Source organism: Streptomyces sp. NPDC022910 (assembly GCF_055561075.1).
This window is the reverse complement of the sequence record NZ_JBVHHL010000049.1, coordinates 1-56,666: the sequence shown is the minus strand read 5'-3', so window position 1 is coordinate 56,666 and position 56,666 is coordinate 1. Positions and strand designations below refer to the sequence as shown.

49 protein-coding genes, 1 tRNA gene and 5 pseudogenes (1 of these 55 running past the window's edge) are annotated in these 56,666 nt (G+C 69.3%); 22 read left to right on the top strand and 33 right to left on the bottom strand.

The window, feature by feature from the left end; genetic code table 11:
- A protein-coding gene (locus ACZ3TS_RS32710) for a zinc-binding dehydrogenase (RefSeq protein ID WP_467625084.1) crosses the window boundary here: on the top strand, positions 1-223 show its 3' portion. 17 nt of this gene lie to the left of the window's left edge; the window shows 223 of its 240 coding nt (coding positions 18-240); its start codon lies off the left edge, out of view; it ends in the stop codon at positions 221-223.
- A 70-nt stretch (positions 224-293) separates the two neighbouring features.
- Here ACZ3TS_RS32710 and ACZ3TS_RS32705 read toward each other — a convergent pair whose 3' ends face one another.
- Positions 294-605, bottom strand: coding sequence for an STAS domain-containing protein (locus ACZ3TS_RS32705; RefSeq protein ID WP_467625082.1), 312 nt, complete (start codon positions 603-605; stop codon positions 294-296).
- A 128-nt stretch (positions 606-733) separates the two neighbouring features.
- On the opposite strand from ACZ3TS_RS32705, the gene ACZ3TS_RS32700 reads away from it, so the two are divergent.
- Positions 734-1,078, top strand: a complete 345-nt coding sequence (locus tag ACZ3TS_RS32700) for a helix-turn-helix transcriptional regulator (protein ID WP_467625080.1) — start codon at positions 734-736, stop codon at positions 1,076-1,078.
- A 167-nt stretch (positions 1,079-1,245) separates the two neighbouring features.
- Here ACZ3TS_RS32700 and ACZ3TS_RS32695 read toward each other — a convergent pair whose 3' ends face one another.
- From ACZ3TS_RS32695 to ACZ3TS_RS32680, 4 genes are all read right to left on the bottom strand, one after another.
- Complete coding sequence (locus ACZ3TS_RS32695; RefSeq protein WP_467625077.1) at positions 1,246-2,655, bottom strand: Cys-Gln thioester bond-forming surface protein; 1,410 nt, start codon at positions 2,653-2,655, stop codon at positions 1,246-1,248.
- 273 nt (positions 2,656-2,928) lie between these two features.
- Positions 2,929-3,417, bottom strand: coding sequence for a single-stranded DNA-binding protein (locus tag ACZ3TS_RS32690; RefSeq protein ID WP_467625075.1), 489 nt, complete (start codon positions 3,415-3,417; stop codon positions 2,929-2,931).
- Positions 3,418-3,681: 264 nt separating this feature from the next.
- Positions 3,682-5,772 carry a YfjP family GTPase gene (locus tag ACZ3TS_RS32685; RefSeq protein WP_467625072.1) on the bottom strand — a complete coding sequence of 697 codons (2,091 nt, stop codon included), beginning with the start codon at positions 5,770-5,772 and terminating at the stop codon, positions 3,682-3,684.
- Complete coding sequence (locus tag ACZ3TS_RS32680; protein ID WP_467625070.1) at positions 5,769-7,376, bottom strand: dynamin family protein; 1,608 nt, start codon at positions 7,374-7,376, stop codon at positions 5,769-5,771. Before ACZ3TS_RS32680 ends, ACZ3TS_RS32685 begins: the two co-directional genes overlap by 4 nt.
- Positions 7,377-7,682: 306 nt before the next feature.
- On the opposite strand from ACZ3TS_RS32680, the gene ACZ3TS_RS32675 reads away from it, so the two are divergent.
- Positions 7,683-7,758 (top strand) — tRNA-Arg (locus tag ACZ3TS_RS32675).
- A 346-nt stretch (positions 7,759-8,104) separates the two neighbouring features.
- Here the strand turns inward: ACZ3TS_RS32675 and ACZ3TS_RS32670 are convergent.
- Entirely contained in the window at positions 8,105-8,614 is a 510-nt protein-coding gene (locus ACZ3TS_RS32670) for a hypothetical protein (RefSeq protein WP_467625067.1), read from the bottom strand.
- A gap of 295 nt (positions 8,615-8,909) precedes the next feature.
- Here ACZ3TS_RS32670 and ACZ3TS_RS32665 point away from each other — a divergent pair, with 295 nt between their 5' ends.
- Positions 8,910-9,452: a GNAT family N-acetyltransferase gene (locus tag ACZ3TS_RS32665; protein ID WP_467625065.1), complete on the top strand. Its 543-nt coding sequence runs from the start codon at positions 8,910-8,912 to the stop codon at positions 9,450-9,452.
- A 200-nt stretch (positions 9,453-9,652) separates the two neighbouring features.
- Here ACZ3TS_RS32665 and ACZ3TS_RS32660 read toward each other — a convergent pair whose 3' ends face one another.
- The 6 genes from ACZ3TS_RS32660 to ACZ3TS_RS32635 all read right to left on the bottom strand — a co-directional run bounded on the left by ACZ3TS_RS32660 (position 9,653) and on the right by ACZ3TS_RS32635 (position 13,906).
- Positions 9,653-10,009 carry an MFS transporter gene (locus ACZ3TS_RS32660; RefSeq protein ID WP_467625063.1) on the bottom strand — a complete coding sequence of 119 codons (357 nt, stop codon included), beginning with the start codon at positions 10,007-10,009 and terminating at the stop codon, positions 9,653-9,655.
- 69 nt (positions 10,010-10,078) lie between these two features.
- Positions 10,079-10,792 (bottom strand): cation efflux transmembrane domain-containing protein, encoded by a 714-nt coding sequence (locus tag ACZ3TS_RS32655; RefSeq protein WP_467625061.1) that lies wholly within the window; start codon positions 10,790-10,792, stop codon positions 10,079-10,081.
- Positions 10,792-11,127, bottom strand: a complete 336-nt coding sequence (locus ACZ3TS_RS32650) for an ArsR/SmtB family transcription factor (protein WP_467625059.1) — start codon at positions 11,125-11,127, stop codon at positions 10,792-10,794. The genes ACZ3TS_RS32655 and ACZ3TS_RS32650 overlap by 1 nt, the downstream gene beginning before the upstream one ends.
- A gap of 85 nt (positions 11,128-11,212) precedes the next feature.
- Positions 11,213-12,310: a magnesium and cobalt transport protein CorA gene (locus ACZ3TS_RS32645; protein WP_467625057.1), complete on the bottom strand. Its 1,098-nt coding sequence runs from the start codon at positions 12,308-12,310 to the stop codon at positions 11,213-11,215.
- 59 nt (positions 12,311-12,369) lie between these two features.
- The gene (locus ACZ3TS_RS32640; RefSeq protein WP_467625054.1) at positions 12,370-13,644 is read right to left on the bottom strand and encodes a CorA family divalent cation transporter; all 1,275 of its coding nucleotides are present in this window, start codon (positions 13,642-13,644) and stop codon (positions 12,370-12,372) included.
- 121 nt (positions 13,645-13,765) lie between these two features.
- The gene (locus ACZ3TS_RS32635; protein ID WP_467625052.1) at positions 13,766-13,906 is read right to left on the bottom strand and encodes a hypothetical protein; all 141 of its coding nucleotides are present in this window, start codon (positions 13,904-13,906) and stop codon (positions 13,766-13,768) included.
- Between the two features lie 2 nt (positions 13,907-13,908).
- Here ACZ3TS_RS32635 and ACZ3TS_RS32630 point away from each other — a divergent pair.
- Positions 13,909-14,175, top strand: a pseudogene (locus ACZ3TS_RS32630) (universal stress protein); the annotation flags it as partial.
- A 192-nt stretch (positions 14,176-14,367) separates the two neighbouring features.
- On the opposite strand, the gene ACZ3TS_RS32625 reads toward ACZ3TS_RS32630, so the two are convergent.
- The 9 genes and pseudogenes from ACZ3TS_RS32625 to ACZ3TS_RS32585 all read right to left on the bottom strand — a co-directional run bounded on the left by ACZ3TS_RS32625 (position 14,368) and on the right by ACZ3TS_RS32585 (position 25,743).
- The gene (locus ACZ3TS_RS32625) at positions 14,368-16,911 is read right to left on the bottom strand and encodes a DUF4118 domain-containing protein (RefSeq protein WP_467625049.1); all 2,544 of its coding nucleotides are present in this window, start codon (positions 16,909-16,911) and stop codon (positions 14,368-14,370) included.
- A 1-nt stretch (position 16,912) separates the two neighbouring features.
- A complete protein-coding gene (locus ACZ3TS_RS32620) occupies positions 16,913-17,596 on the bottom strand; it encodes a response regulator (RefSeq protein WP_467625047.1) in 684 nt (227 codons plus the stop codon).
- Positions 17,597-17,732: 136 nt separating this feature from the next.
- Positions 17,733-18,404 carry a potassium-transporting ATPase subunit C gene (locus ACZ3TS_RS32615; protein ID WP_467625045.1) on the bottom strand — a complete coding sequence of 224 codons (672 nt, stop codon included), beginning with the start codon at positions 18,402-18,404 and terminating at the stop codon, positions 17,733-17,735.
- A gap of 5 nt (positions 18,405-18,409) precedes the next feature.
- Complete coding sequence (kdpB, locus tag ACZ3TS_RS32610; protein WP_467625042.1) at positions 18,410-20,545, bottom strand: potassium-transporting ATPase subunit KdpB; 2,136 nt, start codon at positions 20,543-20,545, stop codon at positions 18,410-18,412.
- The gene (gene kdpA / locus ACZ3TS_RS32605) at positions 20,542-22,206 is read right to left on the bottom strand and encodes a potassium-transporting ATPase subunit KdpA (protein ID WP_467625040.1); all 1,665 of its coding nucleotides are present in this window, start codon (positions 22,204-22,206) and stop codon (positions 20,542-20,544) included. Before kdpA ends, kdpB begins: the two co-directional genes overlap by 4 nt.
- 8 nt (positions 22,207-22,214) lie before the next feature.
- Entirely contained in the window at positions 22,215-22,304 is a 90-nt protein-coding gene (gene kdpF / locus ACZ3TS_RS32600) for a K(+)-transporting ATPase subunit F (protein ID WP_067057375.1), read from the bottom strand.
- Positions 22,305-22,853: 549 nt separating this feature from the next.
- A pseudogene (locus tag ACZ3TS_RS32595) lies at positions 22,854-22,958 on the bottom strand (DUF4118 domain-containing protein); the annotation flags it as partial.
- A 12-nt stretch (positions 22,959-22,970) separates the two neighbouring features.
- Positions 22,971-23,216, bottom strand: a complete 246-nt coding sequence (locus ACZ3TS_RS32590) for a hypothetical protein (protein ID WP_467625038.1) — start codon at positions 23,214-23,216, stop codon at positions 22,971-22,973.
- Between the two features lie 19 nt (positions 23,217-23,235).
- Complete coding sequence (locus ACZ3TS_RS32585; RefSeq protein WP_467625035.1) at positions 23,236-25,743, bottom strand: sensor histidine kinase; 2,508 nt, start codon at positions 25,741-25,743, stop codon at positions 23,236-23,238.
- 236 nt (positions 25,744-25,979) lie between these two features.
- Here ACZ3TS_RS32585 and ACZ3TS_RS32580 point away from each other — a divergent pair, with 236 nt between their 5' ends.
- The 6 genes and pseudogenes from ACZ3TS_RS32580 to ACZ3TS_RS32555 all read left to right on the top strand — a co-directional run.
- Positions 25,980-27,554 (top strand): Na+/H+ antiporter, encoded by a 1,575-nt coding sequence (locus ACZ3TS_RS32580; protein ID WP_467625033.1) that lies wholly within the window; start codon positions 25,980-25,982, stop codon positions 27,552-27,554.
- Between the two features lie 79 nt (positions 27,555-27,633).
- Positions 27,634-27,825, top strand: a pseudogene (locus ACZ3TS_RS32575) (SDR family NAD(P)-dependent oxidoreductase); the annotation flags it as partial.
- Positions 27,818-28,255: pseudogene (locus tag ACZ3TS_RS32570) on the top strand (amino acid transporter); the annotation flags it as partial. The pseudogenes ACZ3TS_RS32575 and ACZ3TS_RS32570, both read left to right, overlap by 8 nt.
- Before the next feature lie 102 nt (positions 28,256-28,357).
- A complete protein-coding gene (locus ACZ3TS_RS32565; protein ID WP_467625031.1) occupies positions 28,358-28,876 on the top strand; it encodes a hypothetical protein in 519 nt (172 codons plus the stop codon).
- Between the two features lie 360 nt (positions 28,877-29,236).
- Positions 29,237-29,779, top strand: coding sequence for a DUF1707 SHOCT-like domain-containing protein (locus tag ACZ3TS_RS32560; RefSeq protein WP_467625029.1), 543 nt, complete (start codon positions 29,237-29,239; stop codon positions 29,777-29,779).
- Positions 29,780-29,916: 137 nt separating this feature from the next.
- A pseudogene (locus ACZ3TS_RS32555) lies at positions 29,917-30,261 on the top strand (FHA domain-containing protein); the annotation flags it as partial.
- Between the two features lie 45 nt (positions 30,262-30,306).
- Here ACZ3TS_RS32555 and ACZ3TS_RS32550 read toward each other — a convergent pair.
- Together ACZ3TS_RS32550 and ACZ3TS_RS32545 are read right to left on the bottom strand one after the other, a co-directional pair.
- Positions 30,307-32,277, bottom strand: a complete 1,971-nt coding sequence (locus tag ACZ3TS_RS32550; protein WP_467625027.1) for a potassium transporter Kup — start codon at positions 32,275-32,277, stop codon at positions 30,307-30,309.
- A 514-nt stretch (positions 32,278-32,791) separates the two neighbouring features.
- Entirely contained in the window at positions 32,792-33,814 is a 1,023-nt protein-coding gene (locus ACZ3TS_RS32545) for a DNA-directed RNA polymerase subunit alpha (RefSeq protein WP_467625024.1), read from the bottom strand.
- Between the two features lie 217 nt (positions 33,815-34,031).
- Here ACZ3TS_RS32545 and ACZ3TS_RS32540 point away from each other — a divergent pair, with 217 nt between their 5' ends.
- Entirely contained in the window at positions 34,032-34,253 is a 222-nt protein-coding gene (locus ACZ3TS_RS32540; RefSeq protein ID WP_467625022.1) for a hypothetical protein, read from the top strand.
- Between the two features lie 500 nt (positions 34,254-34,753).
- On the opposite strand, the gene ACZ3TS_RS32535 is transcribed toward ACZ3TS_RS32540, so the two are convergent.
- Positions 34,754-35,626, bottom strand: a complete 873-nt coding sequence (locus ACZ3TS_RS32535; RefSeq protein WP_467625019.1) for an NAD(P)-dependent oxidoreductase — start codon at positions 35,624-35,626, stop codon at positions 34,754-34,756.
- Between the two features lie 57 nt (positions 35,627-35,683).
- Positions 35,684-36,553 (bottom strand): oxidoreductase, encoded by an 870-nt coding sequence (locus tag ACZ3TS_RS32530; protein WP_467625017.1) that lies wholly within the window; start codon positions 36,551-36,553, stop codon positions 35,684-35,686.
- A 90-nt stretch (positions 36,554-36,643) separates the two neighbouring features.
- Between ACZ3TS_RS32530 and ACZ3TS_RS32525 the strand changes: the two genes are divergently transcribed.
- On the top strand, positions 36,644-37,252 hold the full coding sequence (locus ACZ3TS_RS32525) for a TetR/AcrR family transcriptional regulator (RefSeq protein ID WP_467625015.1): 609 nt from the start codon (positions 36,644-36,646) through the stop codon (positions 37,250-37,252).
- 336 nt (positions 37,253-37,588) lie between these two features.
- On the opposite strand, the gene ACZ3TS_RS32520 is transcribed toward ACZ3TS_RS32525, so the two are convergent.
- The 6 genes from ACZ3TS_RS32520 to ACZ3TS_RS32495 form a co-directional block, all read right to left on the bottom strand.
- Complete coding sequence (locus tag ACZ3TS_RS32520; RefSeq protein ID WP_467625012.1) at positions 37,589-37,885, bottom strand: hypothetical protein; 297 nt, start codon at positions 37,883-37,885, stop codon at positions 37,589-37,591.
- Positions 37,886-38,085: 200 nt separating this feature from the next.
- The gene (locus ACZ3TS_RS32515) at positions 38,086-40,839 is read right to left on the bottom strand and encodes an alkaline phosphatase family protein (protein WP_467625011.1); all 2,754 of its coding nucleotides are present in this window, start codon (positions 40,837-40,839) and stop codon (positions 38,086-38,088) included.
- Positions 40,840-40,843: 4 nt separating this feature from the next.
- Complete coding sequence (locus ACZ3TS_RS32510; RefSeq protein WP_467625009.1) at positions 40,844-42,208, bottom strand: ABC transporter permease; 1,365 nt, start codon at positions 42,206-42,208, stop codon at positions 40,844-40,846.
- Positions 42,205-43,146, bottom strand: coding sequence for an ABC transporter ATP-binding protein (locus tag ACZ3TS_RS32505; RefSeq protein WP_467625007.1), 942 nt, complete (start codon positions 43,144-43,146; stop codon positions 42,205-42,207). Before ACZ3TS_RS32505 ends, ACZ3TS_RS32510 begins: the two co-directional genes overlap by 4 nt.
- A gap of 427 nt (positions 43,147-43,573) precedes the next feature.
- Positions 43,574-43,861 (bottom strand): hypothetical protein, encoded by a 288-nt coding sequence (locus ACZ3TS_RS32500; protein ID WP_467625006.1) that lies wholly within the window; start codon positions 43,859-43,861, stop codon positions 43,574-43,576.
- Positions 43,862-44,188: 327 nt separating this feature from the next.
- Positions 44,189-44,785, bottom strand: a complete 597-nt coding sequence (locus ACZ3TS_RS32495) for a DinB family protein (RefSeq protein ID WP_467625004.1) — start codon at positions 44,783-44,785, stop codon at positions 44,189-44,191.
- Positions 44,786-44,969: 184 nt separating this feature from the next.
- Between ACZ3TS_RS32495 and ACZ3TS_RS32490 the strand changes: the two genes are divergently transcribed.
- The 8 genes from ACZ3TS_RS32490 (at position 44,970) to ACZ3TS_RS32455 (ending at position 52,715) form a co-directional block, all read left to right on the top strand.
- The gene (locus tag ACZ3TS_RS32490) at positions 44,970-45,635 is read left to right on the top strand and encodes a class I SAM-dependent methyltransferase (protein WP_467625002.1); all 666 of its coding nucleotides are present in this window, start codon (positions 44,970-44,972) and stop codon (positions 45,633-45,635) included.
- A 241-nt stretch (positions 45,636-45,876) separates the two neighbouring features.
- Positions 45,877-46,674 (top strand): SAM-dependent methyltransferase, encoded by a 798-nt coding sequence (locus ACZ3TS_RS32485; protein WP_467624999.1) that lies wholly within the window; start codon positions 45,877-45,879, stop codon positions 46,672-46,674.
- A 226-nt stretch (positions 46,675-46,900) separates the two neighbouring features.
- Positions 46,901-48,397 carry an FG-GAP and VCBS repeat-containing protein gene (locus ACZ3TS_RS32480; RefSeq protein ID WP_467624998.1) on the top strand — a complete coding sequence of 499 codons (1,497 nt, stop codon included), beginning with the start codon at positions 46,901-46,903 and terminating at the stop codon, positions 48,395-48,397.
- A gap of 723 nt (positions 48,398-49,120) precedes the next feature.
- A complete protein-coding gene (locus tag ACZ3TS_RS32475; protein ID WP_467624997.1) occupies positions 49,121-50,653 on the top strand; it encodes a sensor histidine kinase in 1,533 nt (510 codons plus the stop codon).
- 40 nt (positions 50,654-50,693) lie between these two features.
- Positions 50,694-51,131, top strand: coding sequence for a roadblock/LC7 domain-containing protein (locus tag ACZ3TS_RS32470; protein WP_467624994.1), 438 nt, complete (start codon positions 50,694-50,696; stop codon positions 51,129-51,131).
- Between the two features lie 2 nt (positions 51,132-51,133).
- Positions 51,134-51,514: a DUF742 domain-containing protein gene (locus tag ACZ3TS_RS32465; protein WP_467624992.1), complete on the top strand. Its 381-nt coding sequence runs from the start codon at positions 51,134-51,136 to the stop codon at positions 51,512-51,514.
- A complete protein-coding gene (locus ACZ3TS_RS32460; RefSeq protein WP_467624990.1) occupies positions 51,492-52,094 on the top strand; it encodes a GTP-binding protein in 603 nt (200 codons plus the stop codon). Before ACZ3TS_RS32465 ends, ACZ3TS_RS32460 begins: the two co-directional genes overlap by 23 nt.
- 27 nt (positions 52,095-52,121) lie before the next feature.
- Positions 52,122-52,715, top strand: a complete 594-nt coding sequence (locus tag ACZ3TS_RS32455; RefSeq protein WP_467624987.1) for a GAF domain-containing protein — start codon at positions 52,122-52,124, stop codon at positions 52,713-52,715.
- A gap of 89 nt (positions 52,716-52,804) precedes the next feature.
- On the opposite strand, the gene ACZ3TS_RS32450 is transcribed toward ACZ3TS_RS32455, so the two are convergent.
- Together ACZ3TS_RS32450 and ACZ3TS_RS32445 are read right to left on the bottom strand one after the other, a co-directional pair.
- Positions 52,805-54,037, bottom strand: a complete 1,233-nt coding sequence (locus ACZ3TS_RS32450) for an acyl-CoA dehydrogenase family protein (protein WP_467625089.1) — start codon at positions 54,035-54,037, stop codon at positions 52,805-52,807.
- Positions 54,038-54,732: 695 nt separating this feature from the next.
- Positions 54,733-55,152, bottom strand: a complete 420-nt coding sequence (locus ACZ3TS_RS32445; RefSeq protein ID WP_467624985.1) for a hypothetical protein — start codon at positions 55,150-55,152, stop codon at positions 54,733-54,735.
- Positions 55,153-55,538: 386 nt separating this feature from the next.
- Here ACZ3TS_RS32445 and ACZ3TS_RS32440 point away from each other — a divergent pair, with 386 nt between their 5' ends.
- Positions 55,539-56,498, top strand: coding sequence for a D-2-hydroxyacid dehydrogenase family protein (locus ACZ3TS_RS32440; RefSeq protein WP_467624983.1), 960 nt, complete (start codon positions 55,539-55,541; stop codon positions 56,496-56,498).
- The last annotated feature ends 168 nt before the right edge of the window (positions 56,499-56,666 follow it).

Genomic DNA, 56,666 nt, shown 5'->3' with positions numbered 1-56,666 from the left:
CGTCACCGACCTGATCTGGAAGGCGGCCCAGGTACGCGGCTTCCAGTTCGCCCTCTTCACCCAGGAGCAGATCAACACGACCAACGCCACACTGCTGGACCTGGTCGCCCGCAAGGAGATCACTCCGCTTGTCGACCGTGTCTTCCCCCTCGAGCAGGCGGCCGAGGCGCAGCGCCACCTCATCGAGGGCGGACCCTTCGGCCGGGTGCTGCTCAGCCTGTGACCCATCACGCCACGATCCCGGCCGGGCGGCGAGGCCTGCAGGGCTCCGACCAAACCGGCCGAAGCCGGGATCAGCACTCGCTGTCCGTGGCGAAGAGCGGAAGTGTCCCGGTCAGCTCAAGCACGCGGTCCACTACGGGACTGGTCGCCCGTATGGTCACTGTCCTGCCCTTCCGTAACGCCACTTGGCGGACGGCGAGCAGGACGTTCAGGCTGGAACAGTCCCAGAACGTGACCTCCTTGAGGTCGAGATCCATTCCCCGGACAGAACGGCTGAGGGCGCTGATCAGGGAGCGCCTGAGCACGTCCTCGACGTCGCAGTCGATCGCGCCACGCAGAATCACGACCATCCTGTCGCCGTCGGGACGGCTGCTGATGGTCATAAGGCTGGGCACGCTCGCGGCCACAGCGGCTTGGCGCGGGTCTTCCCCCATCGGAACACGTCGCTGCATACACGAAATCTATGTCATGCGTTCAAGCGAGGCCAAGGGCGAACCATAGGATGGAGGCCATGGTTGGAGTGCCTGAATCTCACAGCGGATGGACGTTCCTCACCAACCACGCACGTGTGCTGGCGGCCATCGCCGATGACCCGAACGTCCGCATCCGCGACATCGCCGCTCACTGCCGGCTCACTGAACGCGCTGTCCAGCGGATCATCGCCGATCTTGAGCAGGACGGTTACCTGTCCCACACGCGTGAGGGACGCACGAACACGTACCGCATCGAGCCAGGGAAAGTACTGCGGCACCCGGCTGAAGCCGGTCTCACCGTGGCCTCCCTGCTCTCCCTGCTCGTCCAGGACGAAGCGGACCGCGGCACGCATTCGGCCATGCGGGCCGACGCACAGCAGTAACGCCGCGTCCCCTTGAGCGCAGTCGCCGGGCTCTGCACGTCGAAGTCAGTTCGGACGCGAAGGGCGGGCCCAGGCGCATGGGTGCAAGTGGCTCTCACCATCGTCCACAGGCTGTGGAACGAGCCCGGACACCTGCCGGCAGCGCCCGGGGTCGGGGTGCGCGGCTCTCAGTCGCGGGTCGGCAGTTGCCTTCTGCCGAGCAGGAGAAGCGTCGCGCCACCGATCACGACCAGGGCGATGGCCGTACCCGCGATGATCGGGGTCGCACTCGACGCGCCCGTCTCGGCGAGGTTGGTGTCCGTGGGCGCCGTGCCGCCCACCGTCGCCGGGCTGGGCTCACTGAGCGTCTGTGTCGTCAGGGCGCCCGTCCTGCTCTCGGTCTTGCAGTCGAGGACGCCCTTGAACCACTTCTCGTAGCCGCCCGGACCCTTGATCGTGAAGTCGTAGGCCTGGTCCTCCTGCAACGGGATCGTCACCGTCTGTGTCTTCCCCGCCGGGATACTGTGCGAAATTCCCATCAGGGTGAAGGTGAACGCCTTGTCGCCTTTGTTCTCCGTGGTGATGTCGACGGCGTCCTTGGCACAGTTCTTCTCGGCCGACAGCCCGGGTATCGCGCCCGTCACGGCCCAGTTCGCCGTCGCCGTCGCCGAGACCGTCGACTCGCTGGAGCCGGCGAGTATCTGCGTCTGGCTGCGCGTCTCGGAGGCGAAGGCCCGGCCGACCGGCACCGTGGTCGACGCCTGCACGGTCAGCTCGGCCGAACCGTCCTGTGCCTTCTTGGGCACCTGGACGTAGATCCGGCTTCCGTCCGCGGCGGACGTGACCTCCTTCCCGTCCTTGTCGACGATCTTGACACCGGACGTCGCGGCGTCCGCGGGCGGTGTCACCGTGACGCCGTCGGCGTTCGTGTGCACCGTGATCGGGCCGAGCCGCTCGCCTGGGTGGCCCGAGACGGCGGGCGGGTCCAGGGTCAGGGACGCCGCGGGCTCAGGAAGGTTCCGGGCGTGCTTCTCCAGGTAGTCCGCGAGCTTCTCCGCCTGGGGGTCGACCGCGTCCACGTCGGCGCCGTCCGAGTAGCGCCAGATCGCCACCTGGGTGCCGGCCGCAGCGTCCTGCTCCGTGAGGCCCTTGGCACCGGCCTCGGCCGCCAGTGCCGCCAGGTCGTTCACCTGCGGGTAGGAGTTGCGCAGGATCCAACGGATCTTGCCGGCGTTCTTGTTACCGTCCAGGGAGGTGCCGCTCCAGGACGTCTCGTGGTATTTGGCCTCCTTCTGCGCCGGGTTGTGGATGTCTGTGCAGTACGTCTGCAGGGTGCCGCCGTTGTCGACGGACATCTCGAACAGACCCGCGGACACCTGCTCGTCCGTGCCGCCGTCGTGGACGACGGCGGCCCCGTACGTCTTGAGGCCGCCCATGGTCGCGGTCGCCCCACCCTCGCTCTGCGGTCTCCCGTCGGCGACCGCCACGCCCGCAGTGGCCATCAGGCCCGCCGCGACGAGCCCGGACACCAGCGTCGCGGCGGCGAGGCGGGCGGCCCCTCGCCTGCGCGCGGACGAGGCAGAGAACGAAGAAAACACAGAATTCCCCTTCGAGCAGGACCCGTTGGCGTGGGGGGTGCGGTCCCACCAGCAGAATCAGAAGCCCCGAGAGCTATGCCCGGCATCCTAAGGATGCGGCGCACCCCTCTTCCCGGTCATCTCGTCGAATAACCGATCCGACTCGGAATCGTTATCGCTCACATAGCCTGTGAACTGCGCTTATCAATGAACTACATGGGACTGTTCGGGTGTTGACCGATGCATGGGTCGATAAACGGCAGTTGAGTGCGGGCCGGGTGAACCGGACTGACGTCACGTCACTCCTGCTGGCTCGGGGAGCGATTGGGCCGCCGCCTCGGACTCTGCCGTCTCCTCGGGCCGACTTGCCGGCTCGGACTCCCAGTTGGGCTCCGGCTGTGGTGAGGCCCCGGTCTGCACCTCCGGCCTGGACGAGCGCCGGAAGGCCGACGTGCCACGCGACAGATCATGGCCGATCGCCGCCGCATCGAGGTCCGCCGACAGCCAGCCCTGCCCGTCCCGCTGCTCGGTCCGCACCTTCAGCCGCCCCTGGACCACGAGCGGATCGCCCACGGCGACGGACGCGGCGACGTTCGTGGCCAGCGAGCGCCGGGCCCACACCGTGAAGAAGTTGGTGTGCCCGTCCGTCCACATGTTCTTCTCACGGTCCAGATACCGTGCTGTCACCGCCAGCCGGAAGCGCGCCGTCGGACCGCTCGGCGACTCCCGGTACACCGGCTGCGTGGCGACGTTGCCGACCACGCACACCATCGTCTCGTTCATATGGAACCCCTCCCTCGCCCCGGCTGCCCAGCCGGGACAAAACGCGTACGGGCTCGTCCCGTACGGCTGCGTCTGCCGCGGCGGTCATGCCCTGTCGCATGTCGCCGCCCGTGCGACGACCGTGTTCGCTGCGATCGCCGCGAGATCAGACTGCCTCCGCCGGCCCGAGCCCGCTGAGCGCTGTGGGCCGACGCCCGGTTGTGGACAACTCCGTCACCCGAACGAGTGCCTCCACCCCTCTCCGGCATCTCCCCCGCACGGGACTCACCCCACTCGCGCGCCCGCCGCGGCCCCCGTGACCTTGGTGTACTCCTCCCGCACCTCCCCGTAGCGCAGCAGCTCCGCCGCCACCGGATCCAGCACCCGGGCCCGTCCGCACCCGGCCGCCGCCTCCCGCAGCCGTCGTTCCGCCTCGAGCCCGTACCGCCGGGCCGGTCCACGCGCGGCCATCCTGCAGCTCCACTCGATGACGGGACCGCCGGCGAGGCCGGCCAGCATCAGGAGCGCCGGGATCCCGAGATTCGGCGAAAGGAATCCGGCGACCTGACCCAAAAACCACAAGAGGCCGACAACTTGGAGCAGCGTCATCGACGCCTGGGCAAGCACGGCGGCAGGCCACCAGCCCGGGCGGGGGGGCCGCCCCGGCGGCATGGCGGCACCCGCCGCCAGCTCGTCCAGCGCCGTCGGCAGGTCCTGTGCTCCGCGTACCGCCGCCTCACGCACCGCTTGCGCCCAGGGTGTGGACAGACCGGCCGCGGCCCGGTCCGCCACCGTCCGCACAGCCTGCTCCACGCGCTGCCGTGCGGTGGCCTCCTCGTCTGCGGGCACACGCACCGACAGCCGTCCCGTCGAGGGTTCGCGCCGATCTCGGGTCCACCGCCACAGCCGCAGCCACGGCGTGCCGCACGCGCGATTGGCGTTGCGCAGCCACACGCGCTCGGCGGCCTCGCCCGCGGCGGTGGCGCCCACCGCGTCCGCGAGCCGCGCGGTGAACTCCTCGCGCGCCTCCTCGCTGAGCCCGCCCCGCCCACCGGTCGCATAGACGGGCCGCAACCGGGCCGCGGCAGCGTCCACATCGGCGGCGATGCGGCGCGCGGCTGCTCCGCGTTCGGCCACGAACTGACCGAGCGCCTCGCGCAGTTCGCCCATTCCCTCACCGGTGAGGGCGGACAGGGCGAGCACGGTCGCGCCCGGCTCGCCGTACTCGCCCAGGGCGATCCCGTCCCCGTCGAGCAGTCGGCGCAGATCGTCGAGGACCTGGTCGGCGGCCTCCCCGGGCAGCCGGTCGATCTGGTTCAGGACGACGAACATGACCTCGGCGTGCCCGGCCAGAGGCCGCAGATAGCGCTCATGGAGCACTGCGTCGGCGTACTTCTCGGGATCGACGACCCAGACGACCGCGTCCACGAGCGCCAGGATGCGGTCGACCTGTTCTCGGTGCTGTACCACCGCGGAGTCGTGGTCGGGCAGGTCGACCAGGACGAGCCCGTGCAACTGCGACTCGCCGTCGGGGTTCTGCTGGGGCCGCCTGCGCAGTCGCCCCGGGATGCCGAGCCGGTCGACGAGCGCGGCCGCGCCGTCGCTCCAGCTGCACACCATGGGCGCGGCGGTGGTCGGCCGGCGCACCCCGGTCTCCGAAATGGCCACACCCGCGAGCGCGTTGAAGAGCGTCGACTTGCCGCTGCCGGTGGCGCCCGCGATGGCGACAACGGTGTGCTCGCCGGAGAGCCTGCGGCGCGCGGCCGCCTCGTCCAGGACCCGGCCCGCCTCGGCCAGCGTGCTGCTGTCCAGCCGGGTGCGCGACAGGCCCACCAGTTCACGCAACGCGTCCAGGCGCGATCTCAGGGGTCCGTCGTACGCGAGGGACCCGGACTGTCGTACGCCCGGGGAGCGGGGCTCCACGACCGTGCTTCCCTCCTGGCCCGCGGCCGTCTCGGGCACGCGCCTGGCGATCAGTCCGTCGTCCCAGGTGATCGGGGATCCGGTACGGTCCGCCAGGTCGTCGCTCTGCACACGCGCGTGCCGGGCGTCATCCTCTGCGCGCAAGGGCGTGGCCCGGTCCTGGGATCGGGCCGCTCGAGAACTCTCCGGCGCAGCCGTGTCTTCGCCCTCGTCCCTCTTCGGGCACGCCTCACTCTTCAGACCGGCCCGTACGGGATCACTCTTCATAGCGGCCCTGGCGGAATGGCGCTGCACGCGCGCGTACTCGCCGTCGTCGCCCGCCGAGCGAAGGCCGGGGCCGCCCCGCTCGCCCCCGGCCGGCTCCTGGGCCGCGGCGACGGCGCCGGCCGAGGGCACGTCCTCCGGGTGCTCGACGTGATCCGTGCGGTCGGTGGCGGGAGTCACCGCGGTCACCTCTCCTTCTGCAGTACGGACAGCGCGGCGATCAGTTCGGCCTGGGGCTCGGCTTGGACCTCGAGAGCGTCCAGGGGGGCGAGACGGCGTTCGCGCTCCGTGCGCAGGGCCCGGTCGAGGTACTCGGACAGCAGCCGTGCGGCGCGGTCGCGCAGCCGCAGGGCCCCGTGCGCGCCGATCCGTTCGGCGAGTTCCTCACCGGCCGGTCCCGCCCGGCGTCCGCCGAGGAGACCGGTGGCGAGGAGGGCGGCCACCGTCTCGGCGTCCGGGGCGGTGCTCTTGTCGAGGTCGCGCACCTCTTCCTCGGCGTACTCCTCAAGGACGCGCCGCCAGCGTCGTACGGTCATCCCGATGCGGTGCTCGGCGCTCTCCAGCGTCGGGTCACGGTTGGTCAGTCCGGGGGCGGCCGCGGCGGGTTCACGCCGCCACGCCTCGTCGACCCGCTCGTCGGCAGCCGTGACGGCACACAACAGCAGGGCGCCCAGGCTCTCGACGAGGGCGTCCAGCAGTTCGCCGGCACTGCAGTCAAGGGGGTAGCTGCGCCACCGCTTCAGGGCGTCGCCGGCGAGCACCGCCCCGGACTGCAGCCGACTCCGCACGCGCGCGTACTCGCTGTCGTACGCCGTGTCCACGGCCGCGGTCAGCCTCAGTGCGGCGGCGTACTGGGCGGCGGCCGCGCCGGCCAGCTCGGGCATCCGGGACCGCAGCGAGTCGAGAACGCCCTGGGCCGTACGTGCCACCGCGGCCTCCCGGGCGGCGGGGTCGTGCACCTGGTGCGTGAGCCAGGCGCGCAGCGGCGCGACGGCGGTGGCGGGCAGGAGCCCCCCGCCCCAGGCGGACTCGGGCAGCTCGGGCACGGTGAAACGAGGCACGTCGCCGAGCCCCGCCTTGGTGAGCAGGGCGCCGTACTGTCGCGACACCTCGGCCACGACCTGGTGCGGTACCCGGTCGAGCACCGTGATGAAGGTCGTCCGGTGCTCCTTGGCGGTCCGCAGCAGATGCCACGGCACGGCGTCGGCGTACCGGGCTGCTGTGGTGACGAGCACCCAGATGTCGGCGGCGCTGATCAGTTCGGCCGCGAGGATCCGGTTGTCGGCGACCAGCGAGTCGATGTCGGGCGCGTCGAGGAGGGTGAGCCCGCGCGGGAGCGTGTCGGCGGTCTCGATGCGCAGCACCCGCTCCTCACGCCCGACGACGCCGTGCAGATCGTCGCAGGGCTCCTGGTGCGGTACCCACACGCGAGTGAGGTCGGGCAGGACGCGCATGCCGCTGAACCAGTGATGGTCCTCGGGGTGGCAGACCAGGACGGGGGTACGGGTAGTGGGCCGCAGCACGCCCGCCTCACTGACCCTTCGCCCCACCAGGGAATTGACGAGGGTCGACTTGCCGGCTCCGGTGGATCCGCCGACGACGGCCAGCAATGGTGCTTCAGGCTCTCTCAGCCGGGGCACCAGATAGTCGTCGAGCTGTGCGAGGAGCTCGTCGCGGTTGGCACGCGCGCGTGGAGCCCCCGCCAGGGGCAGCGGGAAGCGTGTGGCGGCGACACGCTCACGCAGGGCGGAGAGTGCATCGAGCAGCTGAGGCCGTACGTCCAAGGTCACCACATGCGAAGAATGCCCAATTTTGATGGCTTTCTGAAGCATATGGATATGTCTGCGCGCCGACAGGACACATGGGGTGGAAGGGACGACTGGGGCGCAGGCATAACGAGTGCACAACACCCGGGGTCCGAGACGCCAAAAGCGATGCAGGATTCGCACCTGCCTGCGATTATCGGACCGCTTCACCGAACCTCCACATCGAGCCACGGAGGCGAGGCACCAGGGACAAGGACCCGGGAGCCCTATCCTTGTCCCCGGCAAGGTCACGGATCGGCCCACACCCGGGCACCAAGACAGGCCACCACACCGGCCCCCGTAGCTCAGTGGATAGAGCAGGCGCCTTCTAAGCGCTTGGCCGCAGGTTCGAGTCCTGCCGGGGGCGCCACTGAGAGCCCTCCCTCCGGGAGGGCCTTTTTGCTGGTCAGGGCGGGTGCAGCCCAACACGATGAAGCCCCGGGCGCTCCCCCGACGATCAAGGGAAGGCTCCGAGGCTATCCGGCTGTCATCGGGTTTTCGCGGGTGGCCGTGTCGAATACGTGTCGAAGTTCTCGGCCGGGAGGGTCAGCCGCCGCCTGGTGGCTCGGGAAGATCACCGGCGGCTTCGAGCCGCTTCTTCAGGTCGGAAAGCTGCCCATCGACACAGCGGGCGTAGGTGGCCAGGAGCACGGGGACGCTGTTCCCGGCCCACTCCGCCACTTGGGCGGGCGGAATCCCGTCGTTGAGCCACTTGGTCAGGCGCGTGTGCCGGTTGTCGTATACGCGCCTCCCCGTGGGCGAATCGAAGACGTGCGGAGATAACGCCGCCTTGCGCGCACTGGGCCATGCCCGGCGGATGACGGAGCCCGCGAGGATGCCAACCGTCTCCCCTGGAACAGCAGATCCCCTGGTTTGAGCCGTTCGTCCTCGATGTGCTGCCGCAAGATCCGCGTCAGGGCGGGATGCCCCGGCACAGTGCGCGTCTCGCCCTCGGCCCGGCCCTTCAGGTCGCGTTCTTCGTGGATCTCCCCCGTGTCGGTCCACTGCTTTCCGATCTCCGGTGTCGCCGTGTGGATCAGCAGCTCGGACCACTGGTCGCCGGCATCGGAGGCGGGCAGCGTCACGTCCTCCACGCGCATGGCTACGGCTTCCTCGGGTCGCGGGCCGCAGTAGTACAGCGTGGCGAAGAAGGCGTGCAGCCGTTTACCTCCGCGGGGCCGCCCGCGGATCCAGTCGAGGAGCGCCGCCGCCTGCTCCGGGTTCATCAAGGCCCGCGCACGGCGCGGGCGCGCGCCGCCTCTGCGGCGCGGCCTGCCTCCTAATGGCGCGATAAGACGTCGGGCGGTGACTCATGCCAGGCGTCCTGGGCGAGTGGGCATGTGGTGATCCGTAGTCGCTCCTGAGGCCTGACCTCTCAAGACAGAGCCGGCCCCACGTGCCTGCGTCTGCCGAGTGCACCACCACGGCTGGGGTATGAAAGCCCCCAAAAAATACTGGTGAGCCTTTGCCTGCCCACGGTTATCCTGCCTCGTCCTGAACAGGCTAGGGAGGCTCCCCACCATGAGCAGCACCATGTCGTCCTTTCCCGAGCGGATCGAGCTCTCGGGGGAGGGTCTCGTCCTCCGCGACTGGACGGAGGCGGACCTGGCCGCGATGTCGGAGCTGTTTGACCACCCCGACATCGCGTACTGGACACCGATGGTCTCCCCCTTCGACAGAGCGGCCGCCCGCGCACGGCTGGACCGGGACCGGCAGCTACGGGCGGACGGCACGACGATCCTGCTCGCCATCACCGTCGACGGCGGCGCACCGCTCGGCGAGGTGATGCTGCGGCGTGCCTCCGAGGGCACGGAGCTCGGCTACGCGATCGGCCCGGCGCATCGCGGCCAGGGGCTGGCGACGCGGGCGGTGCGGGTGATGGCCGCGTACGCCTTCGAGCAGCTGGGCGCGAGGCAGGTAATCCTGGAGCTGGAGGCCGAGAACGCGGCCAGCGTCGCCGTAGCCACCAAGGCGGGCTTCAGACTGCTCGACGTGCCGCTGATCACGGGTGAGGAAAAGGGGCGACCCTACGCCCTGCAGACGTGGGGTCTGAACCGCCCCTGACCCTCTGCCTCCACCAGGCTGTCAAACACTCGGCCAGCGCGTTCGTGGCGAACTCTGGCCGCGGCGCTTCCCATTGACGGGCCATCGGACGGCGTAGCTGGTCTTGCGCTTTCCCTTGTAGACCTCGGTGTCGTAGAAGCGGACCTTGTAGGACGGTTGGTCACGCGTGGTCCTCGCAGTCGGTGAGCCAGTTCTCGTAGTCAGCGCGACGAATGCGCAGGGCTCCGTTGGGGATGCGTATGCAGCGTGGGGCTGTGCCCTTCGTGCGCCTCTTCGGGAGCCAGCGCGGCGACCGCGGGATGCTGGGCGGTCTCCACCGCGCCGATCCCGAACCCGGCCAGCAGGAACGGCACCGCGAGGGCGGCGATCACCGCGCCGGTCGCGGCGAACAGGGCGTACGCCAGGGCGAACGCGGCCATCCCGCCCGCCGGCACGAGCACCGGGCCGCGCGCACCGAGGCGGTCGGAGACCCCCCCGGCCGGGACGGAGGCGATGGTGGCGGCGACGTTGTACGCGATGTACAGCCCGAGGGACCCCTCCCACCAGGTTCGTTCCACCCACCAGGCACGACGCCGCCCCGCCACCGACCTTCAGAGGAACCCACGGGCGGATGGCTCGACAGACGGTCAGGTGCAGCAGTCGCAGCCGGGGCGACAGCCACAGGCACCGTCCGCCTCCGCATCAGCGTCGGGGACCGTCGCCGTGGAAGGCGCGCAGCACCCCTTGCCCTGCCAGGCGTCGCGGCCTTCCCTGACGGCCACCGCCGCGATCACGAGAGCCGCGACCGGGTCGGCCCAGGACCAGCCGACAGTGGCGTTGAGAACCAAGCCCACCAGGACTACGGCCGAGAGGTATGTGCACAGCAGGGTCTGTTTGGAGTCGGCGACCGCACTGGCGGAGCCGAGTTCGCGGCCTGCGCGGTGCTGGGCGGCGGACAGGAACGGCATGACCGCGAGGGAGAGCGCGGCGAGCGCGATGCCGGGGATGGAGCGCTCCGCCTCGCCGGTCCCGGTCAGCGAACGTACGGCGTCGGCCGTGACGTAGGCGGCGAGGGCGAAGAAGGACATGGCGATGATGCGCAGGGTGGTCTTCTCACGCGCTTCGCGTACGGCGTGCTCGCGAGCGGAGAACTGCCAGGCGACCGCGGCGGCCGAGGAGACCTCGATGACCGAGTCCAGGCCGAAGCCGATGAGCGCGGTTGAAGAAGCGATCGTCCCCGCAGTGATCGCTACGACCGCCTCGATGACGTTGTAGGTGATGGTCGCGGCGACCAGCAGGCGTATCCGGCGGGCGAGCGCGTCCCGGCGGGCTGGGGAGGGGCCGAGGGATATCGCGGTCATCAGCAGCACCCCTTCTCGTCGGCCTCGACGCAGGTGCGGTCGGTCTCGACAGCGACCACGGCTGTGCGCAGGTCGTCCAGCGCGTGACCGAGGCGTTCGTCTGCGAGCTCGTAGCGGGTGCGGCGGCCGTCGGGCGCGGTGACGACCAGGCCGCAGTCGCGCAGGCAGGCGAGGTGGTTCGACAGCCGGGTACGGGAGACGCCGAGTGCTTCGGCGAGGTCGGCGGGGTAGGCCGGGGCGCCGCGCAGGGCGAGCAGGATGCGGCAGCGGATCGGGTCGGCGAGCGCGCGGCCGAACCGGGCCAGGACTTCGATGTCAGAGGCAACAGTCAGCACACTCACGACAGTACACGGAATCCTGAATTCAGGATATCGTGGATTGTGATGGGCTTCGGTGGTCCGGTGGTCCGGCAGTCGTGGACTACAGCCAGCCGTTGCGTTTGAAGCCTCGGTGGAGGAGGAGACAGGCGGCGGCGATGACGCCGAGGACGAGGGGGTAGCCGAAGCGCCAGCGCAGCTCAGGCATGTGGTCGAAGTTCATGCCGTAGACGCCGCACACCATGGTGGGTACGGCGATGATCGCCGCCCAGGCGGTGATCTTGCGCATGTCGTCGTTCTGGGCGACGGCGACCTGCGCGAGGTGGGCCTGGAGGATGGAGTCGAGCAGGGTGTCGAAGGCGGCGATCTGTTCGGTGACGCGGGCGAGGTGGTCGGCTACGTCCCGGAAGTACGCCTGTATCTCCTTGTCGATGCAGCTCCTGGGCTCGGTTGCGAGCCGGTCGATGGGGCGGGCGAGAGGCACCACGGCCCGCTTCAGCTCCAGGAGTTCGCGCTTGAGCTGATAGATGCGACCGGCGTCGGCGCTTCGCGGACTGTTCGGGGAGAAGACGTCGGTCTCGACCTGGTCGATGTCGGTCTGGACAGCGTCGGCGACCGTGACGTAGTCGTCGACGACGTGGTCGGCGATGGCGTGCAGGACCGCGGAGGGCCCCTTGGCCAGCTGATGGGGTTCGGCCTCCAGGTCCTCTCGCAGGGGGCCGAGGGAGCCGTGGCGGCCGTGGCGGACGGTGACGACGAAGTCGGGGCCGGTGAAGACCATGATCTCGCCGGTGTTCACCACCTCGCTGGTCGCGGTCAGTTCGGCGTGCTCGACGTAGGTGACGGTCTTGAAGACGGCGAACAGGACGTCGTCGTACTGCTCGACCTTGGGTCGCTGGTGTGCCTGGACGGCGTCCTCGACGGCAAGCGGGTGCAGGCCGAACAGCTCGGCGACCCCGGCGAACTCCTCCTCGCCGGGTTCGTGCAGGCCCAGCCACACGAAGCCGCCCCGGTGCTTGCGGGCTTGCCGGACGGCTTCCTCCACGGAGTCCGTGCCGGGCCGGCGGATGCCGTCGTGGTAGACGACGCAGTTGACCACCGTCGAGCCGAGCGGGGAGCGGGCCGGGTGGCTGAGGTCCACGCGGCGTCGGCTGCGACGCGCCAGGTCCGCGACTTTGCGCAGGTTGTCGACCATCGACATGCGGGATTCTCCTACAGGTCCGGATCCGGACAGTGTGCCAAACAGCCGTAAGCCGGGCGTCAGAGCCAGTGCTTGCGGCGGAAGACCAGGTAGACGACCGTGACGAGGACTGCGGTGGAGATCAGCATCGTCGGGTAGCCGAAGAGCCGGCGCAGTTCCGGCACGTGGTCGAAGTTCATGCCGTATACGCCGGCGACAGCGACGGGGCCGGCGATCAGCGCGGCGGCGGCGCTGATGCGGCGCATGTCGTGGTTCTGCCGGACGCTGGTCTGGGCGAGGGCCATGGACAGGGCGTTGTCGACGAGTTCTGTCAGGACCGCGACGCGTTCGGCGGCCTGGGCGAGGTGGTCGGCGACGTCGCGGAAGTAGGCGGCCATTTCCCGGTCCACGCCGGGGACGCGGCGTTCGGCCAGGTCGCGCAGCGGCTGGGCCAGCGGGGCGACGGTGCGCCGGAGCTCGAGGAGTTCGCGTTTGAGCTGGTAGACGCGGTCGACGTCGTGTCCGACGCCCGGGGAGAAGGCGTCGTTCTCGACCTGGTCGGCGTCGGTCTCCAGGGCGGTGACGACGTCGAGGTACTGGTCGACGACCGTGTCCGCGATCGCGTGCAGGACGGCGACGGGTCCGTGGGCGAGGCGCTCGGGGTCGGCCTCCAGGCGGCGGCGCACAGCGCCGAGGTGCTGGGCGGGGTCGTGGCGGACGACCACGATGAAGTCGCGGCCGGCGAGGGCCATGATCTCGCCGGTGCCGACGATGTCGGTGGTGGGGGTCAGTTCATTGTGTTCGAGGTAGACGGCGGTGCACAGGACGAGGAAGAGGGTGTCGTCGTAGCGCTCCAGCTTGGGGCGCTGGTGGGCTTCGAGGGCGTCCTCGACGGCAAGCGGGTGCAGCGCGAAGGCGCGGGCCACGACCTGGAGTTGGTCGGCGGTGGGTGCATTGGCCTCCAGGCCGAGTTCGACGTTCTGCTGCACGGTCAGCCAGGGCAGCAGGGCGAACGTCTGGAACACCGTCGTGGTACCGGGGTTGGCGCCGGTGAGCGGGGTGTTCTTGCAGGCGACGGTGCCGGAGCTGGCGGGCACCAGCCCGGCCAGGCAGCGCAGCAGCGTCGACTTGCCCGAGCCCGACTTGCCCAGCAGGGCGACCACTTCGCCGGCGCGGACCTGGAGGTCGATGCCGGACAGCACGGGCAGTTCGCCGTCCGCGCCGGCGTAGGACTTGGTCAGGCCGGCGGTCTCCAGCAGTACGTCGCCGTCGGCGGGGCGGGTCCGGTCGGCGAGGCGGAGGTGGGCTTCGGCGGGCCGGTCGGCGCGCAGGTTACGCAGCGTGTTCAGCACCATGGCGTGCTCCAAATACGTTCAGTAAGAGGGAAGTTCAGAGGGAGTAGCAGCCGGTACAGGCGCCGCCACAGCAGCCGGTTGAGCCCGACGACGTACAGGCTCATCACCGCCACTCCCGCGATCAGGGCGGGTAGTCACCGTGCTCGGTCGCCTTGGCGATGTACGCGCCCGGCCCCGTCGCGGTGAGCGTGGTCCCGCCGAAGGTGACGACCTCGGAGACGATCGAGGCGTTCGTGCCGACGGCAGGGCAGGGCTTACCCACCGGTGCTGGCCTGGGAGCCGCCCGGCGGGGATCTCGCCGCACGTCGTTCGCCGGCCGCGTCCCATCTGGCCGAGGAGTGGGAGCAGCTGGCGCGGGAGAGGCTGGTCGCGGCGCTGGGTGACGTGTTCGGCAGCACGGGCACGGGACTTGTGACGCGCGCCCTCATCGCCCGGGGTTCCCCGGGCCGGGCGCTGGTCGAGATCACCGGCCGCGAGGACGACCTCCTCGTCGTCGGCGCCGGGTGCCGCGGCCGTCTGCAGCGCGCGCTGTGGCCGTCGGTCGGCCGCTACTGCCTCGCGCACGCCACATGTCCCGTCCTCGCGGTGCCGCCGTCGCCGTTGGAGGCCGAGCTGGCTGCCGCGCACCGCCGGAACGCCTGGCGGCTGCGGCTGGACACCGGGCACGTGGAGAAGGAGTTCGAGACCGTGCCGCCCGATGCTGAGGCCCTCGGGCCTCGCCCCTCAGGACGCGGCCGTGGCCGGAAGGTCCGGCTGCTCCGGCCGGCGCTGCGGTGCCGTCGGCACGCTGAGCACCATCGTGAGACCGCCGCCGGGTGTGTCCTCGGCGCTCAGGGTGCCGCCCACAGCTTCCGCGAAACCACGCGCCACCGCGAGACCGAGACCGACGCCCGCGCCGCGCGGGGAGTCGCCGTAGCGCTGGAAGGGCTCGAAGATGCGGTCCTTGGCCTCGTCGGGGACACCCGGCCCGCGGTCCACCACACGCACCTCGACCCGGTCCGCGATGGCGCTCGCCGACACGAGGACCTTCTCCTCCGGCGGGCTGTACTTGACGGCGTTCTCCACGACGTTGGCGACGGCCCGCTCCAGGAGCCCCCGGTCCACGTGGACCATGGGCAGCGTCTCCGGGATGTCCAGCTCCACGCTGTCCTCCGGCACCCCGACCAACGCCATCGGAACGACCTCGTCAAGGTCGGTTTCACGGATGATGGGGGTGACCGTGCCGGTCTGCAGGCGGGACATGTCCAGCAGGTTGCCGACCAGTTGGTCGAGGCGGTCGGCGCCCTCCTCTATGGCCTCCAGCAGCTCGGCCCGGTCCTCCTCCGACCAGTCGACGTCGTCGGAGCGCAGGGAGGTGACGGCCGCCTTTATGCCGGCCAGTGGGGTACGGAGGTCATGGCTGACGGCGGCCAGCAGCGCAGTGCGGATGCGGTTGCCCTCGGCCAGCTCCTTGGCCTGGTCGGCCTCTTGCTGCAGGCGGCGACGGTCCAGGACGACGGCGGCCTGGGCGGCGAACGCGGCGAGCACCCGGCGGTCCGCGGCCGGCAGTACGCGACCCGACAGGGCCAGGGACATGTGGTCGCCGACCGGCACGTCGACGTCCGCGCTGTCGGGGTTCTCCGCGGGCCTGGGTCCCACGCTGCCCGCGCAGGTCCAGGGATCCAGCTCGCCGGACCGCTCCAGCAGGGCCACCGACTCCATGCCGAAGGTCTCCCGCACCCGCTCCAGCAACGCCTCCAGGCTGGTCTCGCCGCGCAGCACGTTGCCCGCGAGGAAGGACAGGATCTCCGACTCCGCGCGCAGCCGGGCCGCCTGGTGGGTCCGCCGGGCGGCGAGATCCACCACGGACGCCACCGACACGGCGACCCCGACGAAGATCGCGATGGCGACGATGTTCTTCGGATCGGCGATCGTCAGGGTGTGGACGGGCGGGGTGAAGTACCAGTTGAGCAGCAGGGAGCCCACGACCGCCGAAGCCAGCGCGGGGAAGAGGCCGCCGAGCAGGGCCGCCGCCACCGTGAAAGTGAGGAACAGCAGCATGTCGTTGGCGAGGCCGACATCCGGGGTGGCGCTGGTCAGCAGGAGGGTGAGCAGGGCGGGGCCGAGCACGCCGACGAACCAGCCCCAGATCAGCCGGACCCGGCCGAGTCGCGCGCCCCGGTTGACGGGCAGCCCGCGCCCCTTGCCCGCCTCGTCGTGGGTGATGAGGTGGACGTCGAGGTCGGGGCCGGACTCGCGGGCCACCGTGGCGCCGACGCCAGGACCGAAGACGTACTGCCAGCTCTTGCGCCGTGATACACCCATCACGATCTGGGTCGCGTTCACCCCACGCGCGAAGTCCAGCAGCGCGGCAGAGACATCGTCGCCGACCACGTGGTGGAAGGTGCCGCCCAGATCCTCCACCAGCGTGCGCTGGACGGCCAGTTCCTTGGGCGAGGCGGAGGTGAGGCCGTCGCTGCGGGAGATGTAGACGGCCAGGACCTCGCCGCCGGCGCCCTTCTCGGCCAGGCGCGCGGCCCGGCGGATCAGCGTCCGCCCTTCCGGCCCACCGGTCAGGCCCACCACGATCCGCTCCCGCGAGCCCCAGATCGTCGACACCTGGTGCTCGCTGCGGTACTCGGTCAGATAGGCGTCAACCCGGTCGGCGACCCACAGCAGCGCCAGCTCCCGCAGCGCGGTCAGATTGCCCGGCCGGAAGTAGTTCGAGAGCGCCGCGTCGACCTTGTCCGACTTGTAGATGTTGCCGTGTGCCATACGACGGCGCAGCGCCTGCGGCGACATGTCGACCAGCTCGATCTGGTCCGCCCGCCGTACGACCTCGTCCGGCACGGTCTCCCGCTGCCGGACCCCCGTGATCGACTCCACGACATCACCCAGCGATTCCAGGTGCTGGATGTTGACGGTGGAGACCACGTCGATCCCGGCCGCGAGGAGTTCCTCCACGTCCTGCCAGCGCTTGGCGTTGCGGGAGCCGGGGATGTTCGTGTGTGCGAGCTCGTCTACCAGCGCCACCTGCGGACGGCGCGCCAGGACCGCGTCGACGTCCATCTCGGTGAAGGTGCTGCCCCGGTAGTCGATCTCCCTGCGCTGAGTTTGTTCCAGGCCGTGCAGCATCACCTCGGTGCGCGGCCGGTGGTGGTGCTCGACGAAGGCGACCACGCAGTCGGTGCCCCGCTCGATGCGGCGGTGCGCCTCGGAGAGCATCGCGTAGGTCTTGCCGACACCGGGTGCCGCACCGAGGTAGATCCGGAGCTTTCCGCGTGCCATGTCATCCTTCGAAGCGGTAGCCCATGCCGGGCTCGGTGATCAGATAGCGGGGATGGGCGGGGTCCGTCTCCAGTTTGCGACGGAGTTGGGCCATGTAGACCCGCAGGTAGTTGGCCTTGTTGCTCTGGGAGACACCCCACACCTCCTGGAGCAGGTGCTTCTGGGTGATCAGCCGGCCGGGGTTGGTGATCAGGATCTCCAGCAGGTGCCATTCGGTCGGCGTCAGCCTTACGTCCCGCCCGCTCCGTACGACTTTCTTGGCGAGCAGGTCGACGGTGAACTCGTCGGTCTCCACCAGCGTCGCCTCGGGAACGAGCGGCGCGTCCTCTCTACGGCGGACGGCAGCCCGAAGACGGGCCAGAAGCTCGTCCATGCTGAAGGGCTTGGTGATGTAGTCGTCGGCTCCGGCGTCGAGTGCGGCGACCTTCTCGTCCGACGCCTGCCGGGCGGACAGCACCAGGATCGGTACGCGGGTCCAGCCGCGCAGGGCCTTGATGACGTCGACGCCGTCCATGTCGGGCAGGCCGAGGTCGAGCATCACCACGTCGGGCTGGCGTGCGGCCGCCAGCCGGAGGGCCGTGGCGCCGTCGGGCGCCGCGTCGACTCCGTAATGGCGTGCCTGCATGTTGATCACGAGGGCCCGTACCAGCTGCGGGTCGTCCTCCACCACCAACACCCTGGTCATGGGTGTGCGCCTTTCGTGTCGTACGGGCAGTCATGAAGTCCGGGAACAGCACAACCGGCCTCATGGCGACGGGAGTCGGCGCAGCCGGGACGTCTCCCCGGCCGCCGACTCCCGCGCGGATCCTCGCGTAACGGCATCAGCTCTTCTTCGCCACGAGGCCCTTGAGCGCGATGTTGAGCTCGAGCACGTTCACGCGCGGCTCGCCCATGAAGCCGAGCGTGCGGCCCTCTGTGTGGTCCTTGACCAGCTTGTTCACCTCGCCGACGGACAGTCCGTTCTTCTCGGCGATCCGGTGGACCTGGATCTCCGCGTAGTCCGGGGAGATGTTCGGGTCCAGGCCGGAGCCGGAGGACGTCACCGCGTCGGCGGGCACTGCGGACGCCTTGACCGTGTAGCCGGGCACCGAGTTGTCCTTGATGACGGCGGCCTTGGCGTCCTTCACCTGCTGGATGAGGTCCTTGTTGTCGGCGGAGAGGTTGGTGGCACCGGACAGCAGCAGCTTGTACTGGGTGTTCACGCTGTTGCTGCCGAGGCCGTTGGCCGGGCGGCCCTGGAACCACTTCAGGTCGGGCTCCGGGGTCTCCTGGCCCTTCTTCAGCGGCAGGTTGTACGACTGCCCGATCAGGGACGAGCCGACGACCCTGCCGTCCGCCTTGACCTCGGAGCCGTTCGCCTTGTTGTTGAACAGGGCCTGGGCGACGCCGGTGACCACCAGCGGGTAGATCACGCCCGTCACCAGGGTCAGCACGAGGAGGGCACGCAGGCCCGCCCCGAGCAACCGGACGGTGTTGGATACGGAGTTGTTCATGGAGATCAGCCGATCCCGGGAATGAGGGAGATGAGCAGGTCGATGATCTTGATGCCGATGAAGGGCGCGATCAGCCCGCCGAGGCCATAGATCGTGAGGTTGCGCCGCAGCATCTTGTCCGCGCTCACCGGCTTGTACTGCACGCCCTTGAGGGAGAGCGGCACCAGCGCGATGATGATCAGCGCGTTGAAGATGACCGCGGAGAGGATCGCGGAGTCCGGCGAGGACAGCCCCATGATGTTGAGCTTGTCCAGGCCCGGGTACACGGCCGCGAACAGCGCCGGGATGATCGCGAAGTATTTCGCGACGTCGTTGGCGATGGAGAACGTCGTCAACGCGCCCCGGGTGATGAGGAGTTGCTTTCCGATCTCCACGATCTCGATGAGCTTGGTCGGGTTGGAGTCGAGGTCGACCATGTTGCCGGCCTCCTTGGCGGCCGACGTACCCGTGTTCATCGCCACGCCGACGTCCGCCTGCGCGAGCGCCGGGGCGTCGTTGGTGCCGTCCCCGGTCATCGCCACGAGCTTGCCGCCCGCCTGCTCGCGCTTGATGAGGGCCATCTTGTCCTCGGGAGTGGCCTCCGCGAGGAAGTCGTCGACGCCCGCCTCCTCGGCGATCGCCTTGGCCGTCAGCGGGTTGTCACCCGTGATCATGACGGTCTTGATGCCCATGCGGCGCAGCTCGTCGAACCGCTCCCGCATGCCGTCCTTGACGACGTCCTTCAGGTGGATGACACCCAGCACGCGGGCACCCTCGTCGTCGTGGACGGCGACGAGCAGAGGGGTGCCGCCGGCCTCGGAGATACGGTTCGCGATCGTGTCCGCGTCCTCGGCCACCGTGCCGCCCTGCTCCCGCACCCAGGCGATGACCGAACCCGCCGCGCCCTTACGGATCTTGCGTCCGTCCACATCCACACCCGACATACGGGTCTGGGCGGTGAAAGCGATCCACTCGGCGTGCGCCAACTCGCCCTGGTGGCGCTCGCGCAGGCCGTACTTCTCCTTCGCGAGGACGACGACGGAGCGGCCCTCAGGGGTCTCGTCGGCCAGCGACGACAGCTGGGCGGCGTCCGCGACCTCGGCGTCGGTGGTGCCCCTGACGGGGATGAACTCAGCGGCCTGGCGGTTGCCGAGCGTGATGGTGCCCGTCTTGTCGAGCAGCAGCGTGGAGACGTCCCCGGCGGCCTCGACCGCGCGGCCCGACATCGCCAGGACGTTGCGCTGGACCAAGCGGTCCATGCCCGCGATGCCGATCGCGGACAGCAGCGCACCGATCGTGGTTGGGATGAGGCAGACCAGCAGGGCCACCAGCACGACCATCGTCAGGTGCGTGCCCGCGTAGTCCGCGAACGGGGGCAGGGTCGCCACCGCGAGCAGGAAGACGATCGTCAGCGAGGCGAGCAGGATGTTCAGCGCGATCTCGTTCGGCGTCTTCTGCCGGGCGGCGCCCTCGACCAGGGCGATCATGCGGTCGATGAAGGTCTCGCCGGGCTTCGTCGTGATCTTGATGACGATGCGGTCGGAGAGGACCTTGGTACCGCCGGTGACCGCGGAGCGGTCGCCGCCGGACTCGCGGATGACCGGAGCAGACTCACCGGTGATCGCGGACTCGTCGACCGAGGCGACGCCCTCGACGACGTCACCGTCGCCGGGGATGATGTCGCCGGCCTCGCAGACCACCAGGTCGCCGATCGTGAGCTCGGTGCCGGGCACCTGCTCCTCGGTCCTGCCGTCCTTGCCGAGACGGCGCGCGACCGTGTCCGTCTTGGCCTTGCGGAGGGTGTCGGCCTGCGCCTTGCCGCGGCCCTCGGCGACGGCCTCCGCGAGGTTGGCGAAGATGACCGTGAGCCAGAGCCAGGCGCTGATCGCCCAGCCGAACCAGTCGCTGGGGTCCTTGAAGGAGAAGACGGTCGTCAGCACCGAGCCGACGAGGACCACGAACATCACGGGAGACTTGATCATCACCCGCGGGTCGAGCTTGCGGAGCGCGTCCGGTAGCGACTTGATCAGCTGCTTGGGGTCGAACAGACCCGCGCCGACCTTTCCTTCGTCCTTGTGGCCGGTCGGCACATCGCTGTGCGGCGCCCGGGTCGGGGTGGCTGTGGACATCGAGTCCTCTTGGTTCTCTGTGCGAGTGGTCATGACGCCAGCCCTTCGGCCAGCGGACCCAGCGCCAGGGCCGGGAAGTACGTCAGACCGGTGATGATCAGGATGGCCCCCACCAGCAGGCCCGTGAACAGTGGCTTCTCCGTGCGCAGGGTTCCCGCGGTCTCCGGCACCGGCTTCTGCTCGGCGAGCGAGCCGGCCAGCGCCAGGACGAAGATCATCGGCAGGAAACGGCCGAACAGCATCGCCAGACCGGTCATCGTGTTGTACCAGTCGGTGTTCGCGTTCAGGCCCGCGAAGGCCGACCCGTTGTTGTTCGCGGCGGACGTGAAGGCGTACAGCACCTCGGAGAAGCCGTGCGCGCCGGAGTTGAGCATCGAGTTCGGCGGGGTCGGCAGGGCCATCGAGGCCGCGGTGAAGATCAGAACCAGCGCCGGGGTGATCAGGATGTAGCAGGCCGCCAGCTTGATCTCGCGGGAGCCGATCTTCTTGCCCAGGTACTCGGGTGTACGGCCGACCATCAGCCCTGCGATGAACACCGCGATGACAGCCATGATCAGCATGCCGTAGAGGCCGGAGCCCGTACCACCGGGCGCGATCTCGCCCAGCATCATGCCGAGCATGGTGATACCGCCGCCGAGACCCGTGAACGAGGAGTGGAAGGAGTCCACCGCACCGGTCGAGGTGAGCGTGGTCGACACCGCGAAGATCGACGAGGCGCCGACGCCGAACCGGGTCTCCTTGCCCTCCATCGCACCGCCGGCGATCTGGAAGGCGGGGCCGTGGTGGGCGAACTCGGTCCACATCATCAGGGCGACGAAGCCGACCCAGATGGTGGCCATGGTGGCGAGGATCGCGTAGCCCTGCTTGACCGAACCGACCATGATGCCGAACGTGCGGGTCAGCGCGAACGGGATCACCAGCAGCAGGAAGATCTCGAAGAGGTTCGTGAAGGGCGTCGGGTTCTCGAAGGGGTGGGCCGAGTTGGCGTTGAAGTAGCCGCCGCCGTTGGTGCCGAACTCCTTGATGGCCTCCTGCGAGGCGACCGCGCCGCCGTTCCACTGCTGCGAGCCGCCCATGAACTGGCCGACCTCGTGAATGCCGGAGAAGTTCTGGATGGCACCGCAGGCGACCAGGACGACCGCGGCGATCGCGGCGCCCGGCACCAGGATGCGGATCGTGCCGCGCACCAGGTCGGACCAGAAGTTGCCCAGCTCACCGGTGCGCGAGCGCGCGAAGCCTCGAACGAGGGCCACCGCGACCGCGATGCCCACGGCTGCGGAGACGAAGTTCTGCACGGCCAGACCGGCGGTCTGCACGACATGGCCCATGGCCTGCTCGCCGTAGTACGACTGCCAGTTCGTGTTGGTCACGAAGGACACGGCGGTGTTGAACGCCTGCGCCGGCTCGATGGCCGAGAAACCGAGCGAGCCGGGCAGCACACCCTGGATCCGCTGCAGCAGGTAGAGGAAGAGGACGCCGACCGCGGAGAAGGCCAGCACGCCGCGCAGATACGCGGGCCAGCGCATCTCGGCGTCCGGGTTGGCACCGATGCCCTTGTAGATCCACTTCTCCACGCGCCAGTGCTTGTCGGAGGAGTAGACCTTGGCCATGTAGTTGCCCAGGGGGACGTAGGCGAGTGCCAGTGCTCCTATCAGGGCGAGCAGCTGGAGGAAGCCGGCAAGTACGGGACCCATGTCTTGTCTCAGAACCTCTCCGGGAAGATCAGGGCGAGGACGAGATAGCCCAGCAGGGCGACGGCCACGACCAGGCCGACGATGTTCTCGACGGTCACAGCTTCGTCACCCCCTTGGCGACGAAGACCACCAGCGCGAAGGCCGCGATCGTGGTGACGACGAAGACCAGATCGGCCATCGCGAGCTCCTAGAGGAGGTTCTGGAATCCGCAAGCGGATCGGACGAGTAGAGGAAACCCCGTCTCTGGCCGGAATCGAGCGTCGTTGACGGGTCCCTTACGGCGTGCCGTACACCTTTGACGCAACTCTTACGGCACCTGCGCCGACCTGTGGCAAGGTGCCGCTGTCGGGCGCAGGGGGCGTCAGAACAATCGGAAGCGCAGCCTGCAGATCACGGCGTCGGTCTCCCGCCGTACCGCGTGCGCGACGACCGCGCCCCGCTGGTTCTGCAGCAGCCGCTGCCACAGCCGCTCCGGCTCCGTCTCCGGGGAAGCGGCACGCGCGCAGTCCGAGCAGGTCGGTCAGCTCGCGACGGACGTGGTCGGCCACGGTGTCCGCGGAGTTGGCCGACTGGGCGAGGGCGGCAGTGTGGTGGATCCGGGACAGGTGAGCCGCGTCGGTCACCGTGATGACCTCCAAGCGGCGGGCTCGGGCGGCCAGTTGGGACACGATGACACCGACGAGCAACAGGAGCACGGCCGATTCGATGTCCGCGGACGCCGTGATGTCGAACGTCTCGTACGGCCGGGTGAGGAAGAAGTCGAATCAGGCCGCCGCGGACAGCGCCGCGACCGCACCCGCCGTACGGCTGCCCAGCGCGGCGACCGCGACGACCACCACGACGAGGATGAGGGCGGCGTTGGTGTGGGACAGGTCCGTGCGGAACCGAACGAGCGCGAGGGCCACCAGGAACGGGGCGGCCAGGCCCGCCGTCAGGGCGAGCCGGTCCCGCAGTGGCCAGGCACCCGCCGACGCGACGCCGGTCCCTCCGCGCGGTGCAACAGCCGCCATGTGCCGGTCTCGGTGCTCATCAGGCACCTCCTACGCTCTGCGCACCACGCGGGTGCGGGTACTCCGTGGATTCCGTCTGTTCGGCGAAGGGCAGCGACACGACCATCGTCAGGCCGCCGCCGGGGGTGTCCTCGGGGGTGAGGGTCCCGTTCATCGCCTCGGTCAGGCCGCGGGCGAGGGCCAACCCCAGGCCGAGGCCGCTGGTGTTGTCGGTGTCGCCGAGCCGCTGGAACGGCTCGAACAGCCTGTCCCGTCCGTCGGCGGGAAGACCGGGCCCCCGGTCGACGACGCGCAGCTCGACCCGACCTGCCAGGGCGCTGGCGGTCACCAGCGCCTTCTGTCCCGGTGGCGTGTGACGGGCGGCGTTTCCGGCGAGGTTGGCGATCACTCGCTCCAGCAGCGGCGGATCGGCCTGCACTGCCGGAATCGCCTCCGTGTCCGTCACCTCGATGCCAGGAGTGTCCGCGAGCGCCATGGGGAGCACCTCCTCGAGCGTGGTCGCACGCAGGTTCAGGGTGAGGACGCCGGCCTCCAGGCGGCTGAGGTCGAGGAGGTTCTCCACCAGCCGGTTGAGTTTGGCCATGGACTCGTCGGCGGTGGCGAGGAGTTCGTCGCGGTCCTCCGGCGAGAACTCGACGTCCCGGCTGCGCAGCGAGGTGACCGCGGCCCAGCCGGCGGCGAGTGGGGTGCGCAGGTCGTGGCCGACGGCCCGCAGCAGTGCCGTACGCATACGGTCGGCGGCCCTGACCGGCTCGATCTCGGCGGCGGCCTCGGCGAGCCGGGCCCGTTCCACCGCGGACCCGACGTGCGCGGCAAACGCGGCCAGCACTCGCCGCTCGGACGACGACAGAGTCCGCCCGCCCAGGACGAGATACGCGCCGGGACCGGCCGGCACGGCCGTGGTGCCGTCGGCATCGGGTGGCTCCTCCACCAGCTCCACCGACTCCATGCCGAAGGTCTCCCGCGTGCGCTCCAGCAGTGCCGGAATGGTGGCGCCGCCGCGCACGATGCTGCCCGCCAGCGACGACATGGTCTCGGCCTCGGCGGTGGCACGGGCCGAGCGCCGGGACAGGCGCAGCGAGCGGTCGACCACGGCGGCGACGGCGGCCGCCACGACCGCGAACACACCCAGGGCCAGCAACGCGTTCGGATCGTCCAGTGTGAACTGCCCGATGGGCGGGATGAACCAGTAGTTGAGCAGCAGCGATGCCGTCAACGACGCGATCACCGCCGAGGCGACTCCGCCTATGCAGGCCACCCCCACCACGGCGAGCAGGAACAGCAGCGCCTCACTGGTCAGGTTCACCGTCCCCCGCACCTGCGCCAGGACGACCGTGAGCAGCACCGGCAGTACCAGCCCGGCGACCGGACCCGCGATCAACCGGGCCGTCGAGAGGGTGCGCCGCCGGGACGGCAGCAGGGTCCCGCGGCCGGCCCGCTCGTGCGTGACCCGGTGAACGTCGATGTCGCCGGAGAGCTCCGTCACTGTCTCGCCCGTGCCCGACCCGGTGAGGAACCGTTCCAGGCGGCCGCGGCGGCTGGTGCCGAGGACGAGCTGGGTGGCATTCTCGGCACGGGCGAAGTCCACCAGCGCGGTGGCCACGTCGTCGCCGACGATCGAGTGGTAGCTGCCGCCGAGGTCCTCCACCAGCCGCCGCTGCCGGGCCAGTGAGGCGTGCGAGACTCCGGCCGCGAGGCCGTCGCTGCGGGCCACGTGCACGGCGAGCAGATCGCCCCCGGCCGACCGGGCGGCGATACGGGCGGCCCGCCGGATCAGCGTGTCCCCCTCAGGGCCGCCGGTCAGTGCCACGACAACTCGCTCCCGTGTCTCCCACACCCCGCCGATGCCGTGCTGGGAGCGGTACTCCTGGAGCGCCTCGTCGACCCGGTCGGCCACCCACAGCAGCGCCAGGTGGCGCAGCGCGGTCAGGTTCCCGGTCCTGAAGTAGTTGGCGAGCGCCGCGTCGATCTTCTCGGGGGCGTAGATGTTGCCGTGGGCCATGCGGCGGCGCAGTCCCTCGGGCGGCATGTCCACCAGTTCGACCTGGTGGGCACGCCGTACGACCTCGTCGGGGACGGTCTCGTGCTGCGGCACGCCGGTGATCTTCTCGACGACGTCGTTGAGGGAGGCCAGGTGCTGGATGTTCAGCGCGGTGATGACGTCGATGCCGGCATCGAGCAGTGCCTCGATGTCCTGCCATCGCTTGGGGTTGCGGCCGTCGCCCGGGACGTTGCTGTGGGCGAACTCGTCGACGATCGCGACCTGCGGGCGGCGCGCGAGGACCGCGCCCAGGTCCATCTCCTGGAATTGTCCGCCACGGTATGAGCACGGGGCACGGCCGACGACCTCCAGGCCGTCAAGCATCGCCTCCGTGCGGGATCGGCCGTGGCACTCGGCGAATCCCACCACCACGTCCGCCCCGCGGGCGGCGCGGCGCCGCCCCTCGTCGAGCATGCGGTAGGTCTTGCCGACTCCGGGGGCTGCCCCGAGATAGACCTTCATTCGTCCGGGCCGTACGTCACCCATAGCCGCCGACGCGCTCCGCTCACTGATTCAACTCCCCTTTACAGAAGGGTTCCGCCATCTACGGAAGCCCCTTCGCGGGCCTGTCGGGGGCGTCGTTAGCGCTTCCTTGTCGCCGGCCACGAGGACCTTGACACTGCCTTGACGCGTCCTGGCCCGATAGGGTGAAGGCGGTGTGCCGGGAAGTCTGGTCGGCCGGGAGTCGTGGTGGCTCCCGTCAAGGGCCCCAGGGGGACGGCATGCGCAGCGTAGGGACGGTTCTCGCCCTCGTGGTTCTCGCCACGGTGGTGGCCACCTTCGCGCGGCGGTGGCGCATTCCCGCCCCTTCCCTCCTCGTGGTCGCCGGTCTCGGGGTGGCGCTGCTCCCGGGCACCCCTCAGATCGAGATCAGCCCCGAGATCATCGGCCTCGTCGTACTCCCGCCGCTGCTGTACGCCTCGGCCGAGGAGATGCCTTGGCGTGAGCTGCGCGCGGTGTGGAAGCCGGTCGGGATCCTCGCCATCGGCCTGGTCCTGGCGTCCGCGGCGGCGGTCGGCGCGGTGGCGGCGCTGGTGACGCCGCTGTCTTGGCAGATGGCGTTCGTGCTGGGCGCGATCCTGGCCAGCACGGACCCGGTCGCCGTCACCGCGCTGGGCAGACGCCTCGCGCTGCCGCCGAAGGTCCAGGTCCTCGTGCAGGCGGAGAGCCTCTTCAACGACGCGACCTCCCTGGTGTTGGTCCGGGTGGCGGCGAGCATCGCCGTGGCGTCCGCGGCCGCCGACTGGGGCGCGGCGGGCGGCGAGTTCCTGCTGCTTGCCGGCGGCGGCACAGTGATCGGCGCAGCGGTCGCGGGCGTGATCGCCCTGATCCGGCGGCGCACCGAGGACCCGGTCCTGGAGACGGTGATCGCCCTGGTCACCCCGTACGCGGCCTACCTGCTGGCGGAGGCGGCGCACACCTCGGGCGTGACCTCGTGCGTGGTGGCCGGCGTGGTCCTGGGCGGCCGGGGCGACCGTCTCACCAACGCACGCATACGGCTCCAACTGCACGCGGTGTACGGCACGGTGGTGTTCCTCCTGGAGTCCGTGGTGTTCTCGCTCATAGGGCTGGCCCTGCCCGCCCAGGTGCGGGCCCTGGCCGACGGCGACCGCGCCTGGCCGCTGTACGCCCTTGCCGTCGCCGTCACTCTCGTCGCCGTGCGCATGCTGTGGCTGGCCCCGCTGTCGGCGGTGGTACAGCGCAAGGGCGGCATCACCCGGATGAACTGGCGGATCCCCGTGGTCCTGACCTGGGCGGGCACCCGAGGGGTGATGCCGCTGGCCGCCGCTCTGTCCATCCCCGAGGTCGCGCAGAACGGCACCGCCCTGACGGACCGGCCGCTCGTCCTTGTCCTGACCACCTCGGTCGTGGTCGTCACCCTCGTCGTGCAGGGCTTCACGCTCGCCCCCGTGGTCCGCCGCTCCGGCATCGCCCTGGAGCCCGCGCACACCGCGCGCGAGGAGGCGGAGGCCCGCTCCCACCTCGCCCACGCCGGCCTGGCCCGTCTGGAGGAACTCGCGGAGCTGGAGGTCGTACCGGACGTCGTCCTCGACCGGCTCCGCCGTGGCCTGGCCGCCCGCCTCGACGACGCCCGCGACCGTCTCGCGGAACAGGACAGCAACGGAGCCGCGACCGAGTCCGCCGACCTGGTCTACCGCCAGCTGCGCCGGGACCTGATCACCGTCGAGACGGGCGAACTCCAGCGCCTCTACGACGACCACGCCATCAGCGACACCACTCGCCGTCGGCTTCAGCGGTCCCTGGACTTGGAGGAGGCTCGGCTTGCCGATGCGTGAGCGCTCCGCTGGGGGTGCCGGGAAGGGGTCGTTGGTCGTCTGCGGCGACGTCGTGGCTGGTCGCGCCCACGCGGCGGAGCCGCATATTGGCGTCTGCGACACCGCCCTGCTCCCCCTGTACTCCCACGAGGGCATGTCGCCCGCCGAGGGCGCGGCGAACGTGGTCCGGCTGTGCGACCCGGCCGTGGAGATCGCCAACGGCGCCTACTACGACCGCGACGCGCGCATCGAACCGGCTCCGGCCGCGACTGAGGACCGCACCGTCAAGCGAGATCCGTTTCATCGCCAACGAGCCCGACCGGCGCGACAAGGCCGAGTACCGGGACAAGATCGAACAGATCCGCAACGACAACGACCTGCCGGAGCAGGAGGACTTCGTCTTCGTCGAGGTCACGGTCACCGACCCCTCCGAGTTCGAGGCGGGTCTGACGGTGCGCGGCGAGGTCCTCCACAAGCGCTACCGCGTGCTGACCCTGGAGTCCTCCTCCATCCCCAACGCGTTGGCCGCCCTCCTTCTCCACGTGCGCGACACGACGGGCTGCACCCCGCACATCTACTTCGAGTGGACCGAGGGCGGCCCCTTCGCCAACTTCCTGCGCTTCTTCCTCTTCGGCCAGGGCGAGGTCGCCCCGGTCACCCGCGAGGTCCTGCGCGAGGCGGAACCCGACCGAGCCCGCCGACCGCGCGTCCACACCGGCTGAGCGGCCCTCGACGTCAGGATCCCGTCAAGATTCGCCGGTACGCCGTAAGGGGCCCGTCAGCGCTGGTCATGCAGGTACACACACGCGCCTAGCGTCAGCGTTGTGCGAAGAAGCGGACCGGCGGGCCCGGCCGGCGACCGCCACTGGCGTGGCAGTGCCCGGCTCGCGGTGAGCTGCGCCCTGCTGTTCTGCGCCATGAGCCTTCTGGTCGACTGGGACGCGGGAAGTCTGACGCCCCTCCGCACCCTGCTCTGGATCACCCTGTCGGCCGCCGTATGCGCCGTCCTCCTGCCACAGCGGGTGAGCGCGGGCCCCGGCTGGCTGGCGGTGCGCACCCCTTGGCGCCGGTACATGGTCCACACGGACGCGCTGGCAGCCGTACGGCAGTACGGCGGCGTCTCCTCCCACCTGGTCCTACGGGACGTCTACGGCCACAGCCTGGAACTCGACCCCCGGATTCTCGCCGCCAACCCCCTGCTCTGGCACGAACTGGACACGGGCGTCCGCCGCTCCCTGGAGCGCGGCACGCTCCGCCACGGAGCAGACGTCCTCGACCGACTGGGCCGCCGCATCGACGACGAGACGGCACAGGCGGTCCTACGGGAATCGGGGCTTTCCTGACCTCACGGGAGCGCCATACTCCCCACCGTTCGCCGTCGTTCAGACCTTCCACATCGAGGTGTCTGGGCGGCTCAGCTGCTCGGCCAGGATGGGCTCGGGGCGCATGAGGATCCGACCGGCCGCAGCAGCCGCGCTTCAGGCCGCGGCCGTCGAGTTCAGCTCGCGGTCGGCGCACGCAGCCACACAGTGCGCGGCATGGCCGAACCCGTGGGGGTGCGCGAGATAGTGCTTTGACCGCTTGGGTTCGGCGGGTCGGGCGATCAAGGCGGTGTTGTCGAGCGGTCGACCTCCCCATCGGGTGCGTTGCCCGCTGCGGGCCTCGGCGCGTTCGCGACGCCGGCGCGGCACTAGAGTGAGACGGTGAACTCCCTGCCGGAAGACCCGTCGCCACGGATCAGCGAAGGCGACCGCGACACGGCCGTGCATCGCCTGCAGGAGATGTTCGCCGAAGGGCGCATCTCGCACGAGGAGATGGACGAACTCCTCCACCAGGTGCTCACGGTCACGACGCACGGCGAGCTCGTATCAGCCATGGCCTCGCTCCCGGCGCAGAAGCCTGCCACCACGTCCACGATTGCCGCCGCCAGCGGGTGGATCCGGCGACGCGGCGCATGGCGGGTACCGCGGATCCTCAAGGTCGAGTCCGCATACGGAAAGGTGAACCTGGACCTGTCTCGGGCGATCATCGAGCACCCTGTCGTCGACATCGAGCTGCAACTCCCTTACGGCAGGGCCAGGATCACGGTGCCTCGCGACGCGATCGTCGAGATCGAGGATCTGCACACCGAGTGGAAGGACCCGAGATACAAACCCCCGCGGCGCTCCCGCCCGGGCGGGCCGAAGATCCGGATCTCCGGGGCTATGGGGTACGGACGGCTGAAGATCCGCCACGCCCGGCGCTGAAGCCCAGTTCACGGCCCTGCGCTACTCCATCCTCGACGGCACCGACCATGCCCATTGCGAGAAGACGGGGATCTTGTCGGGGCCGGGTTGGTCGAACCCCTGGACGGCGACACCTCCACGCTCGGCGCGCAGCCCACAGCGAGCCCGAGGACCAGGGACTCTACTTCCCCACCTACTCCCCCGACCTCCACATCCCCCTCACCCGCAGCCTGATCACCGTCGGCCGTCGCCGCCAGTCCACAGGCGAGGCCCCTTTCATCGACCTCGACAGCGACCCCGCAGACGCTGGCGTCTCTCACCAACACGCCATCCTCGTCCAGCAACCCGACTCCGCCTGGTCCCTCATCGACAAGGGCTCCACCAACGGCACCACGGTGAACGGCGCCGAGGACCCCGTCGCCCCCTACGTGCCGGTGCCGTTGAAGGACGGTGACCGCGTACACGTCGGACTCTGGACGACGATCACCATCCGCCGGGATTGAACCGCGTCCGCGTCGGCTTCGACGGGCCGTCGGCAACAGGCGCGCCTACACCTCGATGTGCGAGCCCATGATGACCGTGCGGTCTCGAGGGAGGCCGAAGTGCTCGGCGGCGTCGGCCGTGATGTAGGAGGTGGCGATGAACAGCCGTTTGCGCCAGGGTGCCATCGTGGGCGCCTTGCCGCGCCGGAGCTCGATCTTCGACAGGAAGTAGGACGCCTGGTCGAGCTGCAACAGCCCCTCGGTCTCGGCCGTGTCGAGCATCGCCAGTGTGCCGAGCACATCAGGCGTCTCCATGTAGCCGATCCGAGCGGTGACGTGGACGATGCCGTCGTCGGCGTAGCCGAGGTCGTCGACGACGATCCGCCCGTCGGTCGGGACGCGGGGCACGGGCTCGGTCTGGATGGAAAGGATCACGACCTGGGCGTGCCGCACGTGGTTGTGATCCACGTTGGCCCGCATGGCCAAAGGCGCCGTCTGCTTGCCCCGGTTGAGGAAGACGGCCGTGCCGGGGACCTGGAGCGCCGACATCTCCCCGCTGCGGAGCTGGTCGACGAACTCGCGCAGGGAGCCTTCGTGGCGTGCTCGTTCCGCGGTGACGAGCTCGCGGCCGCGCTGCCAGGTCGTCATGACGGTGAACGCGGTGAGGCCGATCAGCAGCGGCAGCCATGCCCCGTGGACGAGCTTGGTCAGGTTGGCCGCAACGAACAGCAGGTCGACGATGAGCAGCACCCCTGCGCCGATCGCGACCAGCCACACGGGCGTACCCCATTTCGCGCGGGCGACGTAGAAGAACAGCAGGGTGGTGATGGTGATGGTGCCGGTGACCGCCATGCCGAACGCGAAGGCCAGTGCCGTAGAGCTGCGGAAGGCGAAGACCAGGGTGAGGACCGAGACCATCAGCAGCCAGTTGACCCAGGGGACGTAGATCTGGCCGATGGTGGACTCGGAGGTGTGCGCGATCCGCAGCCTCGGCAGGTAACCGAGCTGGGCCGCCTGGGAGGCGACCGAGTACGCACCGGTGATCACCGCCTGGGAGGCGATCACCGTGGCCGCCGTGGCCAGCAGGACCATCGGCCACCGTCCCCAGTCGGGCACGAGCAGGAAGAACGGGCTGCTGATGTTGTCCGGATCGTCGAGGATCAGCGCGCCCTGGCCGAAGTAGCTCAAGATGCAGGCGGGGAAGACGAGGAACATCCAGGCGCGAGTGATGGCCCGGCGGCCGAAGTGCCCCATGTCCGCGTACAGAGCCTCTGCGCCGGTGACCGCGAGCACGACTGCCGCGAGCGCAAAGAAGGCGGTGCCGAAATGGCCGAACAGAAAGCCCAGGGCATAGCTCGGCCACAGCGCCCTGAGGATGTCCGGGTGGTCGGCGATGCCGGCGACGCCGCACGCGCCGATGGCCACGAACCAGGCAATCATCACCGGCCCGAACACCCGGCCGACCGCCGCGGTTCCCCGGCGCTGCACCAGGAACAGCAGCACGATGATCACCGCGGTGATGGGTACGACCGCGCTGTGCAGTGACGGCTCGACGACCTTGAGCCCCTCGACCGCGGACAGCACCGAGATCGCCGGGGTGATCATGCTGTCGCCGAAGAACAGCGACGCGCCGAAGATGCCCAGCGCGGCCAATACGACGGCGGCTCGCCTCCCCCGCTGCGAACTCCACCGCCGCAGCAGGGTGATCAGCGCCATGATGCCGCCCTCGCCCTCGTTGTCGGCGCGCATGGCCAACAACACATACGTGACCGTGACGATGACCACCACCGACCAGAACACCAGCGACACCACCCCGTACACGTTCTGCGTGCTGACCGGGACCGGGTGCGGGTCGCTCGGGTTGAACACGGTCTGGAGGGTGTAGATCGGGCTGGTCCCGATGTCACCGAAGACCACGCCGAGAGCACCGATCACCACCGCGAGCCGCACCGCGTCCCGCGCGCTCCCACGACGAGCCTCCGGCGGCCGCGCTGCGGATTCTTCGCCCGCCGCGGCCCCGTGCCAACCATCGGCCATGGTGATCCTCCTCCTCCCGGTCTGCGGTGCCGCAGACCGGTGCATCGGTGCGGACACTACCGATGCCCAGGCGCAATCCCCCGCAGGTGTACGCGGCTTCGTCTCGAACCGTGTCTGCGTGCTGTCGGAGATCAACGCCTGATGCCGATCGAACCGCCGTTGCGTGCCGGCACGCACCATGGCGACCGACTACCTCGGTCGCCCCGCCCCGATCCACAAGGTTTGAATCCTGCCGGGCACTGTGTCCGACCAGGCAGTATGTATCGAACAGCCCCCTCGGAGTGCTCTCCGAGGGGGCTGTTTCGTGCCCCGGGCACAAACGGGGACAGCGCGTCAGGCGGCGTTCTCGGCAGGACTAGTTAGAGATGAGCATCCGCCTTCGCCGTCTTGACCAGGCTCGGAGGGGCTGGGCGTCTGCACCTCCGCCGGTGGGCCCTCAGGGAGCCGAGTGCGGTCGGCCGGTGCTCATCGCTGGCTCCTCTGCCTTCCTGGCCCCCGCCACCCGGCGGGGCGTTCAGTACTGCTCCGTCTCCACGAAACCGGTGCTCGCGTTGTCGTCATCGTCCGCGCCGAAGGCAGCGGCGGTCGGGTCGAATCCGGGCGGGCTGTCCTTCAGGGCCAGGCCCAGGCCGGCCAGCTTCGCCTTGACCTCGTCGATGGACTTCGCACCGAAGTTGCGGATGTCCAGCAGGTCCGCCTCGGAGCGCGCCAGGAGCTCACCCACCGAGTGGACGCCCTCACGCTTGAGGCAGTTGTAGGAACGGACGGTGAGCTCCAGCTCCTCGATCGGCAACGCCAGGTCGGCGGCGAGAGCGGCGTCCGTCGGGGACGGACCCATGTCGATGCCCTCGGCGTCGATGTTCAGCTCACGCGCCAGACCGAACAGCTCCACCAGGGTCTTGCCGGCGGACGCCATGGCGTCGCGCGGACGCATGGCCTGCTTGGTCTCGACATCGACGATCAACTTGTCGAAGTCGGTGCGCTGCTCGACACGGGTCGCCTCGACCTTGTAGGTGACCTTGAGAACCGGCGAGTAGATCGAGTCGACCGGAACACGGCCGATCTCCTGGCCCACCTGCTTGTTCTGCACGGCGGAGACATAGCCGCGACCGCGCTCGACGGTCAGCTCCATCTCCAGCTTGCCCTTGCCGTTGAGCGTGGCGAGGACGAGGTCGGGATTGTGCACCTCGACACCGGCCGGGGGCGCGATGTCGGCGGCGGTGACCAGACCCGGGCCCTGCTTGCGCAGGTACATCACGACCGGCTCGTCGTGCTCCGAGGAGACGACCAGCTGCTTGATGTTGAGGATCAGGTCGGTGACGTCCTCCTTGACGCCCGGCACGGTGGTGAACTCGTGCAGGACGCCGTCGACGCGGATGCTGGTGACAGCAGCGCCGGGGATCGACGACAGGAGGGTGCGGCGGAGAGAGTTGCCGAGGGTGTAGCCGAAGCCCGGCTCAAGCGGCTCGATCACGAACCGGGAGCGGAACTCGTCGACGACCTCTTCGGTCAGTGACGGACGCTGAGCAATCAGCACGAGGTATTGCCTCCAGTTTGGCGCCCGCTATGTGACGCCGTAGACACCCATGAAGGGTACGGGTGGTTCAGCCTCCTACGAGGCTGAACCGCCCGACGCGCCTGTCTGCTGGCCGGTCGGCAGGCCCGGCTCACTGCTGCAGTGGAGTCCAATGATCAGCTGCTCCTGCCCCTGAGAGTCAGCCACCAGCACATCTCGTAGGTGCATACTGGGGGCAATGACAAAGCCTGCTGCACCGAAGCGTCATTTGCCTACCAGCCCCTTCAAGGCCCCGGTCACGCCGCCTCCCAAGCACTTCGCCGTGGGCGACCAGGTCACACACGACGTGTACGGCCTCGGCCGGGTGATCGGCATCGAGGATGGAACCGCGGCGCTCGTGGATTTCGGCTCGGCGCAAATGCGGATCTTGAGCCCGTACGCCAAGATGACCAAGCTGTAGGACCGCTGTGCCGGGTCACGGCACGCCAGGCCCCTTCAGGGACCTGTAACGAAAGGGAGACCTCTCATCGATCTGACGTCGCTGTTCTCCGCCCTGGAAGGGCAACCCCGCTGTTCCACTGCAGCATCGCCGCCTCCGACGACAAATCCCTTCCATGCCCCGGACTTCGGGGCAGACGAGACTTCCCTGCTCGAGGATGTGCAGGAGCCCGCCTCGGGCATGCATGCCGCGCAATCCAAGGCAGCTTAGCTGCCACGAGTGCGGTGGTTTCGACAGCCGGCCGCGGCCGTCTCCGGTGCTGCGGTGAGGAGTGCGGCCGCCTCAGTTTCCCCACTCCTTCAGCCCGGTTCACCGTCGTTCAGCCGAGACCGTGTGCCGGGCCCTTCCCGTAGGCAAGCCGCCATCGTGTTCGCGGGCTGGCGCCAGCCACGAGCACCACGGTGCGGGGCCTCGTCGGAAGCTGTTCGGTCTGTTCCGACCGCCGTGGGCGGTCTGGAGGTCTACGCGGCCGCAGCGCTGTGGGCTTCTATGGTTGCGGTGAGCTCGGGCAGGCGCTCGGCACCTGAGACCGCCCGGTCCGTGACACGCTTCGCCGCTTCTCCCAGACCATCGACGGTTTCCCGGAACAGGTCCATGTCGATCAGTTCGAGTTCCTTGAGATGCGCGGCATTCGCGGTCGTGACGGATGGGCCGAAGGCCTGGAGAGCAAAGCTGGTCGCCGAGCCGGAGCGCAGGACCTCAAGAAGAGGCTGAAGCGGCAACTGCAGTTGGGTGGCAGTCTCCATGATTTCGGCGATGTTCTGCTGGTTCATCATCATCAGCGCGTTGTTGAACAGCTTGCCGAACTGCCCGGTGCCGGCTCGCCCCATATGGATGATCTGCTTGGAGAAGGTGGCGAAGAGGTCCATGACCTGTCCGACAGCGTCGTCGGGCCCGCCGACGATGGTGGTGAGCTCGCGGGCGAGAGCGACCGTGCGACCACCGCTGACAGGCGCGTCGAGCACAGTGATTCCGTAGGGCGCGGCGAGGTCGGCCAGATGCCGCGCCTGTGGCGGTAGCCCGGTGCCATGGTCGACGAGAATCGCCCCCCGACGCATGTTCTCCAACAGGCCTCCCTCCGCGGCGACTTGAAGGGTGTCGGAGTCCCGCCGAAGGCACAGCGCCACGACGTCACTGGCCGCCGCAAGTTCGGCCACCGTGGCGGCGACCGTGTGGGAATAGCCGGACAGCGCTTCCAGTGACGCCGGCCGACGGGCCCACACCGTGAGCGGGTACGGGGAGTCGGCAATCGCCTGGGCGATGGGTGCCCCTTGATCTCCCAGGCCGATGAATCCGACCGTGAGTCGGGTACCTGTTTCCGCCGGATTGGTCATGTCGGTTTCCTCTGTGGGCGCTTCGCTCGGCAGTCTCGGGTGGTTGAGCGTGCGGTGTCAGGCGTTCGTGTTGATGGTGTCGAGTTCGGTGATGGCATCGGCGGGCAACTCCAGGTCGGCGGCGGCGATGTTCTCGCGCAGGTGGGCGCGGGAGGAGGTGCCGGGGATGACGACGGTCGTGGTGGATCGCTGCAGCAGCCAGGCGAGGGCGACCTGCTGAGGTGAGGCGCCCAGGCGGCCGGCAACCGCATCGAGGGTGCCGTGCTGGAGAGGGGAGAAGCCGCCGAGGGGGAAGAACGAGGCGAAGGCGATGTTCTCGCGCGCGGCGCGGGAGACGAGTTCGTCGTCCTCGCGGTTGACGAGGTTGTAGAGGTTCTGGATCGCCACGACCGGAGCAATCCGCTGGGCTTCGGTGAGCTGGACGGCGGAGACTCCGCTGAGGCCGAGGTGCCGGATCAGGCCCTCCTGCTGCAGTTCGGCGAGCGCGGTGAACTCCGCCTCCAGGGAGACGTCGGTGGTGCCCTCGTGACTGCCCAGACGCAGGTAGACGATGTCGAGGACGTCGACGCCGAGGTGGTCGAGGTTGTCGCGAACCTGATCCTTCAAGTCCTGGGGGTCCAGGGAGGAGATCCAGGATCCGTCGACGCCACGGCGCGCCCCGACCTTGGTGGCGACGGTGATCCCGTCGTAGGGGTGGAGCGCCTCACGGATGAGGCGGTTGGTGACTTCGGGACCGTAGAAGTCAGCCGTGTCGACGTGGCTGACACCGGCGTCGACGGCTTCGCGCAGCACGGCGAGCGCCTCCCCGCGGTCGCGGGGCTCACCGAAGACGTTCGGACCGGCCAGCTGCATGGCCCCGTATCCCATCCGGGTGATGGTCAGGTCGTCGGCGAGCGTGAGGGTTCGGAGAGGAGTGTGACCAGGCATGATGCTCCTTGCGAGAGGTAAGTAACCATTAAGTTACTCCCCTCCGAGGGGCTAAGTCAAAGGATGGTTACTTCTGCTAGGCTGGATTTCATGACCGCGACACCCGAAAGCAGCAAGGTGTTCCGGCCCCGGAACCCGGAGGCAACCAAGGAACTCCTGCTCACGGCGGCGACGGAGGAGTTCTCGGAGTACGGCTTCGCAGGTGCACGGATAGAGCGGATCTCACAGCGGGCGCGTACGAACAAGCGGATGATCTACGCGTACTTCGGCGACAAGGACGGCCTGTTCGACGCGGTCCTCAAACGTCAGATCGGACAGCTCGCCGAGGCAGTCCCGCTCGAGGAGGGGAACCTCACCGCTTTCGCGGCCGCACGGTTCGACTACATGCTCGCCAATCCCGAGGCCCGCCGCCTGGCGGGGTGGCGCACCTTCGAGCGGTCCGAGCCGACGGCCGCCGAGACGGAGAGTTACCGAGTGAAGGTCGAGACCGTCGCAGCCGCTCAGCGTGCCGGCAAGGTCAACGACAGCATCCCCGCGATCGATCTCTTTGCGATCGTGCTGCGCATGACCGAGAGCTGGCTGAACGCACCGCCCGCGCTGCACACGGCCGGGTACGCCGACCCCATGGCCCCCGACCGGATCGCCGAACACCGCGCCGCACTCGTCGAAGCAGTGCGCCGCATCACCGAACCGGCCTGATCACACTGGCGTCATTCCTCACCTGGCAGGGCATGATTCTGAAGTTCATCGGAACCGGCGGTGTCCTGGGCATCAGCACATCTCCCGTCCTCAATGCCGTGGCCGACGGGAACCTGAACGCCTGACAGAGCTGACGGCTGTCCGTGGTGGCCGTGGGGGCTGAGCGGCCACCGCCGTCGGCAAGCACGCCTCCCGCAGCCGCAAGGGGCTGGTCACACCGCCCGCCGCGCTCCTGGCCGCGAAGGTCATCATTGTCGTCGTCCTGGGAACTGCGGCAACGGCCCTGCTGAGCGTCAACCGGTCCCAGAACGCGCACGAACCCATCTCGGGCATCCCCTACGTCGTGGCATTGCGACCTCCCTGACCCGGCGGCGTCTTTCGCTTGATAGAGCTTGCAGCGGCCCGCGTGCCGTCCAGCTTTGTGCTCAGGGCCCGAAGGACTTCGTCCACCTTGGCCGGGTCCTCCCGATCAGCCAGGGACGGGGTGTTGCGTTCCACCCGCTTAAGGATCGTGGCCACCTCGGGCGGAGCCCCTTCCCGTCGACGTGTGTGGAACGCGAACTCCCGCAGCGCGGTTCGCACATCGACCGGTTTGAAGGCGGCCGGAAGGGTGCGCAGCAGAGCAACGGTCATGACCATCAGGGCCTTGGCCCTGTTCTCATGGCGCTTTGTATCGACGTACTCCTGACCAGCCGGCCATGCAGCACCCTGCCGTGGGCCGAACGGCGCAACCGACGCATTCGCATCCTGCCGAGGGCACCGACGCAAACGGCCCGGACCGATCACGGTCCGGGCCGTTTTGACAGCAGTCGTCTCTCAGGCTGCCGCAGACGTCAGCCGTCGTTCTCCGCCGACGGGATGTAGGCGCCCGGCACGTTCGCCGGCGCGTAGATCTTCTTCTCGCCGGGGTACGGCTGCGTCCAACCGTGCGTCTCGTACCACGTGAAGTGGTTCATCTGCGCGGGGTTGGCGTAGTCCGCTATGGCGTGGGGCCCGGTCAGCCGCTGCTTGGACTTCCACGCGTCCCACTGCGCCGCGAGCGCCTGCATGTCCGTCGGCACCTTCGCCGACGTCGGCGCGGGTGCCGCCTTGGCGTCCTGCGGGGCCGGGGTGTCCGGGCCGCAGGAGGGCTGGGTGCTCAGGCCCAGGGTCAGCGAGGTCCGGTTGGGCAGCGCGGTGAACGGCGTGTTGTCCGGCGTGTTGGTGAACGCCGTGGTCATCGGGGTGGCCGCGCTGTCCTTCTGGTTCATCGGCTGGATCCCGAGGATCTGCTCGATGGTGCGGATCATCGTGATCTGCGAGTAGTAGCGGTTGTCGACAGCGCCGTGCTGCGCCCAGGGGCTGATGATCTGGATCGGGGCACGGTGGCCGTCGACGTGGTCGAGGCCGGCCTGGGAGTCGTCCTCGACGACAAAGATCGCCGAGTCCTTCCAGTACTTGCTGTGCGAGATCTTGTCGACCATCCGACCGACGGCGAGGTCGTTGTCCGCGACCTGCGCGGCCGAGTTCGCCGGACCACCGGTGTGGTCGTTGGACAGCCAGAACATGTTCAGGTTCGCAGGACCGTTCTGCTCGAAGTCCTGCTCCCAGATCTGCTCCTTGTAGATGTCCGGGACGCTGGTGTCGAACAGCGGGAAGCCGGGCACCGACACCTTGTTGAGCGACGGGATCGCCGAGCCCGTCTGAATGGGGTAGGCGGTCTTCTGGCCGGTCGCCCGCATGTTCTTGGTGTCGCAGTACAGGTTCTGCCAGGTCGCACCGGCCGGCTTGCTCTCGATCGACTGGAACTCGCCGTAGTCCTTGACGGACTTGCCGGCCGCCTGCGCACCGGACCAGATGAAGCCGGACTTCTGGTGGCCGAGGGCGTCGTCCTCGGTGTCGTAGCTGCGCGTGTACTCGCCGGCCGAGGACTCGGTGTACTCCGGGTCGTCGGCCTGCATCAGCCAGTTGTGGCCCTCGGCGGAGTTCGTGCCGATGTCGTACGTGTTGTCGTACAGACCGAACTGCTCGGCCAGCGCATGCTGGTTCGGCGTCACGTTCTTGCCGAACTGCGTCACCGACGGGTCGCCGTTGCCCTGCGGCATGTCACCGAAGACCTGGTCGTAGGTCCGGTTCTCCTTGACGATCAGGAAGACGTGCTTGATCGTCGAGGGGTCGCCGAGCCGCTTCGGGACCGCCACCGCCTGCGCCTTGCTGCCCTCGGCCACCTTGACCGCGCCGTTGGTCCAGCCGTTCTGCTTGAAGACCTTGGCCGTCTGGGCCCTGATGACACTGTCGTCCGGCAGCGTGAACTGCGTCAGGCTCGACGTCGTGTCGTGGGTGCCGTGCCCGGCGCTGGTGGTGGGACGGCGGGCGTCGATACCACGGGTGTTGGAGACGACCACCTGCTTGCCCACGGTGGTGATCTCCGCGGGGAAGTAGTCCGTCGGGAGCAGGCCGACGTAGCTGACCGGCTCCTGCGCGGACTTGTAACGGTAGACCGCGACCGCGTTGGCGCGGCCGAGCGTCACGAGCAGGCGACCGTCGTCGGTGAGCGTCACCGCGTCGGGCTCGTAGCCCACCGACGCCTCCGGCCACGGCTGGGTGGCGATGGTCTGAACGACCTTGTCCTTGCGGCTGTCGATGACCGACACGTTGTTGTCCGCGGTGTTGGTGACGAACACCACCCCGTTCTTGGCGTACACCGCGGTCGGGTGCAGACCGACGCCGATGCTCCCGACGGCGGCGGAGGCGTCCGCAAGGTTGATGACGCTGACCGTGCCGGTGGTGGTGGCACCGGTGTCCGGGTTGGCCGGCACCTGGGTGCCGTAGGAGTTGATCGTGGTGTCACCGGCCTTCGCCGGGCGCCCGCCCTCGTTGCTGACGTAGAGCTTGCTGCCGACCATGGCCATGCCACGGGGTGCGTTGCCCACGGCCCAGCTCTGCTTGATGGCGCCGGTCGCCGCGTCGATGGCGACCACCCGGTTCTGGCCGTTGACCGCGGAGTACACGGTGGAGCCGTCGGCCGAGAACACGGCCGCGCCCACCAGCGCGCGCTTGGAACCGTCGGCCGGGATCGAGACGGCCGTCGGGTTGGCGAGCGTGCCGTCCGCGTTCACGGTGAACTTGGTGTAGCCGTCGCCCTGGCCCAGCCACAGCGTCTTGCCGTCGGGCGAGTACGTCGGGCCCTCCTGGCCGACCGCGCTGCTGCTGATGCGCAGGTTGTCCGCGGCGTTGGTGCCGACCTTCTGCTTCACCTCGCCGGTCTTGAGGTCCATGATGACCAACGCCGCGTCGCCGTCGGTGACCGAGGCCGCGAGGTGGGTGCCGTCCGGGCTGACCGTGGACGACATGATCTTGCCGTCGTTGATGACGGTGCGGCTGCCGTACGGGTCGATGTACTGGTCGCTGGAGATGACCTGGCCATCGGCGGTGGTCTGGCCGACCTGTTCGGTGCCGAACTGCTGCGTCGAGGCGACTGCGGTCCCCGTGACGGCGAGAACCACACCGATGCCGACCGTCACCAGAGAGGTACGGCGGCCGAAGCGTCTACCGAGGAGGCTGATCTCAGCCTTCTCGACACTCTTGCGGCGGCGAGTTACCTGCATTGCGTTATCCCTTCAGGGTGGTGTCGAGCAGCTCGACGTTGCCGTCGAACTGCCACAGCGGGTTCGGTGCGTCCCCGTCGGGGGTGCGCACCAGGAAGTAGCCGTTCACTTCCTTCGGTCCATCGCCATCGGCCATGAACCGCCCGTCTGGAGTGACGTCCAGTTGGTAGATGGCCTGTCCTGCGGCCTCGACGCCGGGGAGATGCCAGCTGACGACGCAGCGCCAGTCGTTGCCCGGGCCTTGCGCCGCGACCCTGACGCTTCCCTTGTTGCACGCCGCCGTGGCCTTCAACTGGGCCTCGGTGACGGCGGGTCGGTTGAGTTCCTCGGTCTGCATGCGGTACAGGTGGGCGAACGCCGTGGCGACCGAGCGCTGCACCTTGTCCTGCTCGATCCCGGAGCCCGTCGCCGAGGTCGTCGCGGCGACGACCGCGAACGACACGGCGGCCACCCCGACGAGCGGCAGGACTCCCACGGTGATCGCGCGGCGGCCCGACCCGTCGAAGGTCAGATTGGTGAAGTCGCGCCGTACGAAGAGCACATACGACAGCGCCGTCGCGACCACGGCCCACACGAGGCTGACAACGATGCCGATCAGCAGCGGGCCGAGCTGCTGGGGGCTGGTGAACAGACCGTTCCAGGAGATGAAGGCGTAGCTGGGCAGGGCGACGCGGACGGCCACGGGGAGCGGCAGCATCTGGGCGACCGCCATCGCGAGCGAGACGAGCACGGGCACCAACAGCCCCATCGGGGACCGTCCCAGCGTGACCGACCCGAGGAAGCCGAGCGCGGCGAGGGCCAGGGTCGGAGCGAGGACGCAGACCCAGGAGAGCAACACCTGGACGGCGGCGTCCGACGGCGCCAGGAGGTGGCCGTCGAGGCCTACCAGTGGCTGGTTGCCGACCGCCACGACCCCGCCGGCCGCGCTGGAACAGGCCAGCCCGGCTACCAGCAGCAGGATGACGGTCAGGCTGGCCAGTACCTTCGCTGCGAAGATCCGCCTGGGCGACCGGACCGCCACGAGCAGGTGGCGCCAGGTACCGAGCCGGTCCTCGGAGGCGAACACGTCGCCGGCGACCACCGCGGTCAGCAGCGGGAGCGCCCAGGTGCCGGCGAAACCGAGCATCACCAGCGGTCCGGCCCACCCCGTGGCGTGCATCCAGCGTCCGAAGAGGGTGTCGACGGGAAGTGTGCTCTGCTGGCTCACCGCGGCGACGAAGAGCGCCGGCGCGATCCAGCAGGCGAGGAGCAGCAAGCGGATCCGCCATTGCGACACCAGCTTGACCAACTCGAAGCGGTAGCCGCGCGGAACCGAGACAGGGCGGGAAGTGGCAACGTTGTCGTCGGTGATGGTCGCGGTCGCGGTCATCGGTCGGTCTCCTGCTGCTCGGTGAGGGCGAGGAACGCGGCTTCGAGCGGCGACACCACGGGTGCGAGTTCGCGCACCGCGATGCCCGCGTGCACGAGTTTCACCACCAGTTCGTCGAGGGCGGGCACCAGCGCGCGCACGACGAGCACCTCGGCGTCGTGCCGTGCCCCGGCGTCGTCGACGACCCGGATCCCGTCCGTGTCGACAGCCAGTCGGCGGGCGGCCTGCGGGTCGGAGGTCAGCAGCCGGTAGTCGAGTTCACGGTTCTCGGCGGCCAGCTTGCTCAGCGGGCCGGAGAAGACGACCCTTCCGGCGGCGACGATGGTGACCTCGGAGCACAGCGCCTCGAGGTCGTCCATGCGGTGGCTGGAGAGCACGACACTGGTTCCGTCCGCCGCGAGCCGGGTGAGGACACCGTGTATGTGTTTCTTGCCGGCCGGGTCGAGGCCGTTGGAGGGTTCGTCGAGCACGAGCAGCCGGGGCTTGGTGAGCAGGGCGGCGGCGAGCCCCAGCCGCTGGCGCATGCCGAGAGAGAAGCCGCGGACCCGGTCGTCGGCGACATCGGTGAGCCCGACCTGGTCGAGCACCTCGTCGACGCCCGCTGTCCGCGCGTCGCGGCCGCGGAGAGCGGCCAGCGCGGCGAGGTTCTGCCTGGCGGAGAGCGAGGGGTAGAGACCGGGCCCGTCCACGAAACCGGCGACGCCGTCGGGAGCAGCGAGCGCCCGCCCGACCGGAGTTCCCAGGATCTCGAGGCGGCCGCCGTCGGCGACGGACAGGCCCAGCAGGAGACCGAGCAATGTCGTCTTGCCGGCCCCGTTCGGTCCGACCAGGCCGTGGATCTGCCCCCGCGCCACATCCAGATCGACGCCGTCGAGTGCGACGACATCGCCGAAGCACTTGGTGATACCGCGAGCCCGGACAGCGAGGAGTGTGTCCATGAGTCCCTTCTTTCGAAGTCCTCAGGGACCCTAGGGAGGGCACACAACCCGGACACGGACGATTGGTTGAACGTACACGGAACGGATCGTCAAGGCGTTGGCAAGTCCGACTGCACAAAACAGCCAGCATCGAGCCAGACTTGGGCATTGCCAGGACGCCCGGATCCGCACCAAGTGACTCCCGGCAGATCGCGGGACGGGGGCCGTTGCCGGGGTGACAGGAGCAACCGCTCGTGCGGAGACCTTGTACACGGCTTGTGGCGAAGGCGAGTCCCCCTGCACAGATGTGTTGACCTCGCAACGATGGGCCGCCACCCGTGACACTTGGGACTCACGCTGCGCAGGACATAGTGACCCCCGGGCGGGGTCAGGCCGCCTGCTCTCCGGGGGGAGGTACGCGGGCGGCGTCGTACAGGGGCAGGCCCGTTCACCCCCCGTGGCGGTCCTGCCCCTGCGCGGAGCCCGGGTGTGCCCCGGTCGCGAAGGCGAGTATGTCGGGTACTGCCTCGCGCAGGCTTCCGAAGTGTCGGTGCACGCCGTCCACCGCGACCGGCGCGGTGACGCTCCACACCTTCATGCCGGCCCGCAGTCCGGACACGGCCCCGGACGGCGCGTCCTCAATGACCGGGCACTTCTCCGGCTCGGCACCGGGTCGCTGCGCGGCCAGGAGACAAGGGACTGGTGACGGCTTGCCTTCCTCGACGGCGGCAGCCACGACCACAGTCGGAACCGGCAGTCCGCTCCGGGTTCGAGCCGTCCGCGTCCCCGGTGTTCATAGTTCGAGGTCACCAGCCCCCAGCAGCTCGGGTGCACCTTCCGAGGCGGCACAGACGCCGGACCGGACGTCGACGTCCTCCAGTTCGTGCAACGCGGCCAGGCACTCCCGCGGTTCCGATCCGGGGCCACCGCGGCGAGGTCTCCATCGGCCTCGTCCGCAGCGCCACCCGGTAGACCGTGTCCGGGTCGAGTCCGTATCGTGCCGCCCACGTTTTCCAGACCTGGGGCTGGGCCTCGACCATGCCGGCCCACCGAGTGGGCTGCGTTACGCGTCCCGGTCGGCGACTTCCTGAGCGGTACGCTCCAGTCGGCTTCGATGGTTCACCCACCACTCCGAGTCGCCCGGCGCCATGCTGTCGTTGCCCTTGTTCATCCCGACAGCACCGTCTATGAGTTCCCGAATGATGTCGGCGTGTCCGGCGTGCCGATGCGTATCAGCGATCACGCGCACTATGGCGTGATGCAACGTCACCTCGTCCCTGCCGTCAGGCCACCACGGCACCCTGCCGATCGTGTCCAGCGCCAGCACGTCGATCGTCGCGTCCGAGTGCGCCCACGCCCGGCGGTAGAGCTCCACGACGTACGCGCGCGACTCGTCGGCGGTGGCCCACATGTCCGCGTTGGGTTCAGCACCGTCTTCGAGCCAGGGCAGCGGCTCGCCGGACGGCCGTCCGAAGGTGTCGCCGAGGTAGCCCAGTTCAACGCCGGCTGCGTGTTTCACCAGACCCAGGAGGTTGGTGCCGGTCGGAGTCATCGGGCGGCGGATGTCGTACTCCGGGAGCCCTTCGATCTTCCACAACAGGGCATCGCGGGCGGACTGCAGGTAAAAACGAAGGGCAGCCTTGGGATCCGATTCGTTCATGGGGCCAGTCTGGTGCTCCCGCGATCTTTGTCCACCGCCTTTGTCCACCGCTCGCGGCGAACCACCGGGCCCTCGTTCCCGTCCAGGCGGCACCCCACCAGTTCCCCCGGTCCTCGTGCCGCTGCCGGGTTGGGGGCTTGGATCTCCTCGGGGCGCTGTCGGTGGTCTCGTCTGGATTCGCCGCGTGACTGAGTCCGCCTGTCTCGCCGCGGTCCGGGAGTCGTACGACACCGTGGCCGCTGAATACGCCGCCCGCGTCAAGCCCCCCGCCGAGCTGGATCCCTTGTCACGCTCGATGCTGGCCGCGTTCGCCGAACTCGTGCAGGCCGCCGACCGAGGACCGGTCGCGGACCTGGGGTGCGGCCCCGGCAAGGTGACCGCACACCTGGCTGGACTGGGTGTCTCGGCATTCGGTGTCGACATGTCGCCGAAGATGATCGATCTGGCGCGAGAGGCTTATCCGGGCCTGCGGTTCGCTGTGGGTTCAATGACCGCGCTGGACCTCGGCGACGGAGAGCTCGGCGGCATCCTGGCCTACTACTCGACTCACCACACGCCACCGGAGTTGCTGCCGCTCGTGTTCGCCGAGTTCCATCGCACCCTGGCGCCCGGTGGATATCTGATGCTCGTCGGCCATGTGGGCAACGGTGAACATTTGCGTCCGACGCAGGCCTATGGCGGCCACCCCGTGTCCTTCCAGTCCTATCTGCTGCCCGCGGACCGGATCGCCGAACTACTTGACCAGGCTGGGCTCGTCGTCACCGCGCACCTGGTACAGGAGCCCGACGAAGGGATGAAGAGGAGGGTCGCCAGCTTTATGGTCCGCAAACCGGAATCCCCCGGGGCTTGAGGTCACGGCTCGGACGGCGGCGGTGCCCGGGGAGCGTGGCGCTACCCGATCACTGCGCCCCAGACGCTCGACGGCCCGATGACGTACTGGCCGCCGGTGTGCCCTGGCCGGGCGGTACCGCCCGTGGCCGCGCCGCTGACACGAGGAGAACTGCGGGCGCGCGTACGGACGTTGATATGGGACGCTGTCGTCAGCCGTTCGCTGCGCCGGGGGGCGTGGCGGGCGTCGAGAGGAGCGCAGGGTGAGACAGGACGGCTTCCGCGCCGAAGAGATAGACACGAGCAGGCCGCACCCTGCGCGGATCTATGACTACCTGCTGGGCGGCAAGGACAACTACGAGGTGGACCAACAGGCCGGCGATCAACTCGCCGCGGCCGCGCCCGAGGTGCGGATCGGTCTGCGGGCCAACCGCGCCTTCCTGCAGCGCGCCGTCCGTTACGTTGTCGGCAGTGGCGTCCGCCAGATCCTCGACGTCGGTACCGGGCTGCCCACCTCGCCGAACGTGCACGAGATCGCCCAGGAAGCGGCGTCGGACGTGCGCGTCGCGTACGTCGACAACGATCCGATCGTGAAAGCGCACGCCGATGCGCTGCTCAGCCGCTCCGGCACGACCAGCATCGTGCTCGCCGACCTGCGCGACCCGCAGGCCGTCCTCGACCATCCCGATGTCCGTCGAGTCATCGACTTCGACGAGCCGGTCGCCCTGCTCCTCGTCGCCGTCGTCCACTTCCTCACCGACGCGGAGAAGCCCGAGCAGGTCGTCGCCACCCTGCGCGCCGCGCTACCGGCCGGCAGCTTCCTGGTCCTCTCGCACGCCACGGGTGACTTCGCTGATCGCAGAGAAGCCCAGGACATCTACAACAAGGCCACCGCCACCCTGAACCTGAGGTCCCGCGCCGAGGTCGAGCGGTTCTTCGACGGCTTCGAACTGGTGGAGCCCGGCCTGGCGCAGGTCCCGTTCTGGCGCCCCGATTCCCCACCGCCGGGAGGATCCGCAGAGATCGGGTTCTACGGGGGCGTGGCTCGCAAGACCGGTTGAACCGGCATCAGCGCGGCCAGAGGGTTGTCGCACCGCTCGGGCAGGCCCGGCTCGGCGAACCGCTGCCGAGTGAAGGCGGGGTCCGCCGAGGTGACAGGCCCAATTTCCTTGCAGGGAACAACCTTTGAAACCTATCGGCTGTCCAACACACGACAGCGAGGAAACGGGCCCCGCTGTAGCCCCGCCGCTTCGTGCCCGGCCATGACGCGATCTCAGGAGCCGTGACATGTCCAGTAAGCGCCTCATCGCCAGAAGCAGGACAAGAAGCTTACGTCTGTCCGCCGCGGCCGCCGCGGCCACGTTGCTGACTCTCGGCGCCACGATCACCGCGACGGCCTCTCCCGCGGCCGCACCCCCCGCGGCCCATGACGACTTCAACCGCGACGGCTACCCCGACCTGGTCGTCTCCGCCCCGGGCGGCACGGTCAGCGCCCAGAAGGGTGCTGGCTACGTCGCCGTGCTGTACGGCTCCGCCGACGGCGTCTCCCCCTCACGGCGAGCGACATTCAGCCTGAGCACCCCCGGTGTACCGGGAGTTGCCAAGGCCGACGACGGCTTCGGCCGGACCACCGCCTCCGGTGACCTGGACGGCGACGGCTACGCCGACCTCGTCGTCGGCACTCCCGGCAAGGACATCGGCACCGCGGCCGACGCGGGTGCCGCGGTCGTGCTGTGGGGCTCCCCGACCGGACTGCGTGCCGACGGCGCCCTCTGGCTGAGAGACAGCAGCCCGGTGACGGGCGATCGCTTCGGGACGGGCCTGGCGACCGGCCGGTTCAAGGGATCCGGCACCGAGCTGGCCGTTCTCCACAAGAAGGACCTACGCACATACAGCTTCGACGCCGCAGGCGGCGTCCGGCACGCGTCCGATGCCGCTCCCCTGTCATGGCACTGGCACGAGGACTTCACGCCCGCCGGCCTCACCTCGGGCGACTACAACAAGGACGGTGCCGACGACGTTGTCGTCCTCGGTACCCTCACCGAGTACGAGTCGCTCTACCCCGTGGAAACGCACGGCTCGGCCAGTTATCTTCCCGGAGGCCCCGACGGGCTGAAGTACGGCCACTACGTCCCGGGCGGCCCGACAGGTGCTTCCGGCGACATCAACAAGGACGGCTACGCCGACCTCGTCATGGGCTCCCCCGCCGACCGCGACGACCTCAACGAGGTCCTGCTCGACGGCGGCAGCGTCGACGTCGTCCTCGGTGGACCCGACGGCCCGGGCGCCCCGGGTTCTGCCTCCCATCAGCGCTGGACCCAGAGCTCCCCCGGCGTCCCGGGCACCGACTTCGTCGGCGACCGCTTCGGTGGTGCCGTCGGCGTCGGTGACATCAACGGCGACGGCTACGCCGACGCCGCGATCGGCGCCCCGGGCAACAACGTCCGTACGGATGACGCGGGCACCGTGTGGCTCATGAGCGGCTCCGCCACCGGACTCACCACCAGCGGCGCCAAGACCATCAGCCAGGACATCTCGTCCGTCCCCGGCACCCCTGAGAAGGCCGACCGGTTCGGCGGCGCCGTCCGGCTGATCGACACCGACAAGAACGGCAAGGCGGAACTGGTCGCCTCCGCCCCCGGTGAGGACACGGACGACGGCGCCGCCTGGGTCTTCACCGGCACCAGCGGCGGCATCACGACCACCGGCTCATGGTCGTTCAACGGCGCCGAGATCGGTGCACCGTACCTTGACGCCCGCTTCGGGGAGACCCTCGCCCCATAGTGGCGGTGTCACAACTGGGCGGCCGGGTCCAGTTCGAGCAGGGCCTCATGCACAGCTCGCGGACGTCGTTGTCCGGTCGAGCCGGCAGGGGCCCTGCTGCCGTGTGTGCACGCAGCCGGTCAAGCACAGCAGCTTCTGATGCTGATCGCGGACCCGTCGGGCAGCGAGCGATACCGCTGCTTCCTCCCTGGCTTGGGCCTCCGGGTCCACCGCTGTGCCGGTCAACTGGGCTCCCCAATGCGTGATCGACGGGACGCCGGCAGCGCGGAGTCGAGGGTGGATGCGGTGTGGGCGTCGAGTAGAGGTTTGGTGACGCGGAGCGCGGCGGAGGAGCAGCGGAGGTGGGGTACGGGCGACAGCCCCGGCCGCAGAAGGACGGAGAAATCGTTTCAGCAGGTCAGGCCGACCGTTTTGCGGTGATCGGTGTTGCGATGTGATTACTGCACACTGATGAGCTTGGCGTAGGGTGGCGCTGCTATTAAGTATCCAATCGCGTACCCGAGTTGACGGTTGGCCGGCGGAGCACTGCGTGTACCCCCCGGGCTGATCGAGAGGACTCTCATGTCTGAATCTCCGGCATATGCAGCGCGCTCGGAAACCGGTCCGTCGGCCGCTGCGGGCCCGGCACGAAGCAGGCACGGCAGGCCGCCGGCACAGGATGAGACGACGGATCCCGCCGCCCGCTCCAGGATGGTTCGCCTCGCGGTCATTCCCACAGCGGCCATGGCAGTGCTCGCCGCCGCTCTCGTCATCTACGTTCTGCGGGCCCAGGCCGGCGCGGCCGATGCGGCCACCTGGGGCGTCCTCGCAGCCGCCGCCGTTCTCGGCATCAGTGTCATGATCGGCGCGGCGCGCGCCGCCACAGCCGAGGCCCGGCTGTCGACCGGGCACCATGCCTCCCTGCTGAACACCGTTGCCAGGGGCCGCGGTGAAGTGCAGGCGATGACGATGGCACTCGAACGGGGGGAGCGCGTGGAGCGGCCCCTGTTCGCGCAGCACGCGCCCAACGAGACCGACAGCGCCAGCCGTCTCGCCTACGAAATCGGTCTCGCCCAGTTCGAGGCCAAGGCCGCCGTCGCGCATGCCGCGCAGCTCGCCCAGGGCACCGATCCGAGCACCGAGGAAAGGGTCGAGGTCTTCGTCAACCTCGCCCGGCGCCTTCAATCGCTCGCCCACCGCCAGCTCAACAGCCTTGAGACGCTGGAGAACGAGGTCGAGGACCCCGAGCTGCTGAATGGCCTCTTCCACGTCGACCACATGGCGACTCGCATCCGTCGCCACGCGGAAAACGTCGCGGTCCTCGGCGGCTCCGTGTCGCGCCGCCAGTGGACCCGCCCCGTGACCCTGATGGAGGTGCTGCGGTCCTCGATCTCCGAGGTCGAGCACTACTCCAGGGTCAAGGTGGTGCCGCCGATCGAGGGTTCGTTGCGCGGCCACGCGGTCGCCGACGTCATCCACCTGCTGGCCGAGCTGTTGGAAAATGCCACCTCGTTCAGCGATCCGAGCACTCAGGTGTTGCTGCGAGCCCAGAGAGTGACGGCGGGACTGGCCGTCGAGGTGGAAGACCGCGGACTGGGTATATCCCTGGAGGAGCAGGCACGGCTCAACTCCCTGCTCACCCAGCCCGACCGCATCGACCTCAACAAGCTGCTCGTCGACGGCCGGATCGGCCTGTACGTGGTCTCGGAACTGGCCCGCCGCCACGGCATTGCGGTCCGGCTTCAGAGCAACATCTACGGTGGCATCCAGGCGGTCCTGGTCCTGCCGCACGGGCTCATCGGCGACGAGGCCACCGAGGTGCCGCTCCAGGCGGCTGTCGAGGCACCGCGGCCCGTGCCGCCGGCCGGACCCCGGCCTCCGGCTCTCCAGGCGGGACCCGAGACGCGGTACGTACGCCCGCCGCTGGATACAGTAGAGCCGATGCCTCAGCGACGTCCGATCCCTCAGGTGCAGGCGGCGGCCGCACCGGCTCCTACGCCGGAGCAGCAGGCTCAGCGGCAGCCGGCACCCGTCCAGCGTCCGGCACCTCACGATCCCGGGCCCTACGAGAGGGATCTCCGCGACGGGCGGCCGCCGCTGCCGCAGCGCCAGGCGCAAGAGCACCTGGCGCCCCAGCTGAGGGATGCGCCCACCACGCGCATGACGGGGGACATGCCGGAGGGGGAGCACGATCCGGGCCTGATGGCGGCCTTCCGGCGAGGATTCAACCTCGCCGAGGACGCATCCGAAGTTCGCCCCGTTGACGACTCTCGCTAACCGCAGATCTCACACGTCCCCCGAGGAGAAAGACGCCACCATGGTGAGCGACACGCGTACTGGCCAGCCTCAGAACCTGGACTGGCTTCTGCAGGGCCTCGTTCAGAGGGTTCCCCATGCCCGCAGCGCCCTGCTGCTGTCCGCGGACGGTCTGAAAAAGGCTGTCGACGGGCTCGCTAACGATGAGGCCGACCACATGGCCGCCCTGGCTTCGGGGATGTACTCCCTCGCCCGCAGCGCCGGTGTCCGCTTTGCTGAGGGGGCCGATGTGCGCCAGGTGGTCGTGGAGCTGGACACCGCCCTGCTCTTCGTATCCGCGGCGGGTTCCGGGGCCTGCTTGGCAGTGCTGGCCGATCGGGAGGCCGACGCGGCCGTGCTCGGCTACGAGATGGCGATGCTGGTCAAGAGCGTCCGCCCGTACCTTGCTACGCCTGCCAGGCACCAGGCGCCGGGCGCGCCGCATGCTGCGGGACAGTGAAGATGACGGACGCGCAGGACGGGGCGTGGCTCGACGATGAGGCCGGACGGTTAGTCCGGCCCTACACCGTCAGCAACGGCCGCACCCGCCCCACAGCGCACTTCGATCTTCTCAGCCTCGTGATGGCCACCGGTGTCCGGCCGAAGACGTACCTCGGCCCCGACTACGACCAGGTCCTCGACCTGTGCGAGGGCCGCCCCATCTCGGTGGCCGAGGTCGCCGCGCATCTACGGCTGCCGGCGACCATCACGAAAGTTCTGCTGTCCGATCTGGTGGGGCATGCCGCGTTGACCACGCAGGCGCCCCGCCCCATCGAGGCGGCCTCCCCAACTGACCGGAAAATCCTGGAGGCGGTGCTCCGTGGCCTACGAAGCCGGCTCTGAGCCCTTTCCCACTGCCCTGAAGATCCTGATCGCCGGAGGATTCGGGGTCGGCAAGACCACCTTCGTCGGGGCAGTCAGCGAGATCGCACCGCTGAGCACCGAGGAACTGCTGACCCAGGTCAGCGCCCGCACGGACAGTCTCGTGGGCATCGAGGACAAGACGACCACCACCGTCGCGATGGACTTCGGCCGCATCACTCTCAGCCGGGATCACGTCCTCTACCTCTTCGGCACGCCGGGCCAGGAGCGGTTCTGGTTCATGTGGGACGAGCTGTCCAACGGCGCGCTGGGTGCGGTGGTACTCGCCGACACCCGCAGGCTCGACGCGTGCTTCGCGGCTGTCGACTTCTTCGAGCGGCGCGGCATCAGCTTCGTGGTGGCCGTCAACCAGTTCGACAGCGCTTACCACTACGAGCCCGACGAAGTACGCGCCGCGCTCGCCCTCAAGGCCGAGGTACCTGTCGTGCTGTGCGATGCCCGGCAGTGCAATTCCAGCACCAACGTACTCATTGCGCTCGTAGAGCACCTGCTCGCCCCGGCTCCCGGCATGTCGCCCGCGGAGCCCACCCCGCTGCACTGACGCACGACGCCGTCGAATGGAGCTCGCATGTCCGCCCCTGTTCCCCACACGGAATACGACCCGACCCGCCAGATGCTGGTGACACCCGAGGACACGGACGCACCGACTCGAGTAGAACGCTTGCGCACGATCGGTGTCGGGAACGCACCCGTCCCGGAATTCGACGCGTTCGCCCGCGATCTGGCCCGCACCCTCGGCACCCCGTACGCCATGGTGAATTTCATCGACCAGGATCGGCAGTACTTCGCCGGTCTCTTCACCCCTGCGGACGGTCAGCCGGGCGTGGAACTGGGACCCCAGCAGGCCGGCACGGACGACCGGGCGATGGCTCGCGATCACGGCTGGTGCCCGCACGTCGTGGTGCGGCGCAAGGCGCTGGTGCTGGAAGACGTCTTTGCCTACCGTAAGTTCGCCGGCAACCCCGTCATCGACGAGCTGGGCATCCGCGCGTACGTAGGCGCACCGCTGATCGACTGGAACACGGGAATCGCTTTGGGCACCGTCTGCGCCATTGCCCCTGAACCCACTCCCTGGGGGCGGGAGGGCCTGGACACCATCAAGTCCTTCGCCCAGGAGATGGTCGACCGCCTGCGCGAGATCGAGGAGCGCGGTCGGCTCTGAGCGAGCAGGGGCGTCGCCCTCGCGGGAAGGCCCACGAGGAAGCGAAGCGGGAGCCGCGGGCACGGCGCTGTGTCCGTGGCTCCCTGTGTTTACACCGCAGTTGCCTCCAACCGCGATTCATCCAGGTGGTCCGTCGGCTCGGTCCGCACGTGGTCCGCCAGGCGCTCGGACCACTGGCCCTTGGCCGTACCGAGCGCATGCTCGGCCAGACGCAGGAGCTGAATGTCGGATGTGCCGGCCGGTGCATAGATGTGCTCGGCGTCCCGCAGATAGCGCTCCACCGGGCGATCGGTGAACAGGCCGCTCGCAGCGTGGATGTCCATGCTGTCGCGGGCCGACTCCCTTGCCGACTCGACGTTGAGGTACTTCGCGTTCATCAGCTCCGCGTCGCAGGGCTGACCCTGGTCCAGGAGATGAACCGCGTGGTACGCGGCCAGCCGGGCGGTCATCAGCCGGTGCTGCATCAGACCCAGTTTGAGCTTGATGTTGCTCAGCGCGCCAAGCGGTTTGCCGTACCGCTCGCGCTCGATGCACAGGGCGGTCGTCTCCTCGACCACCGCTGTGTGGATGCCCAGGCTGACGGCGGTCAGGTTGGGCCTGCCGTAGAGCACGCTGGAGGAGTACGCGACGGCGAGGCCCTCGCCCTCGGTGCCGAGGAGATTCGCCGCCGGCACGCGGCAGTTGTCGAAGATCAGCTTGCCGAAGCTGAAGCCGTGCAACCCCATGGCGGGCTGGTGTTCGGCGAGCGAGAGCCCCGGGCGGTCCCTCTCGACGAGGAAGGCCGACAGCCCTTGAGATCCCTCACCGGTCCGGACGACCACACCGTGCAGGTCGCCGACATGGCTGTTGCCGACGAAGATCTTGTGGCCGTTGAGAACGTAGTCGTCGCCGTCGCGTACGGCCGTGGTGGCCATGCCGAGAACGTGCCCGCCCGACTGTTCCTCGGTGGTTGCGATCGTCGGCAGGCAGTCGCCGGCGGCGATCCGGGGCAGCCAGGTTCTTTTCTGGACATCGTTGCCATAGTGGATGATCTTCGCCACGCCGAGCTGGCTGGCCTGCACCATGGCCCCCATGGCTCCGCTGACCCGGGAGAGCTCCTCGATGATGATCGTCTTGGCCAGGTGCCCGGCCCCCATGCCGCCGTAGGACCGGCCGATGGTGACGCCGATCCAGCCCTGACGGGCAATGAGCCGGGACACCTCGTGCGCCACGGCTCGGGATGCCTCCATCTCCGGTATGCGGGGCCGTATCTCGCACTCGGCGAACTCACGCACACGCCGCCGCAGATCCTCGTGCCATCGCTCGGTGAAGTACCGCTGCACTACCCCTCCTTCACGCTGCTCCACATCCCCTCGGATGTGGGGGACGTCCTTCGGGCAGTGATTCTCCGCCTCCAGGCAGACCGTCAGCATGATTGTCGTCTTATCGATCCTTCTCGGCCAAGATCGTCAGGGCTGTTTGACTCAAACACCTCGTCTTGCCAAGTGACCCCAACTGTGCGATGTGATATCGCACTTGTTCGGACCGAGGATCAACGAGGTGGAAGTGATGCAAGCGTAAGACGGTCCCGCCCGGTCTCTGCACGGGCCCGCAACCAGGCATTTGCCGGTGGAATGCTCAGCTGAGCGACACCGCAATCAGTCACACGCCCGCTGGCCGATAAAGACCGCCCGCGGAACGGCGATCACACCCCGTGGGCGTAGTTCGGCCATGGTTACAGCAACACGGCTATACCAGGGTGACTCTGGGCATGCTTACTGCCCTGGCTCCCCACCAGACACGGCCACTCGACCGCCGGTGCCGCGGCGGGCCGGGCGCAGACCTCTGAAGGCGGCCGGTCTCGCGTGACCCGCAGCCGAACCTCACCCGACGCGGATCCACGTCGCCGGTCGGGGCGCCGGCGAAACGGGCCCCCCGCGCCCCCGCTGCGGATTTCTGACGCCTTCTCACCGCCACGCCGTCACCCCGTCCGAAGAATGTGATGCTTATCACATGGTGCGCTTCGTGGAGACTTTCGCTACTTCGGACAGGAGTTCGGGGCCACCGGCGATGGGCGCACCGGCAGTGGCGTGAGAGGCGTGCAGACCGGGGTGGCGGCCCCGATGAGCTCCACCAGGCCCGCACCGCCGGCTACGGCCTCCTCGGCCCAGGCCGCACCGCCCGCGCTCTCCGGGACCCTCAGCGTGAACCAGCCGACCCTGGCCCCGAACAGCCAGACCACTCCCGGATACAGTCCCGGCTCGACTTCGCGCATCTCGTCGCGAACCCCGCAGGCGATCAGGGAGGTTTTGGAGTAGTCGATGACGATGCAGTCCTGCTCGTCCATCAGGCTCGGCCCGACATAGACCTGGGCGACGATGGCGAGCACGTCGAACGGCGTCATCCGGTTGCTCAGATAACCTGCGGGGTCGAAGACCTTCCCCCGCCACACGGCCATGCGTACGAACCAGACGAGTGGCCGGGCCGCCCAGCTGCCTCCCCACCAACGATGCCGGTGCCTTCGAGCGGACCCTTCGGAACGGCCCCGGGCGAACTGGTGCGGAAGAGCTCCACCAGCCCGGAATCGCCGGCCTTGAGCAGATCCGCCTCGCTGAGTGCCACGATCATCCTCCTGGCGGTCATGAGAACATCGCTCGACATGCGATCCGGGTCGACAACCCTCACCCTCGTGCTTCCAAGGGGACCCGCCACTGTTGCGGGGCCGAACGGCTGCATGCACAGACGGCACATCGCGAGGACGTCGCCGTCGTGACGGCTCCCCGTGGCGTCCCGGCCGTCGTACGCCGTTCGATACAGTTTCTCCTTGATCGAAAGGGGGCCGACATGCGGCTTCGCTGTGCCGTGCTCGACGACTTCCAGCAGGTCGCGACCTCGGTCGCGGACTGGTCGCCGCTGGAGGACCGGGTCGATGTGGTGTCCTTCGCCGAGCACTTCGCCGACGAGGACGCCGTGGCCGAGGCGCTCGCCGGGTTCGACATCGTCGTCACGCTGCGCGAGCGCGTGCCGTTCCCCGGCTCGCTGATCGCCCGGCTGCCCCGACTGAAGCTCCTCATCGCCTCGGGGATGCGGAACACCGTCATCGACTACGCCGCCGCCGAGGCTCACGGAGTGACCGTGTGCGGTACAGCGAGTTCCTCCACACCGCCCGTCGAACTGACCTGGGCCCTGCTGCTCGGCCTCGCGCGCGGCATCGTCGAGGAGAACAACGCCCTGCGCGGCGGGGGCCCCTGGCAGAGCACCGTGGGCGCGGATCTGCACGGGCGGCGACTCGGGCTGCTCGGGCTCGGGAAGATCGGCAGCCGGGTGGCGCAGGTCGGGCTCGCCTTCGGCATGGAGGTCGTCGCCTGGAGCCGTAACCTCACCAAGGAGCGCGCGGACGAGGTCGGAGCAGAACTCGCCAGCTCCATGGACGAGTTGCTCATCGGCAGCGACTTCGTCTCGGTGCACCTCGCGCTCGGGGACCGCACCCGCGGGCTGATCGGCGCCCGCGAACTCGCGCTTCTGAAGCCGACCGCCTACCTGATCAACACCTCACGTGCCGCCGTCGTCGACCAGGACGCGCTGCTCGCGGCGCTGCACGAGGGCCGGATCGCCGGCGCCGGCGTCGATGTGTTCGACGTCGAACCGCTCCCGGCCGACCACCCGATGCGCACTGCCCCGCGCCTGCTCGCCACCCCGCACCTGGGTTATGTGTCGCGTGCCAACTACGCGACGTACTACGGCCAGGCCGTGGAGGACATCCAGGCGTACCTGGCCGGGGAGCCGGTGCGCCGCCTCGGCTGATCCACTCGATCCGTCCGGCCCCGTGTCGGGGGGGGGGGGCCCCGCCCCCCCCCCCCCCCCCGGGGGGGGGGGGGCCCCCCCCCCCCGGGGGGGGGGCCGGCGCCCCCGGGGGGGGGGGCCCCCCCCCCCCCCCCGGGCGCGCCCCCCCCGCGGCCCCCCCGGCGCCCC

Bases quoted from the DNA above. Each gene is read 5' to 3' on its own strand.
- ACZ3TS_RS32540 (WP_467625022.1), top strand. From the start codon at position 34,032: ATGACAAAGCCTGCTGCACCGAAGCGTCATTTGCCTACCAGCCCCTTC.
- ACZ3TS_RS32705 (WP_467625082.1), bottom strand. From the start codon at position 605: ATGACCATCAGCAGCCGTCCCGACGGCGACAGGATGGTCGTGATTCTG.
- ACZ3TS_RS32440 (WP_467624983.1), top strand. From the start codon at position 55,539: ATGCGGCTTCGCTGTGCCGTGCTCGACGACTTCCAGCAGGTCGCGACC.
- ACZ3TS_RS32455 (WP_467624987.1), top strand. From the start codon at position 52,122: ATGTCCGCCCCTGTTCCCCACACGGAATACGACCCGACCCGCCAGATG.
- ACZ3TS_RS32615 (WP_467625045.1), bottom strand. From the start codon at position 18,404: ATGAACAACTCCGTATCCAACACCGTCCGGTTGCTCGGGGCGGGCCTG.
- ACZ3TS_RS32520 (WP_467625012.1), bottom strand. From the start codon at position 37,885: ATGACCGTTGCTCTGCTGCGCACCCTTCCGGCCGCCTTCAAACCGGTC.
- ACZ3TS_RS32530 (WP_467625017.1), bottom strand. From the start codon at position 36,553: ATGCCTGGTCACACTCCTCTCCGAACCCTCACGCTCGCCGACGACCTG.
- ACZ3TS_RS32475 (WP_467624997.1), top strand. From the start codon at position 49,121: ATGGCAGTGCTCGCCGCCGCTCTCGTCATCTACGTTCTGCGGGCCCAG.
- ACZ3TS_RS32640 (WP_467625054.1), bottom strand. From the start codon at position 13,644: ATGGTGCTGAACACGCTGCGTAACCTGCGCGCCGACCGGCCCGCCGAA.
- ACZ3TS_RS32465 (WP_467624992.1), top strand. From the start codon at position 51,134: ATGACGGACGCGCAGGACGGGGCGTGGCTCGACGATGAGGCCGGACGG.
- ACZ3TS_RS32515 (WP_467625011.1), bottom strand. From the start codon at position 40,839: ATGCAGGTAACTCGCCGCCGCAAGAGTGTCGAGAAGGCTGAGATCAGC.
- ACZ3TS_RS32535 (WP_467625019.1), bottom strand. From the start codon at position 35,626: ATGACCAATCCGGCGGAAACAGGTACCCGACTCACGGTCGGATTCATC.
- ACZ3TS_RS32510 (WP_467625009.1), bottom strand. From the start codon at position 42,208: ATGACCGCGACCGCGACCATCACCGACGACAACGTTGCCACTTCCCGC.
- ACZ3TS_RS32700 (WP_467625080.1), top strand. From the start codon at position 734: ATGGTTGGAGTGCCTGAATCTCACAGCGGATGGACGTTCCTCACCAAC.
- kdpB (WP_467625042.1), bottom strand. From the start codon at position 20,545: ATGACCACTCGCACAGAGAACCAAGAGGACTCGATGTCCACAGCCACC.
- ACZ3TS_RS32645 (WP_467625057.1), bottom strand. From the start codon at position 12,310: ATGTCGATGGTCGACAACCTGCGCAAAGTCGCGGACCTGGCGCGTCGC.
- ACZ3TS_RS32445 (WP_467624985.1), bottom strand. From the start codon at position 55,152: ATGGCCGTGTGGCGGGGGAAGGTCTTCGACCCCGCAGGTTATCTGAGC.
- ACZ3TS_RS32590 (WP_467625038.1), bottom strand. From the start codon at position 23,216: ATGGCGGCTGTTGCACCGCGCGGAGGGACCGGCGTCGCGTCGGCGGGT.
- ACZ3TS_RS32670 (WP_467625067.1), bottom strand. From the start codon at position 8,614: ATGAACCCGGAGCAGGCGGCGGCGCTCCTCGACTGGATCCGCGGGCGG.
- ACZ3TS_RS32585 (WP_467625035.1), bottom strand. From the start codon at position 25,743: ATGGGTGACGTACGGCCCGGACGAATGAAGGTCTATCTCGGGGCAGCC.
- kdpA (WP_467625040.1), bottom strand. From the start codon at position 22,206: ATGGGTCCCGTACTTGCCGGCTTCCTCCAGCTGCTCGCCCTGATAGGA.
- ACZ3TS_RS32505 (WP_467625007.1), bottom strand. From the start codon at position 43,146: ATGGACACACTCCTCGCTGTCCGGGCTCGCGGTATCACCAAGTGCTTC.
- ACZ3TS_RS32690 (WP_467625075.1), bottom strand. From the start codon at position 3,417: ATGAACGAGACGATGGTGTGCGTGGTCGGCAACGTCGCCACGCAGCCG.
- ACZ3TS_RS32525 (WP_467625015.1), top strand. From the start codon at position 36,644: ATGACCGCGACACCCGAAAGCAGCAAGGTGTTCCGGCCCCGGAACCCG.
- ACZ3TS_RS32495 (WP_467625004.1), bottom strand. From the start codon at position 44,785: ATGAACGAATCGGATCCCAAGGCTGCCCTTCGTTTTTACCTGCAGTCC.
- ACZ3TS_RS32620 (WP_467625047.1), bottom strand. From the start codon at position 17,596: ATGACCAGGGTGTTGGTGGTGGAGGACGACCCGCAGCTGGTACGGGCC.
- ACZ3TS_RS32665 (WP_467625065.1), top strand. From the start codon at position 8,910: ATGAGCAGCACCATGTCGTCCTTTCCCGAGCGGATCGAGCTCTCGGGG.
- ACZ3TS_RS32470 (WP_467624994.1), top strand. From the start codon at position 50,694: ATGGTGAGCGACACGCGTACTGGCCAGCCTCAGAACCTGGACTGGCTT.
- ACZ3TS_RS32625 (WP_467625049.1), bottom strand. From the start codon at position 16,911: ATGGCACGCGGAAAGCTCCGGATCTACCTCGGTGCGGCACCCGGTGTC.
- ACZ3TS_RS32480 (WP_467624998.1), top strand. From the start codon at position 46,901: ATGTCCAGTAAGCGCCTCATCGCCAGAAGCAGGACAAGAAGCTTACGT.
- ACZ3TS_RS32550 (WP_467625027.1), bottom strand. From the start codon at position 32,277: ATGGCCGATGGTTGGCACGGGGCCGCGGCGGGCGAAGAATCCGCAGCG.
- ACZ3TS_RS32580 (WP_467625033.1), top strand. From the start codon at position 25,980: ATGCGCAGCGTAGGGACGGTTCTCGCCCTCGTGGTTCTCGCCACGGTG.
- ACZ3TS_RS32655 (WP_467625061.1), bottom strand. From the start codon at position 10,792: ATGACCGCGATATCCCTCGGCCCCTCCCCAGCCCGCCGGGACGCGCTC.